Genomic DNA, 57,671 nt, shown 5'->3' with positions numbered 1-57,671 from the left:
CGTTTTGACTTTATTCCTTGGGCTCGAATTCACCTTATTTCTGCTCTACATGGTACTGGGGTGGGTGAGTTATATCCATCAATTCACCGTGCTTATGAGTCTGCAAACTTAAAGGTATCTCCTGCGAAATTGACGCAGATTTTGAATGATGCAACTGATCAGCATCAGCCGCCGACAGTTCAAGGCCGTCGTATTAAAATGCGTTATGCGCACATGGGTGGGCAAAATCCACCAACTATTGTGATTCACGGTAACAAGGTGGATAAGACTCCTGCAGATTACCGCCGTTATTTAGAGAATGTGTTCCGTAAGGTTTATAAGCTTGAAGGTACACCAGTTAAAATTGAATTTAAGACTTCTGAAAACCCGTTTGAAGGCCGTAAGAGTCAGGTCGATGAGCGTACAGCTGCACGTCGTCGTCGTTATATTCAGAAATTCAAAAAAGCAGAAAAGAAATTTAAACGTTAATCTGTTTTTAATTGAAAAAGCCCAAAGTCTTCTTTGGGCTTTTTATTGTATTGTCTAATCAGGTATCAGTAAGGTTTTAATGCTAGCTTTGAATTATGGATGGTTCGGATTAATAAAATGAATAGTAAACATGTGGACATTTATATAGGAAAACTCAATGATTTTTTGAATCGAAAACAACACGACTTTCCCGACTTTCGTACATTTAATGAGTATAAAAAACAGCAAATACAACTTATTAAAAATAAACTGATTGCTCAAAAGCTAGAGATAGCACCAACAGATTTAGTATTTGCAAAATATGAGTATGGCAAACCTTACTTACTGGACCATGCTCTGCATTTTAATCATTCACATAGCCAACAATATTATGCTTTAGCGCTGAGTGAGCGAGTTAAAGATATTGGTATAGATGTTGAAGAGCTTGATCGTAAAGTACGTCTGGATAGTCTGGCACAACATGCTTTTCATCCTGATGAATATGCAACGTGGCAAAGTCTAGAACAAGATAGGGAATATTGGTTTAAAGTCTGGACGACTAAAGAAGCTGTTTTAAAAGCATCGGGTCTTGGTATACGTTTAGATTTAAATACCTTAAACACCCAAGCACATCCTACAAATCATGGCGGATTATGTTCGCATGAGCTTATTGGGACATTTGCCTACCAAAACTTTGTGTTCGGTAATATGATCTTAACAGTCGCATGGCGTTCAGAACAATCATGCCGTGGATTCCAGTTTCCTTCTATTCAGATTCATTCACTTGACCGTTAAATCTAAATTACTCCCATAAAAAAACCGCGAATTACGCGGTTTTTTGAGTTTAGGGTAAGCTATAAAATTAAGCTTGACCTTCAACAGCAGCAGCTTGAGCACGTTGCATGTTTGCTTCGAACTCTGCATCAAAGTTGATTGGAGTAAGAAGTAACTGTGGGAAGCTACCTTTTGTTACTAAGTCGTTTACTGCTTCACGTAAGAACGGGAACAAAATGTTCGGGCAATATGCACCTAAAATGTAAGGTAAACGGTCTTCTTCGATATTATCGATTAAGAAAATACCAGATTGAGTTACATCTACGATGAACGCTGTTTCATTGTCGTTATTGGCTTGAACCACAACTTTTAAAGATACTTCAAAGTGAGTTGGGTCAATCTTTTCAGCAGCTGAAGAAAGATTGATGTTAAGTTCAGGTTGCCATTGTTTAGTGAAAACTTGTGCCCCTGGAACCTCAAAAGAAATATCTTTTGTATAAATACGCTCTAAAGCTAATTGTGGTTGAACTTGTTGTTCTTCGCTCATTGTTTTTTCCTTAATATGGATGCGATGTTAAGCCAATAATTCGTCGAGTTTACCTTCACGCTCTAAAGCATAAAGTTGGTCAAAACCACCGATAAACTGATCATTAATAAAAATTTGTGGAACAGTACGATGATTTGTACGTTGCATTAATTCAGCACGTACTTCTGGCGCTTCAACAGAAAGATTTACTTCTTTGTAAGCAACACCTTTACGCTCAAGTAATTGTTTCGCGCGAACGCAGTACGGGCATACAGAAGTTGAGTAAACAATGACATTTGCTGCCATAACAATTCTCCTTAAGCTTTTGGTTTGCTTTTAACGAGAGGTAAGCCTTGAGCTTTCCAGTTACTGATACCACCATCAAGGCGATAGCTGTCATGGTGAGCGACTTTCTGTAAAGCGCTACCAGCAACTTGCCCTAGGTTGCAAATAAATACCAATGGACGGTCACTTGCTTTTAATTCATCAGCATGACTTGCAATTTGGCTATAAGGAATATTGCGGCTACCACTAATGTGACCTTCGCGGAAGTCTTTGCTATCGCGTAAGTCAATCAAAAGGGCATTTTTCGCTTTCACTAAAATACCAAGCGACTGTGGAGAAATTTTACGACCGTTACGTTGACCTTCAAAAATGAAGAACAATACGATCAAGACTCCGAGTGTACCAAACAAAATGGGGTGATTCCCCATAAACTCTAACCAGCGTTCCACAAGTCACCTAAAAAAATTAAAAACAAAATTGACCTAGAGTATAGCGTATATAGATGGTGATCAAAATCACCACTTCAAGGGCAAATGGGGTAGAAAATTAGTTTTTTTGCTGCGCTTCTTGAATCTCATCGATTAAACGTAAAAAGCTGTCTAGGCGGCGTGGTAAAATTTCACCTGCTTCAACAGCCTGTTTTAAGCCACAGTTCTTTTCATGAGTATGAGTGCAATTACGGAATTGACACGAACCTAAATGTGCTTCGATTTCAGGGAAGCCCATACGAATTTTATCTAAATCGAGATGCCAAAGCCCAAACTCGCGAATTCCCGGTGAATCAATCAAGGCGCCATTTTTACCAAAGTTGATTAAACGAGTAGAAGTCGTGGTGTGCTGTCCAAGTGCTGAGTTTTCAGAAATGATATTGGTTTTTTGTTCAGCATCTGGAATGAGCACATTAATAAGTGAGCTTTTCCCAACCCCTGACTGACCTACAAAAGCTACTGTCTCGCCATCAAGACGCTGGGACAATGCTGAGATGTCACCTTTAGAATGACAAATCATGACTTCATAGCCTAAATTTTCATACTCTTTGAGCATGTCGAGAATCGGATCATTTTCAGTGAGTAAATCTGATTTATTAAGCACTAAAAGAGCCGGAATATTCGCATCTGCACATGCCACTAAGTAGCGGTCAATCAAAGTAGGTGCCGGTTCTGGCAGTGGGGCAAAAACAATAACGATTAAGCTGATATTCGCAGCTACAGGTTTTACTTTGTGATAGCGATCCGGGCGTGTAAGTAAAGATGTACGTGGATGAATTGCGGTAATAATCCCTAAACCTGTATTAGGGTCAGCTTGCCACTTCACTCGGTCACCAGTGACCAGTAATTCAAGGTTTGTACGGGTGTGACAGCGCCAAACGCTATTTAATTCAATGGGTTTCCAAAACGGTTCTGGTTCGCCTTCGGCGACTTGCGGTTTTTCTGGGTGATGATCGGGTACAGAAAGTGCCTGTACTTCAAGTTGACGTCCATAGTGCTGTACAACCAGCCCATCTAGATCTTGTGAAGTATCGACTTCTTCTTGGCGAGTTTTATGCTGTTTTTCAATACGACGTTGCTGTTGCTCAGTTAAACGACGCTTACGAATTAGAGCCATTCATATCCCAAAAAAACCATTGTTTGAAGACCGCAAAAATAGCACGAAGCTGGTATGGAATTACAGCGCAGAAGCAAGAAATTTGCTACTATTGATGTTTTTACGGCACTTTAGAACGTACATTCATGAGCAGTACTTTAAATACACGATTAATTTGGATTGATCTGGAAATGACAGGTTTAGATACCGACAACGACCAGATTATTGAAATTGCAACAATTATTACAGATGATCATTTAAATGTACTTGCCGAAGGTCCGGTTTTGGCTATTCATCAACCTGATCGTATTTTAAATGCAATGGATGAGTGGAATACGCGTCAGCACGGCCAGTCAGGTTTAATTGAACGAGTTCGTCGTAGTAAATTGACCGCTCGTGATGCTGAGTTACAGACTTTAGAATTCCTAAAAAAATGGGTAAATCCAAAAGTTTCACCAATGTGTGGTAACTCGATTTGTCAGGATCGCCGTTTCTTACATCGTCTTATGCCTGAACTAGAGCAGTATTTCCACTATCGTAATCTTGACGTATCAACAGTAAAAGAACTCTCAAAACGCTGGCGTCCTGAAATTATGAGTGGACTGAAAAAAAATGCATCACATTTAGCTATGGATGACATTCGTGATTCCATTTCTGAGCTTAAGTATTACCGCGAATACTTCTTTATTATGAATACTGACGGTAAAGATTGATTAAGTTATTCAAGTAAGAAAAAGGGGGCGAAAGCTCCCTTTTTTATTGTTTAAAGGACATTGTTACAATAATGCCAAGCGGGAATTTGGCTTTCATATTCATTTTGCTTAAAATGATGTTTTAAGTTTACTTATTATAAAAAGAGAGCATTTATGCAAAGTAATAACCCGATACTGACACGCGTTGAAACGGTCAGTGACTATAGTCAACCGATGACCGTGCAAGGTGCGATTCAAAAATCTGTTATGTTGACCATCATTGCTGCTGCAGTGGGTGTCGCTTTATTTTTCTATGCAGCCTTTACTGCAAATGTTGGTATTGCTTATGCGGCTTCAATTGTGGGTGCAATTGGCGGCTTGGTTTTAGCTTTAATTACGACTTTTAAACCAACAACTGCTCCAACTTTGGCAATTCCTTATGCTTTATTTGAAGGGGCTTTCTTAGGTGGTATTTCTTTTACTTTCCAGTTGAAATATCCGGGCGTTCCTCTTCAAGCTTTATTGGCAACTTTCGTCACGACTTTGGTGATGTTTGGTCTATATAAGTTTCAAATCATACGCGCAACTGAAAAGTTCAAATCAGTTGTGATCTCTGCATCTTTGGCGATCTTTATTGTATTTATCGTGCAGATGGTGATGCGTTTAGCGTTTGGCTCAAGCATTCCTTATATTTTTGAAAGCAACTGGTTAGGTATTGGTTTTGCTGCTTTTGTTGCAGTGATTGCTTCACTGAACCTAATTTTAGATTTTGATTTGATCGAAACCAATGCAGCATATCGTGCACCAAAATTCATGGAATGGTTGTGTGGTATTGCCTTACTTGCAACTTTAGTATGGATGTATATCTCGTTCTTACGTTTGCTTGGCTTATTGTCTGACGACTAAAAATGAGTTGGTAAAAAGTCGCTCCTAAATGGGAGCGATTTTTTTTTCGTGCGATTTTTGAAAAAAGATGCATTATGCAATTTCGAAAAACGTTGAATATTGGCATTATGCTGAAAATTGTTTTGAGTGAGATCGGCATGACACAAGGACTTTTAGCAGGTAAACGCTTTTTGATTGCAGGCGTTGCTAGTAAATTATCAATTGCTTATGGTATTGCACAAGCATTACACCGTGAAGGTGCTGAGCTTGCATTTACTTATCCAAACGAAAAATTAAAAAAACGTGTAGATGAGTTTGCTGAGCAATTCGGTTCTAAGCTTGTGTTTCCATGTGATGTTGCCGTTGATGCTGAAATTGATAATGCATTTGCGGAACTTGCAAAACATTGGGACGGCGTAGATGGTGTTGTGCACTCAATCGGCTTTGCACCTGCACACACGCTTGACGGTGACTTCACTGACGTGACTGACCGTGACGGTTTTAAAATTGCTCATGACATTAGCGCATACAGCTTTGTTGCAATGGCACGTGCTGCAAAACCTTTATTACAAGCTCGCCAAGGTTGTTTATTAACTTTGACTTACCAAGGTTCTGAGCGCGTTATGCCTAACTACAACGTAATGGGTATGGCGAAAGCTTCTTTAGAAGCTGGTGTTCGTTACTTGGCATCAAGCTTAGGTGTTGATGGTATCCGTGTAAATGCAATTTCTGCGGGCCCAATCCGTACTTTAGCTGCTTCTGGTATTAAATCTTTCCGTAAAATGCTAGATGCTAACGAAAAAGTTGCACCGTTAAAGCGTAACGTAACCATTGAAGAAGTGGGTAATGCAGCGTTATTCCTTTGCTCACCTTGGGCTTCAGGTATTACTGGTGAAATTCTATATGTAGATGCTGGTTTCAATACTGTAGGTATGAGCCAATCTATGATGGATGATGAATAAGTCTTAAGATTTATTCAGACATAAAAAAAGCCGTAGTTGAAGGACTACGGCTTTTTTACTGGGCGCAAGTTATTGCGGCAGTTCTTTTACAGGTGAACCGCCTAATGCCTGCATAAGGGTGACATAAGCGTTGTATTGGCTTTGTTTGGTTTCAACAAGACTCAAGCGCGCAGTACGTGTAGTTTGCTGTGCATCAAGAAGTGTTTTTAACGCAACAGCGCCATAACGGTAGCGGACTTCAGTTAAACGTTCAGTTTTTTCTGCAAGTTCGACATTACGCTCTTGTAACGCTACTTGTTTGTCGAGTTCTGTGCGGCTTGATAACGCGTTTTCTACATCAGCAAAAGCCTGATAAAGCGTTTGGCGATATTGAATAATCGCTTTTTCATAATCTAGGTTGCTAATCGCGATATCTTTTTTCATATCGTTATATTGCAAAAACGGTAAGCTTAAACTCGCTCCAAGCGTAAGGGCAGGGTTACGTAATAACTCCGTTAACGATGTGCTGCTTGAACCTAAACTACTGGTTAAGCTAATTGACGGATAGTAGCTTGCTTTAGTCGCATCTTTAGTTGCCAATGCCTTTCTTAAACGAAGCTCAGCTGCTTGCAAGTCTGGGCGACGTGACAAAATATCCGCTGGTAAACCCGCACCAATAGCAGGTAGCGCTGTACGTGGTAAACGCTGTGGCTCTTGAATATTGAGTTGCTGTACTGGCTGATGCAATAACACAGCAATGGCTGTACGCGTTTCAACAAGCTGTTGCTCAATCTGGCTTAAACTTGCTTTTTGGCTTTGAACAGACTGCTCGGCTTGCGTAAGGTCTAATCCTGAAACCGCACCTGCTTTATACTGAGTTTGAACCAATTGATAAAGCTTTTGTGAAGTGGCTAAGCTTTGCTGCGCAGTTGCATAACGTTCATTTAAATAGCCGAGTTGCCAGTAGAGTTTCGCAGTAGTGGCAATCAAACTTTGACCAGTAGCTTGAAGATCTTGTTCGGTTGCTAAGGCTTCCCATTTACTTGCTTCAGTTTGACGAGCAAGCTTGCCAAACAAATCAAGTTCATAGCTCACCCCAGCACTCATTGATAAACCTTTCGCACTGTCATCTCCCGAATTTAAGTCGAAAGAATGCCCTGTAGAAACACTAGAGCTGGTCCGTAAGCCTTGTTTATTCGCGGTTAAATCAGCTTGCAAGCGTGCTTGCTGGAGTGTGATTCCCGCAACAGCCAAATCACTATTGCGCTCTAAAACATTAGTTACGAGTTGGTTGAGCTGTGTATCTCCAAACAATGTCCACCAACGGTCAGAATATTGCTCAACCGATGCTGTTTTAGCTTTAGCCTTATCGTACTGAAAACTGCCCGGAACTTGTACAGCTGGTGCTTGGTAAGGTGTTTTTACTACAGCGGCACATCCCACAAGAGAACTAGTGAGGAGAAGTGCTGCGCTAAGTTTAGTCATAGAAAAAGACATGCAATTTTCCTTATTCTCGTGATAGTGCTGCAACAGGGTCAAGTTTTGCTGCATTCTTGGCAGGTAAGAAGCCGAATACGACACCAATCAATGTTGAACACACAAACGCAGCAACAATTGATGTGGTTGAATAGGCGACAGCAAAGTTGCCACCGGCAAACTTATTAATCAGTTGTCCTAAGCCAAGTGATAGCAGTACGCCAAGTACACCACCAATCAAACATACTAAAATTGCTTCAATCAGGAACTGCTGCAAAATATCACTTTGTCGAGCACCCACAGCCATACGTACACCAATTTCTTGCGTACGTTCAGTCACCGAAACCAGCATAATATTCATTACCCCGATACCACCAACTACCAGAGAAATTACAGCAATTGCTGATACTAAGAGGGTCATAGTACTTGTGGTTTTCTCAATGGTTTGTCGGATACTGTCACTGTTCATGGTGAAAATATCTTGGGCACCGTGGCGTTGGGTTAATAAGTTAACGATGGCGTTTTCAGCAGCACTGGTCGAGTATTTATCATTAATACGTACGACAATATTACGGACATGGGCTTGCCCTAACATACGGCTCATGACCGTGGTATAAGGCATATATACATTCAGCGTGTCATCCGAACCCATTCCGCTGGTCTGAGGTTCTACAATGCCGATAATACGAGCTGGTACGCTACCCAGTAACACGACTTGCCCGATTGGGTTAGTACCATCGCTAAAGAATTGTTTTTGCGTATTGGTATCAATCACCACATCTTGTGAGCGGTCGCGGACACTTCGTTGATCAAAGGTTTGGCCGTCTTTAAAAACTAGACCTTTTACATCAAAATAATCGTTACTTACGCCGTTAATAGTCGCATTTGCTTCATTTTGTTGATAACGCATGGTCTTGGATGTACTGACCATCGGGCTGACTGCACTGACATAAGGCTGTGTCATTAATGCATCGGCATCGGCAGGAACTAGCGTTTTAAAATTGGCTGTCTTGGAGTTATCACCAAAACCACGACCTTGGAATACCGTAATTGTGTTGGTGCCTAAACTGCTAATGTTGCTCAAAATCTGTTGTTGAGAACCATTACCTAGCGCAACTACCGTTACGACAGAGGCAATACCAATAATGATCCCCAGCATGGTTAAGAAAGTACGCATGCGGTGGGCATTCATAGACAGTAAAGCCATTTGAAAGGCTTCGGATAAGCGATCTAGAGTTGAACGCCAAGCCGAAATACTTTTGCCTTTTTTCTGCTTATTTTGTAAAGCAGGTGCTGCATCTGGATCAGATTTAACTTCTTCTAAAGACTGGTCTGGAACATTAGGACGGTCACTAATAATTTCCCCATCACTAATTTCGATAATGCGCGTTGCATTCTTTGCAACTTGCATATCGTGCGTTACCAAAATAATCGTATGGCCAGCCGCGTTGAGTTCACGCAAAATTCGCATCACTTCAACGCCGCTATGTGAATCGAGTGCCCCTGTTGGTTCGTCGGCCAAGATCACATCGCCGCCATTCATTAAGGCACGTGCAATCGACACACGTTGCTGTTGACCACCTGAAAGCTGACTTGGTCGGTTTTGCGTTTTAGTACCTAAACCTAACTCCGTGAGCAGGGCAGTAGCTCGCTGTTTACGGTCTGCTGGAGTAACACCAGCATAAACAGCTGGAACCTCAACGTTACCTTCAGCTGATAAGTCACCCAGTAAATGATAGCGCTGGAAAATAAAACCAAAATATTCACGGCGTAACTGCGCTAACTGGTCTGGCTCAAGTTTACCGGTTTCTTGACCATTAACCTTATAACTACCACTTGTTGGACGGTCCAGACAGCCCAAAATATTCATGAGTGTAGATTTACCAGAGCCGGACTGGCCGACAATAGCAACCAGCTCACCCTCATAAATGGTCAGGTCAATGCCTTTTAAAATTTGAATCGTGCTTTCGCCAGCAGGGAATTCCCGGACCAGATTGCTGACTTCAAGCAAAGCTTGTTTTGTCATGCTTACATTCCCATTGGACCGCTACGGCGACGGTTATTACCACTGTTTGCAGAAGCTGCAGAGTTTTCTGAACTATCGGCAATTACAACTTGGTCACCTTGTTTTAATCCAGCAAGTACTTGCGCATTTACACGGTTATTAATACCTACCAAAATTTGTGTTGGTTTAGTCGTACCATCTGCTTGTAAAACGCGAACTACACTCAGAGTTGCTTTGCCTTGTTCAATAAGCTGTTTTTGTTCAGGAGTTAAATTTAAGCGTTCTAAACGGGCGCCGTTACCTTGATACTTGCGTTCTGCACTTGGAGTAGAACTTGCTTTATCTGCCGATTGCCCCTGTTTTCTTTGGCCAGAAAGTTGTTTGCTACTTAACGCAGAAGATGGAACCAATAAGGCATTTTTTGCTGAATTTAATACGATATAAACTTGTGCAGTCATATCAATACGCAATTTGCCGTCCGTATTTGGAACATCAAATAAAGCGTTGTAGTAAACAGCTGAGCTGGTTGTTGAACTTGTGGTGCTGTTTGATTCACTAGAGATCGAATCTGGAGCAGGTTCGATTTGACGTAAGGTTGCATAGCGCTTGGTTTCATCACCTAAGGTCGTGAAATAGACCTGCTGACCTTTTTCCACTTTCATAATATCGGCTTCACTCACCTGTGCTTTAATCGTCATATTTTGAAGTTTTGCAATTTTGACGATAGTTGGAGCGCTTTGGTTTGCGTTTACCGTTTGACCTTCTTCAGTCACAATCGCAACAACCGTACCATCAGTTGGCGCAACAATACGTGTATAGCCAATATTGGTTTGTGCTGTTGAACGCGTTATTTTTGCAGACTCAATTTGTGCATCTAATGCTTTAACTTGTGCCTGAGCTGTTTTATAAGCAGCTTCAGCCGACTCTAAATCTGCACGAGGTGTTGCATCTTGAGCATACATTTGTTGTTGACGACGATATTCGAGTTGTTTCTCGTTTAAAGAAGCGATTTGCTGAAGACGCTGTGCCTCTAAATTTTTAATATTGGCATCAGATGTTTTTAAACTGTTTTCTTGGGTGGTCGAGTCAATTTGTGCAATAAGTTGACCTTGTTTTACTTGATCACCAAGCTGCACATACATCTTTTTAACCTGACCAGATACCTGAGCACCCACACTAATGAGCTTGGTTGCATCAAGTGTACCGGTTGCAAGTACATTATTCTCAATATCCCCGCGAGTTACCTCTGCTGTAATATATTGAGGCTGCTGTTGTTTAGGCTTTAAGAATTTCCAAGCTAAGACAGCAATAATGGCGATACAGACGACAATAATTACGAGTTTAATTGGCTTTATTTTTGGCATGGCGAGAGGTCGAAAAGTCTAAAATTTAACTTAGTATAAGAGTCAAATGAGGATAAAACGTGAATTTTTATGATATTTCAATAAAGCAGGCAAATGATTTGGCTGCGCTAATGTATAAATAATGTTTTTCCACACAGCTCGGCAATGGCTTGTTGCATTAAATGTTGGGCATTCTCATTTGACATGCCTTTGATTGCGGCATCAATTTGTAAAAGTAGAGCAGACCATCCCAAAAATTGCTGTGGATTGAGTCTTCTTAATGCTTGTTGATATAAGCTAACTTTTGTTTTCCATATACCCAGTTGTAATGCATTATGTGGTTGTTCAAACAACTGCATTAATAAACGCATTTCTTTACTTAATGTCCATAAGATCAAGCTTTCCGGTTCACCGGAACCGATTAAATATTGAAAGATCTTAATGGACTGAGCAAGATTACCTTCTAATAACGCATCGCTTAAATCGTAAGTGGTGTAACGAGACTGATCTTGTAGACACGCATATAACTGTTCAATTTGAATTAGTTTCTGGTCTGGAAAAGTATCTCTTACCCGCATCAAGCTATTTTTAGCAGCGAGCAGATTATGCTCATGATGCTGCATGAGCCACTGCCAAGCATCATTGTCGAGTTGAATTTCTAACTTCTCAGCCTCAGCGGCTAATATTCGTTGACGATCTTGCGGATAGTTAGCAGTAAGAGCAACCACCACACCGTTCGCTTCAACAACTTGGAAAAAAGCAGATTTTAAGCTGCTACTGTCTTGTTTGGGTAAAACAATTAACAGCAGGTTAGTTTCATTATGCTGGATATAACTTTTTAGCTGTTTTAAACCATTGGCATCGGGCTTGATATTGCCGTGAACTTCAATAGCAAGTTGCTGAGAAAATAAAGATAGGCTGTTCAGTGCATTAAAGACATTTTTCCAGTCACTTACACTACTAATATCGTAGCGCTGTCTTTCAATGTCTTGTTGCTGCCAGCTTTTGCGAAAAGTGTCGAGTAAATTTTGTTCTAATAAAGGTTCCTGTCCATGCAGGATCCACGCACCCCGAGCTTCCGGAATGCGTTTGAGGGCTTGTAAATAGTCAAGTTTCATTACTTAAGAAAAGATATGTCTATGGTTGAGCTTTTGGTAAGCGATTGGCTGAAATTTGACGAGTAATTTGCTGTGCAAGGTCATCAATTACAATACGTTGCAAGTAACTCTCTTGCTGGTTCTCAGTGTTGACCGTTGCCAAGTCATATTGATAACTACGAGCTGCGGTTAGAGTACGCGGCTCTGTAATTTTATTACCTTGACGGTCTTCAATTTGGAAAGTTACAGTCAAGCGTAATAACACTTCTGTAAGTTTACCATTTAGAAGCTGACGACGAGGCGTGTATTCTAAAACACGAAGAACATAGGCGTCGTTGTCATTGCTGAGCTGAACACCATTTGCCGTTAAATACACTTTTAGTTGTGTTTCAAGGTCATCGGTTTTTGCCGGTAACTCAAGGCTTAATTTTTTATAAACAAGTGGAGTCGCAGTCGGGTTGGTTCCTTTTAAATGGAAACCACACCCGACTAAGCCTGCACTAAGGCCTAAGGTTAAAACAACAGCGGCTAAACGTTGGGCTAAGTGCATGCTTGATCCTCTCATTAATACCTGTAATTAAACCACGAGGTTAACCAATTTGTTTGGAACCACAATCTCTTTTTTGGTTGGTCCTGTTAAGAACTGCTGAACTTCTGGTAATGCTTTCGCTTGAGCTAATAACTCATCTTTAGAAATATCAACAGAAACTTCAAGTTTACCGCGAAGTTTACCATTTACTTGTACAACAATCGTTTGAGTATTGCGGGTTAATGCAGAAGCATCAACTTCAGGGAAAGTTGCTTCTGTTAAGTCCGTACCAAACTGAGCCAATAAAGTCTGGCTTAAATGCGGAGCAAATGGAGCAAGTAACGTTAACAATGTGGTGATTGCTTCACGTTCTACAGCAACGTCATTGTCATCTTTTGCTTCAAACTTATTGCTTGCGTTTAACAATTCCATCAATGCAGCAATTGCAGTATTGAACGCATGACGACGCTCAATATCATCACTTACTTTTTGAATGGTTTCGTGTGTCTTACGACGTAAATCTTGAGCATCTTTAGACAAGTTTGCTTTATCGATTGCTGTTGCAGAGTTTCCTTTTTCAAGGAAGCTTGCTACCAGACGCCATACACGTTTCAAGAAACGGTTTGCACCTTCAACACCTGCATCAGACCATTCTAAAGATTGATCTGGTGGTGCAGCAAACATCATAAATACACGAGCTGTATCTGCGCCGTATTGATCAATAATGGCTTGTGGGTCAATACCGTTATTTTTCGACTTGGACATTTTTTCTTGTCCGCCGATAATCACTTCTTGACCATCACCTGAATATTTTGCAGAAATGATGCGACCTTTCTCATCACGTTCTAATTCGATGTCAGCAGGGTTAAACCAAGTTTTCTTACCATTTTCTGCTTCACGGTAGAAAGTATCTGCAAGCACCATGCCTTGAGTTAACAAGTTGGTAAATGGCTCATTACCTTGTACGACACCTTCATCACGCATTAATTTGTGGAAGAAACGTGCATAAAGTAAGTGAAGAATCGCGTGTTCAACACCACCAATATACTGGTTTACAGGAAGCCAGTTTTTAGCTGCTTCAGGTTTTACCATACCACCAGTAAAGTCTGGAGATGCATAGCGTGCGTAGTACCAAGATGATTCTACGAATGTGTCCAATGTATCTGTTTCACGGCGTGCATCGCCACCACAGCAAGGACATTTCGTTTCATAGAATTCAGGCATTTTATTTAGTGGATTACCTGAACCATCTGGAACAACGTCAGTTGGTAATACAACCGGAAGTTGATCTTCAGGAACTGTGACTTGACCACAAGTATCACAGTTAATCATTGGAATTGGACAACCCCAGTAACGTTGACGAGAAACACCCCAGTCACGTAAACGGAATTGAACTTTAGAATTTGCTAAACCTTGTGGTTCTAATTTCGCAAGGAATGCATCAAATGCAGCTTGGAATTCTAGACCGTCAAACTCGCCAGAGTTAACCAGTTTACCTTCTTTAGAGCCGTACCATTCTTGCCACTCGGTAGCAGAGTAGTCTGCATCGTCAGCACCTTTGGCATCAATGACTTGCTTAATTGGCAAGTTGAACTTGTTAGCAAATTCAAAGTCACGTTCATCATGTGCTGGTACAGCCATTACTGCGCCAGAACCGTAAGACATTAATACGTAGTTCGCAATCCAGACAGGAAGCTCTTCGCCAGTTACAGGGTGTTTTACAAACAAACCTGTTGCCATACCTTTCTTCTCGGCTGTAGCCAAGTCAGCTTCTGCAACTGAACCCATGCGGCATTCTTCAATAAATGCAGCCAATTCAGGGTTATTTTCAGCAGCTTTAAGCGCAAGAGGGTGTTCTGCTGCAACGGCAACGTACGTCACACCCATAAGTGTGTCGGCACGTGTTGTATAAACAGTTAAGCCGTCAGCATAAATTTCAGTATTGGCAGATGGGAAGGTAATTTCCATACCAGTAGATCGACCAATCCAGTTACGCTGCATGGTCAACACTTGTTGAGGCCAGCCGTCTTGTAGAGTGTCTAGGTCGTCTAATAATTCTTGTGCATAGTCTGTAATACGGAAGTAGTACATTGGAATATCGCGTTTTTCAACCAATGCACCTGAACGCCAGCCACGACCATTTTCAACTTGTTCGTTTGCCAAAACTGTTTGGTCAACCGGGTCCCAGTTTACTGTTGAAAGTTTACGGTAGATTAAACCTTTTTTATAAAGCTGAACGAACAACCATTGTTCCCAGTGATAGTACTCTGGTGTACACGTTGCAAATTCACGGTCCCAATCTACAGATAAACCTAATTTTTTTAATTGGTCACGCATGTAAGCGATGTTTTCAAATGTCCATTTTGCCGGAGCAACTTTATGGGCAATTGCAGCGTTTTCTGCTGGTAAACCAAATGCATCCCAACCCATAGGTTGTAATACGGTTTCGCCTTTTAAACGGTAAAAACGGCTAATTACATCGCCAATGGTATAGTTACGCACATGACCCATGTGCAGTTTGCCACTTGGGTAAGGGAACATTGACAGGATGTAGCGATGTTTACCTTCGACAGTGTCGGCAACTTTAAAGACTTTACGATTTTCCCAATCTTGTTGGACTGATGGTTCAATCGTGTTTGCTTGATATTCTGGGTCAATGTGAGAAATAGTCATAGACGTAAGCTATACAACGAAAATTGAAATGAAAGATTGCTGCACAGCATAGCGCAAAATAGAGGAAAATGTCAGTTTTTAGAGCAGGATTTTATCTTTTAATCTGCGCTATAAAATTTCCCAATCTATTCTTGTTTATTTTAAATAATCAAAGAGTGGTAAAAATATTCACCACTCTCATTTTAATTATCTTGGTGCCGATACAGACGGGGCAGGTGGGACCGAGACAGCAGGTGCACCTTTTTCCACTGCTACGTTAGTTACTTCTTGCACGACTTTATCTTTATCCTGAGATGGTTGTTCTGAGTTTGATGTTGGATTTTTCAACAATGGTTGACTGCCGTAAGTCGAAACTTTGTTCAAATGTTTCGCTCCTTTAGGTGGTGGCGTCGTGGTGTAATGTGTCGAGCCACTTTGATCCATCCATTTATAATATTGCTGTGCCTGACTTTGACTTGAGCAAAGTAAAATCGCTGTTGTAGCGGCTGTATACAGGCTTGTTTTTAAATAAGATAAATTCATATCAGTTCTTCCCCAATGTAAACTGATTATATTTAAATAAACTTTATAAATAAGCAATTTACAATGGATCGTTTTATATAAAAATAATGAATTTTTAATAAATAATGAGCTAAGAAGAGTAAATTCACGATTTAATATTAGATTAAAAAAGCAGCAGCTAAATTTTTTTATGGAAAAACCTTTTCTTTATTCTTGACTTTGTATATAGAAACAACAAAAATGCTTTCTCTAGTTTTATATGCATTTACTCGATCACCCTTCGAATAACTGTCATGTTTTGTAATAGACATTCTCTCTAGCCGAGAGATTGATTTTACTAAAGTATGTATATCCAGACATGCTTTATTAATGTTAAAACAGCTTATACAGCTGAAAAACAGAAATTTTTCTATTGCAACGAAAACTAGACAATATGTGTGCTATAACAGTGCAGACAATTCAATGAATGAAACACTATTTATGCCTTCCATAAAATAGTGATATAAGATTTTAGGGTGAATCACGTTGGAACTTTTATCTGGTGGTGAAATGCTCGTTCGCGCTCTTGCGGACGAAGGCGTTGAACATGTTTTTGGTTATCCAGGCGGCGCAGTATTACATATTTATGATGCGCTATTTCAACAAGACAAAATCAATCATTACCTCGTGCGCCATGAGCAAGCTGCTGGTCATATGGCAGATGCCTACTCGCGTGCTACAGGTAAGACTGGCGTAGTACTGGTCACTTCTGGTCCAGGCGCAACCAATACAGTAACTCCAATTGCAACAGCTTATATGGACTCAATCCCAATGGTGGTTTTGTCTGGCCAGGTTGCATCACATCTGATTGGTGAAGACGCTTTCCAGGAAACTGACATGGTTGGTATTTCACGTCCTATCGTGAAACACAGCTTTCAGGTCCGCCACGCAAGTGAAATCCCTGCAATTATTAAAAAAGCATTCTATATCGCATCAAGTGGGCGCCCTGGTCCAGTTGTAGTCGATATTCCTAAAGATGCGACTAACCCTGCAGAAAAGTTTGCATACGAATATCCTGAAAAAGTGAAGATGCGTTCATATCAACCACCTTCACGCGGCCACTCTGGTCAAATTCGTAAAGCAATTGATGAATTACTAACTGCAAAACGTCCTGTTATTTATACAGGCGGTGGTGTCGTACAAGGGAATGCTTCTGCGTTATTAACCGAACTTGCGCATTTACTTGGTTATCCGGTAACTAACACACTTATGGGGTTAGGCGGATTCCCGGGCGATGACCCACAGTTTATTGGCATGTTGGGTATGCACGGTACATATGAAGCCAATATGGCAATGCACCATGCAGACGTAATTTTGGCGATTGGTGCGCGTTTTGATGACCGCGTAACAAATAACCCAGCCAAGTTCTGCCCGAACTCAAAAGTGATTCATGTCGATATCGACCCTGCAACCATTTCAAAAACGATTATGGCGCATATTCCGATCGTTGGTGCAGTAGAGCCAGTTCTTCAAGAAATGTTGGCACAGTTAAAACAATTAAATGTGTCTAAACCAAATCCTGAAGCAATTGCGGCTTGGTGGTCTCAAATCAATGAATGGCGCAAAGTTCATGGTTTGAAATATGAAAATCCATCTGATGGCACTATGAAGCCACAGCAGGTTGTTGAAACTTTATATAAAGTGACCAATGGCGATGCCATTATTACTTCTGACGTAGGTCAACATCAGATGTTTGGTGCACTTTATTATAAGTACAAACGTCCTCGCCAATGGATCAACTCAGGTGGTCTTGGCACCATGGGTGTTGGTTTACCTTATGCAATGGCTGCGAAGCTTGCTTTCCCAGACCAGCAAGTTGTTTGTATTACGGGTGAAGCTTCAATTCAGATGTGTATTCAGGAACTTTCAACCTGTAAACAATATGGCTTGAACGTAAAAATCTTGTGCTTGAACAACCGTGCATTAGGTATGGTGAAACAATGGCAAGATATGAACTATGAAGGTCGTCATTCAAGTTCTTATGTTGAGTCATTACCTGACTTTGCCAAGTTAATGGAAGCTTATGGTCATGTAGGCATTCAAATTAATCATGCCGATGAACTTGAATCGAAGCTTGCAGAAGCAATGGCAATCAATGATAAATGCGTATTTATCAACGTTATGGTTGACCGTAGCGAACACGTTTATCCAATGCAGGTTGCAGGTCAATCTATGCGTGATATGTGGATTTCTAAAGGGGAGCGCATTTAATGAGACACATTATTTCTGTACTCGTTGAAAACGAAGCTGGTGCGCTTTCTCGTTTGGTGGGCTTATTCAGTCAACGTAACTACAACATTGAAACACTTAATGTTGCACCAACCGAAGATCCGACATTATCGCGTTTGACGTTAACGACTTATGGCGATGACCATAAGATCGAACAAATTACGAAACAGCTCAACAAGCTTGTTGAGGTGGTAAAAGTAGTTGATTTATCAGAAGGTTCACACATTGAGCGTGAACTCATGCTAATCAAAGTAAAAGCATTGGGTGCTTCACGTGCTGAAATTAAACGCACTGCGGATATTTTCCGTGCGCAAATTGTAGACGTGACACCAACGACCTATACCATTCAAATAGCAGGGACAACTGAAAAATTAGATGGTTTTATCGATGCGCTTGCAGAAAACACCATTCTTGAAGTCGTTCGTTCAGGTGTATCAGGTATCGCCCGTGGCGAAAAAGTTTTAGCCATTTAATTTTTTAAAAAGTATTTTAGCGGAGAACACAAATGCAAATTTTTTACGATAAAGACTGTGACTTATCAATCATCCAAAGCAAGAAAGTTGCGATTATTGGTTACGGTTCTCAAGGTCATGCCCATGCACTTAACCTTAAAGACTCAGGTGTAGACGTAACTGTAGGTTTACGTGCTGGTTCAGCTTCTTGGAAGAAAGCTGAAAACGCTGGTCTTAAAGTTGCTGAAGTCCCAGCAGCAGTTAAGCAAGCTGACCTCGTAATGATTTTGACTCCAGATGAATTCCAATCACAACTTTACCGTGACGTGATTGAGCCAAACATCAAAGAAGGCGCGACTTTAGCATTTGCTCATGGTTTCTCTGTTCTATATAACCAAGTTGTTCCACGTAAAGACTTAGACGTAATCATGGTTGCGCCTAAAGCTCCTGGTCACACTGTACGTTCAGAATTCCAACGTGGTTCAGGTGTTCCTGACCTAATCGCAATTCACCAAGACGCTTCTGGTAATGCACGTAATGTTGCGCTTTCTTACGCTTCTGGCGTAGGTGGTGGCCGTACAGGTATTATCGAAACTTCATTCCGTGAAGAAACTGAAACTGACTTATTCGGTGAGCAAGCAGTTCTTTGTGGTGGTGCAGTTGAACTTGTGAAAATGGGCTTCGAAACTTTGGTTGAAGCTGGTTATGCACCAGAAATGGCTTACTTCGAATGCTTACACGAACTTAAGTTAATCGTTGACTTGATGTTCGAAGGCGGTATCGCTGACATGAACTACTCAGTTTCTAACAATGCTGAGTACGGTGAATATGTAACTGGTCCTGAAGTAATCAATGAACAGTCTCGTGAAGCAATGCGTAATGCATTAAAACGTATTCAATCTGGTGAATACGCGAAGATGTTCATTCAAGAAGGTGCGTTGAACTACCCATCTATGACAGCTCGTCGTCGTCAAAATGCTGCACATGGTATTGAACAAACTGGTGCTAAATTACGTGCGATGATGCCTTGGATTCAAGCGAATAAGATCGTAGACAAAGAGAAAAACTAATTCTCTTTTCTATTGTTTTTAAAAGAACCCTGCTAAATGCAGGGTTTTTTATTTTATTAGCCCCTAAAACAAGTTTAAAAAAACATCATTAAGGTCAATTGACCTAGACTTAAGAAATCCTATATTTTTCATATAATTGGATGCTTAATTTTTGTTTACTTTATTGATTTCTAAAGTAAAAAATACTTGACCAAATGTTAGATAATGTTATTGTTTATAACTGACTAAAAAAGTCGAATTTACTAATTTTTCTTTAACGTGTTTAATTGTATTTTGTGCAATGAGTTGAACAAAATAAAAAAAAGTATTGAATAATCATGGAAGTCCAATATGGGTCATGTTGATTACGATAGCACATTGATCGTCGGCTCTTTTATTGCGGCTGGCGCTATTTGCTATATTGTGATTTCCATGGAGCAGTTAATATTTAAGCAAACTTATAAAAAGATTGAGCCGTTTATTTTATTACTCAATGGATTATTACTCGCAGCAGCGATTAGTATTGTCCATATTGTCGGCATGCATGCTTACCATTTATTTGAAGCAGCTTCCTCGAACGTTCCTTTAATTACACTGGCTTTTGGCATTAGTGCTGTACTTTCAAGTGTCGCAATTTGGCTGACTTCTCGTTTTACACTTCCTATATTTAGACTCATTTTAAGCTCAGTCATTATGGGAATTGGAATTTCTGCTTCTTATTATGTGAGTATGTTAGGCTGGAATATTGATATTTATAAGAAAGACTACACTTCCTTTCTTATTTTATTTTCTGTCTTAATTGCCATGAGCGGGTCGGGGCTAGCTTTCTTGCTGGCCTATAAATTAAAAGAAAGTGAACGTCACCGTATAAGTTTAAAATTAGCCTTTGCAGTGATGATGACCCTAAGTATTACGGGGATGCACTATACAGCACTTATTTCGACAAATATTACCGATAAGTTTGTAAGCCAATATCAGGCTGAACATGACTTGCTGCTATTTACAATTATTTTGGTTACCTGTCTGGTGCTGGTCGCGAGTTTTATTGTTGCCGTGCTGGAACAACGACTGAACCAGCGAAATCTAGAACTGCGCAAAGCCAATAAAGAATTAGCTAACCTCTCTATTCAAGATAACTTAACTAAATTACCAAACCGACTTTATTTAGTGGATTACGCCGAAGTTCTCCTTTCAGATCACCGTTATAAAGACCAAAAAATTGCTTTTCTCTATATTGATTTAGACCGTTTTAAATCGGTAAATGACGCGTTTGGACACCACATTGGTGATCAACTGCTTATACAAATGGCCAATCGTTTACATTGGCAACTCAATGAAAAATGTAAATTGCTTAGAATTGGTGGGGATGAGTTTTTACTCATTGCTGAAAACACTGATACTGAAGAGGCAATGCAACTTGCTGAAAAAGTATTACATCTTATTCAAGACAGTTACCAAATTTCCGGTAAAGAAATTAATATTTCAGCAAGTCTAGGTATCGCACTGTTCCCTGAACATGGGCAAAATGTTCAAGACCTGCTAATGAATGCCGATGCTGCCATGCTGATGTCTAAAGAGCAGGGCCGCAATACTTATACCGTCTTTAGTTATTCTACCCATCAACAAGAAACAAGAAGTCAGTCAAAACTGATCAATGATTTATACAAAGCAGTCGAAGAAAAACAATTTGTTCTCTACTATCAGCCAAAATTTAATACCAATCTTGAGATTTGTGGGGTAGAAGCACTCATTCGCTGGAACCATCCGTCTTTAGGTATGCTGACACCGCATATGTTTATTGGTGGCGCGGAAAAGACAGGTTTAATTATTCCAATGGGATATTGGGCGCTTGAGCAAGCTTGCCAACAAATTCAGGAATGGGAACGTAGCAATACGCAGTTTTATCCTATTGCAGTCAATTTATCGGCCTTGCAGTTCGAAAATAAAAAGCTCTTTAGTACTCTCGAAGGCTTGCTAAAAAAATATCAAATTCAGCCTCATCACCTCATTATTGAAATTACCGAATCAACCGCAATGCGGCATATCGACTTAAGCATTCGTGCTTGTGAACGACTGCGCGATATGGGTATTCGGGTGGCAATTGATGACTTTGGGACAGGGCACTCAAGCTTCTTATATTTAAAAGATTTACCAGTCGATGAACTTAAAATTGACCGTGGATTTATTGTCGATTTAAAGCCAGGCTCAAAAGAAGAAGTTATTTTAGAAAGTATTATTCATTTGGCGAAAAAGTTAGGTTTAACCGTAACAGCCGAAGGGGTGGAAACACAGCAACAAGTTGAGATTTTAACGCGCTTGGGCTGTCAGCAGTTCCAAGGTTATTTGTTGGGTATGCCTGTAAATGTAGGGCAACTGATTCAGTCGCAAGGCGCTCATTTTGTTTAACCTAGATATTAGGTTAAATTTAAAAGTACTGCTTAATATAATATATAAAATAATAATTTAGTTAATCTAATGAAAAATAATAAGAATTTTTAAAACTTGTCATAAATTCTACATTGACACTTCTAAACTCTCAGATTATCCTTTGCCTGCTGGCCTACATTGCCAGCCGGTTGTCGCAGACCGATTAGTAAAGGCATCAGATTATTCCCTCTGAGGAGTAGTCTTGTGTGTACAATCGTCCCTCGCTCGTTGCGGTAGGACGAGTGAGGGACACCTTTGGGTGTGCTGATTCTTTACTATCAGTCTGCGAACCCTTGCTCGTTCTGCCACCATAATCTTTTATTAATGCTTTGGCAGAACTCCCCAAATAAGGAGTTGGCTATGCATACTATTTTTACACCTCCCAGTTAGTCTTTATGCAGTTTGATCACCTTTAGGTTTTCAGGCGTCAGTTCTTCACGACTAAAAAATCATATCAACAATAAAACTTGAGATGCGTTAGGGCAGTCTTTGGGGCCTTTGCATGCTTTTTTTGCTTAGAGCAAAAGTTGCAGCCGTTTTATCTCTTTTAAACACAACAAGAAATTATTTTATAACGGTAACTATATGCCATATTCAGATCTCTCATTTCGCGCGTTAAGCGTCCTCCATAAGTCTCGATATCTTTTTAATAAACATGGTTTTCATAACGTAGGAGTAGACCGCATTGTGCGAGAAGCAGAGGTGCCAAAAGCTTCGTTTTATAACTATTTCCACTCTAAAGAACGGCTTATTGAAATGTGCCTAAACTTTCAAAAAGACGTCTTAAAAGAACAAGTGCGCTCAATCATTTACATACAAAAAGATTTAATCTTGCGTGAAAAACTCAAAAAGATTTTCTTTTTACATACTAGTCTGGATGGTTATTACCACTTGCTATTTAGGGCTATTTTTGAAATTGAGAAACTCTATCCCGCAGCCTATCAAGTGGTTGTACAATATCGGCATTGGTTAACTACTGAAGTTTATAAATTGCTTTTAACTGTGAAGAAAGACACTACGAAAAGCGATAGCGATATGTTTTTATTTACATTAGATGGTGCCATTATTCAGCTGCTAGATGAAACTAGGGGTGATACGAGAGAACTGTTATTCGCTTATATTTTAAAGGGTATTTTTCTTAAAGATTAACTTATTAAAATCTATATGTTTATTAATTGATATATTTAGAATAACTAAATTTATATAGAGTTCAGGCGGTTGTGCTTTTAAAACATATCGGCCTGAACTTTATATTGAACCAGATAAAAAACAGATCTGATCACCTGATAGATCATGTATTACAGATCCTCTCATCTTCAAAAATAAAACTTATAATATGGTAAAGGGCCGTAATAATTAAATTTTTTTAAGCGGCTTCATATTTTTGTTTTGTTTCAAGTTCAATGAGTTTATTTATATAAGACCATGTTTCTTCAGAGTTAATTTCTGGTTTGTTAATAGTCCCGTCAATAATAAGCCCATCTATAATGTTAAGAAAAAGACTGCTTAATACTTTTGGATCTTCAATTTCTAACTCTAAAAATATAGATAAAACTAAACTGTAAATCCATTCACGGTATTTATTTACTTGTTTTTTAATAGAAGGATAGAGCTGCAGGACTTCTATCGTTGCTTTTTTAAATAAACAACCACTAAAATCTTCAGTGTTAATCCAGTCGATATACCAATTAAAAATACTTTTCAGTTTATTTAATGGGTCATCTACACTATTAACTTTATCTAATAAAGAAGTTTGGACTTCTAAAATTCTTCGGCGAAGACACTCTTCAATTAAAACTTCTTTAGAAGAGAAGTACTTATAAAAAGTCATTTTTGCAACTTTAGATTCAGCAATAATTTTGTCTACCCCAATAGAGGTATAACTTTTCTGATTAAAAAGGGTCATTGCTGTTGTTATAATCGTTTCTCTTTTTGACATTGGTTGCCCCGTCATAGATATTTTTTGATTAACTTTGCTATTGTAAAGTATGAAAGCTTAAATAAAACTTATTTAATGATATTTAAAAAATTATATTTATTCAATAGCTTGGTTTGCCTTGATAAATAAAGAAATAAATATTTTATTGGCAATAGTTTACTTTTTTAAATAATATTAATTAATCCATTGATTTGTTGAGATAATAAACATAATATCAATTCGTTAAGTATGGGTATACGGAATTTATCCTTTTTACGTTCGAATACGTAATGGAAATAGAGGGATAGCCTTTAGCTTAACTATAAGAAAAACTTTTTATTGAGAATGATTATGTCAAAAAAATTTGAAGACTTTAATAATCCAAGAGAAAAAGCATTGCAGGGGATGAAAGATAGTATTCCCGCTTCACAATGGGAAGAAAACTTACAGTTTCTCAAACAATTAAGGAATAAAATTGCGCAATTGCCAGTAAGTAAACACCCTGCAATTGAAATATTAAATAACGGTTATCTTGATAAACAAACCCTGACTCGTATTCATTTAGAATATCGTCATGCCATTGTTCAGATTTTTACCGATGCTTTATTAAAGGCGCAGTTTCTGACAAAACAATTGGAGCCAAAGCTTCACTCGGGCGCTAAAATGTTTCCACGGGTGTTGTTGAGCTTAAATATATTAGATGAATTTGGTTTTCGACCGGGTTTAGATAAAGATAATTATTATTTAGGCAATCCTGAATATGCACATTATCCATTATATGAAGATTTGCTAAATGACTATGGTTTGACTGAGGCTGACCGCCGTAATTATAAACCTTCAAAAATTGCAGATCAGGTGAGAACATTTTTAGAAGCTTCTTACGATAGTTATATTAATGTGGTGGCATTATTGGCGGTGGCAGAAGAAGAAGTTATTCTTTTTAGCCCACCATTGCGACAAGCAACCAAGTTTGTAAATATCGATGTTGAGGGTGGTGGTTATTACCATGTACATGGCGTTTCAACAGATGAAACAGCTGAAGCTGCTGATGATGACCATCAAGATGACCTTTGGTTTGCGTTGGCTCAAGCCATTACCAAAGATGACTATGAAAGCTTGACTCAACTATGTCTTGATTATTGTGCACTGTGGACTGAGTTTTGGGATGCACAAATTGCCGATGTCCAATTTATTGAAGAAAAGAAATTGGCATAAGCTGTTCAGTTCATACGTAAAAGCCTGTTGATATTGAACAGGCTTTTTTAATGGCTCAATTAAAAATATTCCAAATATGAAAACACGGATAGACAACTCAACAATCTCTAAACAGGACCTATAAATCTGCTACAATTACGCCAATTTTTATTTTGATCGACTTTAGATCTTTGGCACTGCAATCTCCGCAGTAGGTGTATTTCATGAGTTTTAAAGATGAGTTAGCGGCACAGGTCGCTCAACGACGCACATTTGCTATTATTTCCCACCCCGATGCCGGTAAAACCACCATGACAGAAAAACTGTTGTTATGGGGTAAAGCGATTCAAGTTGCAGGGATGGTAAAAAGCCGTAAATCTGATCGTGCAGCTACATCTGACTGGATGGAAATGGAAAAAGAACGTGGTATTTCGATCACCACGTCTGTTATGCAGTTCCCATATAAAGGTCACACGATTAACTTACTCGATACACCGGGGCACGAAGACTTCTCGGAAGATACTTATCGTACCCTTACTGCTGTTGACTCTGCACTAATGGTGATTGATGGTGCAAAAGGTGTCGAAGAACGTACCATCAAATTGATGGAAGTGTGTCGTATGCGTGACACACCAATTATTTCATTCGTCAACAAAATGGACCGTGAAATTCGTGAGCCACTTGAGTTGTTAGATGAAATTGAAAATGTCTTAAACATTCGCTGTGTACCAATTACATGGCCACTTGGTATGGGTCGTGACTTTGCTGGTGTATACAATATTCTTGAAGATAAATTGTATGTCTACAAAGCAGGTTTTGGTTCAACCATTACCGATATTGAAGTACGTGATGGCTATAATCACGCTGATATTCGTGAAAAAGTTGGTGAGTTAGCGTGGGCTTCTTTTGAAGAGTCACTTGAGCTTGTACAAATGGCAAATGAGCCATTAGATCGTGAACTTTTCTTACAAGGTAAACAAACGCCTGTTTTATTTGGTACAGCATTAGGTAACTTTGGTGTTGACCACGTTCTCGATGCATTTATGAACTGGGCACCTGAACCTAAAGCACATCCAACGCAAGAGCGTATGGTTGAAGCAAAAGAAGAAGGTTTCTCTGGCTTTGTATTTAAAATTCAAGCCAACATGGACCCTAAACACCGTGACCGTATTGCCTTCATGCGTATTTGTTCAGGTAAATACGAGAAAGGCCTGAAAATGAATCACGTACGTATTGGTAAAGAAGTTCGTATTAGTGATGCGTTGACTTTCCTTGCAGGCGAGCGTGAGCACTTAGAAGAAGCATGGCCGGGCGATATTATTGGTTTACACAACCACGGTACAATCCAGATTGGTGATACTTTCACTAGCGGTGAAAACTTGCACTTCACAGGTATTCCTCACTTCGCGCCGGAAATGTTCCGCCGTGTACGTTTGAAAGACCCATTAAAGTCAAAACAGTTGCAAAAAGGTTTGAAAGAGTTGTCTGAAGAAGGTGCAACTCAGGTATTTATGCCACAAATTAGCAATGATTTGATCGTGGGTGCTGTGGGTGTACTTCAGTTCGACGTTGTTGCTTACCGCTTGAAAGAAGAATATAAAGTTGACTGTGTTTATGAGCCAGTAAGTGTAAATACAGTGCGCTGGATTCATTGTGATGATGAAAAGATTCTTAACGAGTTTAAGAAAAAGGCACATGACCAACTTTCTATTGATGGTGGCGGACACTTAACGTATCTTGCGCCAAGCCGAGTGAACTTGCAGATTATGCAAGAGCGTTGGCCTGATATTGAGTTCCGTAGCACACGTGAACACTAATCATGTAAATGTGACAAACAGCTTCGAATAGAAGCTGTTTTGTTTTGAAAAATAAGAAAGGATGATGAAATGAACTTGAGTAAAAAGACAATTATTGCGCTTGTGGTTGCAGCCATAGCTCTAATTTTGGCTATTTGTGTATTTGTCTGGAAAAAGCCTCAGTCTTCATCATCTTCTCAAGAAAATTCAGCTTCTACTCAAGACCATCCGGTTGAGAAAGCAGAGGTTTTACCTTATTTAAATTTGACCGAAACCAAAGCAAGTTATGCATTGCCGTTTTGTGAAAAGAAAAATTGTATTGATGTCGATATTCAAACCATAAAAACCCAAGATGCGTGGTTAAATAGCTGGATTGAAAAAAATCAGGCGAAAGTTATTCAAGCTCAAATTAATTTGAAAAAAGATTTAAGCCTTCAACAAGCGATTAATGCTTACGTGAAAAAGTCGGATGAATGGCAAGATAAATATTCTAAAAATCGTGCTTATGAGTTACACATTCGTACACGCATTGCCTCGCAGCGTAATCAGTATGTGTTATTGCAATTGGCTTTAGACAGTAAACAAGAAGAGATCACCATAAAAGACCGTTATTATTTTTTCGTGGCTGATCGTAAACTGCATAAAAACTTAACGTTGCTTGATGTGCTTAAAAAAGACCAGCAACCGACAGTACATCAAATTGTTCAAACCGCGTATCAGGACTGGTTGAAAAAGCAAACTGCCGATGTCAAAAAACAAGCCCCAAAAACTTTATATTGGGGACAAGCTGACTGGTTCTTTGATGGTGAAGGGGTAGGTTTGCACTATCAGGCAAATCAGATTACGAAAGATGCGCCTCAACTTGATATTTATTTAACAACAGAACAAACGAAAAAAATATTGCAACCTCAGGTTTATGAACAAATGTTTTAAGTTGGTAGCAGAATTTGCAACCTACTTGTAGATGCGCTAACTTCATATGAGTTATGCATAATCTTCTCAGAATAAAGGCAAAATATGATGTTAACTTCTAAGGCTTCGCTACGTTTAACGCTACTTGCTTCTGCGATATTTTTGGTGGCATGTCAGCCTAAAAGTGATCCTAAAGAGTCGGAAGATCAGCAAAAACCGGCTGTGGTTGAACAAAAGCCTGTAGAACTGACTTTGAAAGGGGAAACAGTTCCAAGTAAAGTGACTTTACCGGATTGTGATGGTAAAACTTGTCCTGAATTTACGGTAGAACGCCTACAAAGTAATTTCCCTTTTATTGATAAGATTATTGATCAACAAGTTTTAAAAGCACTCGGTCAGATTCTTGAAATTGCAGAACCTGATGCAAAAGCAGCACAAGCTGATAAGAAGACAGAAGCTTCAGCAGCTGCCACTACAGAGCAACAAGATAGTTTCGATGCTCAGGTTCAGCGCTATGCAAATTCATTTATTGATTTGGACAATGAGTTAAAGGCTCTAAGTAGTAATCACCAAATTAATCTGTTGGTGAAACCTAAAATCATACAGTCTCAAGGTAAAGTCGTAACCGTTGTTGTAAATAGTAGTAGCTATTTAGGCGGGGCACATGGCTCGGCAGCGCAGCAATATTATAATTTTGACTTAAAGAAAGAAAAGCAGGTCAAACTTGAAGACTTGTTACGTCCAGAGAAAAAAGCGGCTTTAGAAAAATTAGCACATGAAGCGTTTAAAGCTTGGGTGACAGACTCAAAACTTGCAAATAGTGTGAGTGAATATGAGCAAGCTTGGCCGTTTAAACTCACAGAAAATTTTCTGTTAGGTGACCAAGGCTTGATTCTTCAATATGGCGAATATGAAATTGGACCTTATGTGGTCGGGCTACCTCGTTTAGTTATTCCATATGACCAATTACAAGATGTATTGAAAGAAGAATATCTGCCGCAGCCTAAAGCTAAACCAGCTTCGACACCTGCCGTAAAAAGTACCAGCTAATGCATCTGTTTGATACTCACACCCATTTTGATGTTGCCGATTTTGATGAAGATCGGCAGCAATTAGCACTTGAAGCTAAAAAAGTGGGTGTGGATGCTTTGGTGTTAATTGGCTTTTTACAGTCACGTTTTGATGAGTTGGTACAAACCCATCATCAGCTCAAGCAGTGGGAGAATGTACCTACTTCTTATTTAGCACCGGGATTGCATCCGTTTTATATTGAGCAGCACAAACCAGAGCATCTTTCTCATCTTGAACAGATTTTGCAGCAAGAAGAGTGCGTTGCAATAGGAGAAATCGGCTTAGATACTTTCTTAAAAGAACACAAGCAGCCCGATATATATGCCAAGCAAAAACAGTATTTTGCTGATCAGTTAGATTTGGCAACTCAATACCAAAAACCGGTGTTGCTTCATATACGAAAAGCACATGGCGATGTGCTCGCACTATTAAAAGCGCATAAGTTTAAACTTGGTGGCATTGCTCATGCCTTTAGTGGCGGAGTAGAGGAGGCAAAAGGTCTGATTAAGCTTGGTTTTAAAATTGGTGTGACAGGGCAAATCACGAACCCCAATGCGAAAAAGCTTCATACGGTTGTGCAGGCTATAGGTGCCGAGTATTTAGTGATTGAAACAGACTGTCCTGATATGACGCCACTTTGCTGCCAAACTTCAACTGAGCATCGTACTCGAAATACGCCTGTGAATTTACCTTATGTACTAAAAAGTTTGGCTGAAAATTTAAATATGGCAGAGTCAGAATTAGCAGATTTGCTGTGGAAAAACTCTTTATCTGCTTTGAAATTATCGTAATAAAAATCAAAGATTAGAAATAGTAACTAAAACAAAACACAGCGATTAAAAAAGAAGCTTAAAGTAAGAAAACAACATGTAAAAACGTGAAAAATAACATTGCCAGACATGGGAGGATAACCCAATGGCTAAGTATAGCAATATCAATAGTTTTAATGCTTTACAGACGCTAACAGTAGGTTCCAGCAATTATCAGATTTTTAGCTTAACCCAAGCCGAGAAAAAGCTAGGTGACATTGCCAAACTGCCGAAATCATTAAAAGTACTGTTGGAAAACTTATTACGGTTTGAAGATCAGCTCAGTGTTAAAACAGAACACATTTATGCTTTAGCTGAGTGGCTAAAAACCCGTACCTCAGATCAAGAAATTCAATATCGACCTGCACGGGTTTTAATGCAAGATTTTACCGGCGTTCCGGCAGTCGTTGACTTAGCCGCAATGCGTGCTGCAATGGCTGAAGCGGGGGGCGACCCTGAAAAAATTAATCCGTTATCACCTGTAGATCTGGTTATTGACCACTCTGTGATGGTAGACCATTTTGCCGATGATCAGGCTTTTGAAGAAAACGTTCAAATTGAAATGCAGCGAAATGGCGAGCGATATCAATTTTTGCGTTGGGGACAATCTGCATTTAATAACTTTAGTGTCGTGCCACCGGGTACCGGTATTTGCCATCAGGTCAATTTAGAGTATTTGGCTCAAGCAGTGTGGTTAGGTGAAGACGACGGACAAACCTTTGCTTTCCCTGACACCTTAGTGGGTACAGACTCACATACCACCATGATTAATGGTCTAGGGGTATTAGGTTGGGGAGTTGGGGGTATTGAAGCAGAAGCTGCCATGTTAGGCCAACCTATTTCTATGCTCATTCCTGAAGTGATCGGTTTTAAACTAACCGGCAAATTACAAGAAGGGATTACGGCAACTGACTTGGTGCTCACCATTACTCAAATGCTTCGCCAAAAAGGTGTGGTAGGTAAATTTGTAGAATTCTATGGCGATGGTCTAGCCGATTTACCACTTGCTGACCGTGCAACCATTGCCAATATGGCGCCTGAATATGGTGCAACTTGTGGTTTCTTCCCAATTGATGAAGTGACTTTGGGTTATTTGAAATTAACAGGTCGTCAAAGTGACCGTATTGCATTGGTGGAAGCATATAGCAAGGCGCAAGGTTTATGGCGTAATGCGGGTGATGAACCTGTGTTTACAGATACGTTAAGTTTAGATATGAGTACGGTTCAGGCAAGTTTGGCAGGTCCAAAACGCCCTCAAGACCGTGTGCTTTTATCGGAAGTACCTAAAACGTTTAATGCGCTCATGGAATTAACCCTTAAGCCAGCCAAAGAAGCGAAAGAACGTTTAGAAAATGAAGGCGGTGGCGGTACGGCTGTAGAAGCGACCAAAGCCAATATTCAGCATGAAAGCCCATCTTGTGTAATTGAAGGACAAGAATATCCGTTGAATCATGGTGATGTCGTCATCTCAGCAATTACTTCATGTACCAATACTTCTAACCCAAGTGTAATGTTGGCAGCCGGTTTACTTGCTAAAAAAGCAATTGAAAAGGGTTTGCAGCGTAAACCGTGGGTAAAAAGTTCACTTGCGCCTGGTTCTAAAGTCGTGACCGACTATTTATTGGCGGCTGGGCTTACGCCGTATTTAGATGAGTTGGGCTATAACTTGGTCGGATATGGTTGTACAACGTGTATTGGTAACTCAGGTCCTTTACCTGAACCAATTGAAGATGCAATTCAGTGTCATGATCTAAACGTGGCATCTGTACTTTCGGGTAACCGTAACTTTGAAGGGCGTGTGCATCCATTAGTTAAAACCAACTGGCTTGCCTCACCACCACTTGTGGTTGCCTATGGTTTAGTTGGGAATATCCGTACAGACTTAACGACTCAACCAATCGGGCAAGGTAAAGATGGGCAACCTGTTTACTTAAAAGATATCTGGCCAAGTCAGGCAGAAATTGATGCCGTCTTACAAAAAGTAAATACCGATATGTTCCACAAAGAATATGCTGCGGTGTTTGATGGTGATGAAAGCTGGCAAGCGATTCAGATTCCTAAAAGTAAAACTTACGAATGGGCTGATGACTCGACTTATATTCGTCATCCACCGTTCTTTGAGGGTATTGGTGAGCCACCAAAACCAATCAAGAATATTGAACAGGCACGTATTTTGGCAGTGCTTGGTGACTCGGTAACAACCGACCATATTTCACCAGCGGGTAATATCAAAAAAGACAGTCCAGCTGGCCGCTATTTACAAGAGCAAGGTGTTGAGCCAAAAGACTTCAACTCTTATGGTTCACGACGTGGTAACCATGAAGTCATGATGCGAGGCACCTTTGCTAACATTCGTATTAAGAACGAAATGCTCGGCGGCGTAGAAGGCGGTAATACCATACATGTGCCAAGTGGTGAGAAGCTTGCTATTTATGATGCGGCAATGCGTTACCAACAAGAACATACACCGCTTGTGATTATTGCTGGTAAAGAATACGGAACAGGTTCTTCACGTGACTGGGCTGCCAAAGGAACGAACTTATTAGGTGTAAAAGCTGTCATTGCTGAAAGTTTTGAACGTATTCACCGTTCAAACTTGGTGGGTATGGGCGTGTTGCCACTCCAGTTTGTTGATGGACAAACCAGACAGTCCCTCAACTTAACGGGTCATGAAGTCATTTCGATTCGTGGTTTATCGGATGGTATTCAGCCTCATGAAATTCTTGAGGTTGATGTGAAAGGGCCAAATGGGGTAGCCAGTCATTTTAATGTGTTATGTCGAATTGATACGTTAAATGAGGTTGAGTACTTTAAGGCAGGTGGTATTTTGCATTATGTACTTCGGAATTTGATTGCTTCATAAATCGATAAACTTAGCACAGCCTTATAATGAATGTGTATGAGCTAATGTTGACTATATAGGCGTATCCTTACTTTTTAAGGATAAAAAGTAACAAAAATCCTTTGTCGGGCTGACGGTATATCCTTATACCGCAGCCCAACTGGGCGGCATCCATGCCGCCTGTCACGTTAGTAAATAATGACTTAAATCTTAAATAATATAATTTGATTTATAATGATAAGACTTGTCGTGAGTTTAAATATTGCTATCTCAAGTTTTCTTTGATCTGAAATACACTTTCTTCTGAAAAGCAGTAAAATACTCCCCGTGTTTTATATCCCTTCAAAGAGTAGCAATGACCGATCTTCAACAAGATGAATATGACCGCCGTTTTGCAGGTGTAGCCAAAATTTATGGTGATTCATCGTTCCAGCACTATGAACAAAGTCATGTGATGGTGATTGGTATTGGTGGGGTCGGCAGTTGGGCAGTAGAAGCTTTAGCGCGTACAGGTATTGGTGAGATTACATTAGTCGATATGGATGTAGTTGCAGCATCAAATGTGAATCGTCAGCTACCTGCAATGACCTCAACTCTGGGCTGTGAAAAAGTTGAAATTATGGCGGAGCGTTGTCGCCAAATTAACCCACGCATTAAAGTCAATATTATTGATGACTTCTTAACACCTGAAAATGTTGCAGAGCTTTTAAACCCTGTACCAGACATTGTTTTGGACTGCATCGATGACGTTAAGGCAAAACTGGCTTTAATGCTCCATTGTCGTTTTAACAAAATTCCTTTGATTGTGTCGGGTGGGGCAGGTGGTAAGCTCGATCCACTTAAAATTCGCGTGGCGGATCTATCAAAAACAGAACAAGACCCAATGTTAGCAAAGCTACGTAGTCAGCTTCGCGCTCGCGGCATCTGTAAAAAGCCAAAAGAGAAATTTGGCATTACCTGTATTTACTCAATCGACAATCCATTTTCAAGCGCAGATGTCTGCCCATCGGCGGGGTTGCGCTGTGGTGGCTATGGTTCAGCGGTGGTGGTGACTTCAAGCTTTGCTATGATTGCTGTGGCTGAAGTTTTGAAAAAGCTCGATTTAAAGAAAGCCTAATTTAAATATGGAAAAGGCATGCGCTTGGGTGGGGGCATGCTTTTTTTTGGGAAAAACTATTTAATCATATAGCTCTATATTGTCTTGTTTGGGCTGTGTGGGTAATTGCTGATCATAAAATTTAAAACACCATAAAATTAAAATAACGATGGTGCATATTGCGAAACCTTTTAAGTACTTCATGAAGAATTCAATTAAGTGAATGGTCTTGATTAAAATTCTAGCGAAGGAGATCTATCTAATCTAATATGGAAAATAGACCAAATGATCTAATTTTGAGATGGTAATGCTCACATTAAAACAATTCCAATATTTCATAAAAATTGTTGAAGAGGGGAGCTTTACCGCTGCTTCCGAAAAGCTATTTATTGCCCAGTCTGCTTTAAGTCGACAAATGAAACTATTAGAAGAAGAAATTGATTTTCAGTTGTTTGATCGTACGGACAAAAGAGTAAAACTTACGGTAGCGGGAGAGGTCTTCTATAAGAAAATAAAAGATAACTTGCTTTATTTAAATGAAATTATTGATCTATCTAAAAGTGTGTCGGAAGGGAAAAATCGACAGATTAAACTTGCTCATTCCAGCAGTATTGTCGTGGATAATACAAAGGTGCAGATATTAAAAGAAGTTAGCTTAACGCAGCAGTTGAGCTTTGAGATTAATACCTTATCATCCGAGCAGCAAATCTTAGCGTTATTAAATGGTGAAATTGATATCGGTTTGATCCGTCCACCAGTTCGGCATACTTTAGATGGTATAAATACTTTTAAGTTATATGAAGAGCCTTTAATGGTGGCTGTGCATATTGATCATGCCAAGTTTGCTAAATCAGAAAAGGTTTATTTAAAAGACTTAAAAGATGAGTGTTTTGTATCAACGCCTCATGCCGAAAGAGGAGGCTTAAGTTATTTGGTCGCAAATCTGTGTTTAGCCGCAGGATTTACCCCACAAAAAGCCTCCATTCAGTCGCGTAAGATTTCACAGTTACAGCTCGTGGCGGCAAATTTAGGGGTAGGTATTGTTCCTGCGGAGTTTCAACAAATCTTACCTGCCAATGTAAAACTAATACCTTTGGCAGATTCTCTATCTCTTTCGGAAGTTTTACTGGTCTATAGAAAAGGCCATGATGAAATCATTCAGCACTGCGCCGAGCAAATTCATCAAATGTTTCTATCTTAGAAGTGAATTAGCCTAATCTATAGTAAGTATAGGTGACGTTATCATCTTTATAGACGTCATAACTACTTTGTTTAAAGTCTGACACCCATTCGCTTCCTGTATAACCAGCGATATGACCGTAAATATGGTTGCGGGTTCTGTGAATGATATAAATGTCGCCTTCTTGTGGCTCATCAAAGGCTGGATTTATTTCTTTATAGCCAATTTTCTTGAGGGTATCGCCCCAATCTGATGCTGCAATCGGATGGTTTTCAACATCGGCACCAGCAGACTCAAGCGCAATACGGATGCTACGTGCACAACGCGCTTTACTGCGTCTAGAGGTAATACTTTCTAATTTAGCTACGAATTTTTCTACATCAATGGCTGGAGGAGTGTTGGTTTCAGTGGAGTGATTATTGGGTTTTATGGTGAATGGATAAGGGAGGCTTGGTGTGCTGTGGGATACAACAATGGCTGCCTGATTTGAATCCTGATACATATAGTTATCAGCTACTTGTCCGTCATAAATAATCATCGTGAAATCTCTACCCGTACTACCTATATCCGTATTTAGAAAATCACCACCTACCTGTGGCGTTCAGAGATACTAATGGCCCAAACTTAAAAGTTTTGTTTATGTTATGTAATAACGTATCTTTTTACCAGTTTTTATTTCTGGCTATGGAAAAAAGGGCTAATTAAAAGAGCTTTTGAAATCATACAAATTAAGTTTTTGATATTATTGAATATAAATAATTAATCAGAGCTTAATTTTGAATATTTCGAGCCAACATTTGCGAATATACTCAAAATCTAAGTCTCTGATTTAAAATGCCACATTTTCTTACAATTTTAGAAACATGGGCTGGCTTAAAATTGGTGTTCCTTTAAATACTCTTCAGTACGGATAATGGCAGCTTGCATATTATGGATTGCATTCTCGACATCAGTTAAAGTTTTTGCATTTCCACCACTTAGCGCCTGACGCCATTTGCGAGCGCCCGGTAAATTTTGGAATAAACCTAAAATATGACGCGTAATGATAGAGAGTGGCGCACCCTCAGCTAGACGTTGTTCAATATACGGTAGCATTTGTTCCATAATATCGAAGCGATCCGGTGCTTCTAGGTTCCAAAGTTGGCCGAGCTCAGCAAGTAAGTAAGGGTTGTGATAGGCTTCACGGCCAATCATGACGCCGTCAACGTGCTGTAAATGAGCTTGAGTTTCGGTAAAAGTTTTAATACCGCCATTAATTTCAATAGTCAGATGCGGGCGTTCTTGCTTTAAACGGTAAACATCTTCATAGCGTAGCGGTGGTACTTCTCGGTTTTCTTTCGGAGACAAACCTTTCAATATCGCAATACGGGCATGTACAACAAAGTGGGTACAACCTGTTGCTGCTACCGTATCTACAAAATGCAGCATTTCTTCGTAAGACTGCATGTCATCAATACCGATACGGTGCTTAACCGTTACCGGAATGTTGACGGCTTTTTGCATGCTGTGAATACATTCAGCGACCAAGTCTGGTTCTGCCATTAAACATGCACCGATTTTATTGTTCTGTACACGGTCACTTGGGCAGCCTACATTCAAGTTGACTTCGTCATAACCCCAGTCTTCAGCCATTTTTGTGCAAGTGGCAAGCTCTTGTGGGTTTGAGCCGCCAAGCTGCAATACGATTGGGTGTTCTTGAGTGTTATAGTCCAAATGGCGTTTCGCATCACCAAATAGAATCGCGCCCGTAGTCACCATTTCTGTATAAAGTACAACGTTTGGGTTAAACAACCGTGCAAAGAATCGGTAGTCCTTTGTAGTCCAGTCCATCATTGGGGCTACACTGATTCTTGGAGATTTAATAGTTTCAATGGTTTTGTTAATAGTCATTAAAAATCATACCTTTAATCAGTGTTTTGCAACCTGTTTGAATCTGTGGGAACTCATGTTTAGCTGCGTTAATCGGTTTGCATTTACACCAGAATTTACACCATAATGAAAAAAATGGTTCATGGTGTAAAATTATGGGGTCAATTACTGCCAGAAAAAGTGCAGATGGAAGTGTTAGTTACCGAGCTGCTATCCGGATCAACAAAAAAGGTTATCCTGCTTATTCTGAAAGCAAAACATTTTATTCAAAAAAAGTGGCAGAAAACTGGCTTAAAAAAAGAGAAGTTGAGATTCAAGAAAATCCAGACATTTTACTTGGCAAAGAACAACTGATTGATCTAACTTTGTCAGATGCCATAGATAAATATTTGGATGAAGTTGGGAGCGAGTACGGCAGGACGAAACGCTATTCTCTACTCTTAATTAAGAAGTTGCCAATTGCGCGCAATATTATCACAAAAATACATTCGATACATTTGGCTGAGCATGTGGCTCTAAGACGAAGAGGCGTGCCTAATCTTGGTTTAGAACCTATTGCAACAAGTACACAGCAGCATGAGCTTTTACATATTAGAGGTGTTCTATCTCATGCATCTGTTATGTGGGGTATGGAAGTTGATTTAAGTAACTTCGATAAAGCTACAGCACAGCTTAGAAAAACTCGTCAAATCTCGTCTAGTAAAGTGAGAGATAGGCTTCCTACAAAGGAAGAGTTAATTGCTTTAACAAAACTTTTTGCTGAGCGTTGGAAGTTAAATAAATACGGTACTAAGTATCCAATGCATTTAATTATTTGGTTCGCAATTTTTTCATGTAGACGTGAAGCAGAGTTAACACGCTTATGGCTGCAAGATTATGATTCTTACAACTCTTCATGGAAAGTTCATGATTTGAAAAATCCGAACGGTTCTAAAGGTAATCACAAGTCTTTTGATGTGTTGGAACCTTGTAAAACAATAATTGAACTTTTATTAGATAATGAAGTGCGGAGTCGTATGCTTCGATTAGGATATGATGAACAACTCTTATTACCTTTGAATCCCAAAAGCATAGGAAAAGAGTTTCGCGAAGCATGTAAAATATTGGGAATAGAGGATTTACATTTTCATGATTTGAGACATGAAGGTTGTACGAGACTTGCAGAACAAAGTTTTACTATTCCTGAAATTCAGAAAGTAAGTTTGCATGATTCTTGGGGGAGCTTACAGCGGTATGTTTCTGTGAAGTCAAGGCGAAATGTAATTCAATTGGAAGAGGTGCTACGCCTCATTGATGAAACGTAGCAAAGTCTTTAGCAGCTTCAGAATACTTCTTATCTAAGATATCAGCCAAGTCTTTAACGTGCACCAGAAATGGTGCGCGTTTGCTTGAATCTATTTTAAAGACAGAGAAAGGAAACTCTTGATTATTTGCCTTTCTCAGCGCCTCTGCCTTGCTTAAGTGAGGATAGTAGTCTTGTACTATGCTCATTAATTCGACAGTCATAGAGCGATATTTCATAAATAGGTAATCAGCGGTGTTTAACTGGAATGCACCCATTGTGAAATAGCCTCTTAACTAGTTAGTTTTAAACTTTGAATACAACACATCAAAATTGGACTGTGTATCCCAAATTCGAAGGACTGCATCACTGCCTATCAGGTACGTTTTGAGCAGCTTAATAAGATCTTTGCACCTTGGATCACTTTTAAAAAAATGATTAGTTTGCATAAACCCGTTTAATGGCATAGATACAGGATATGCTTTGCAATTAAATAGGCCTTCCAGATTACCTCGTAAGGCAATGAAAGCATTTTCATCAGAAGAACCAACAGGATCATCTATGAACTGGCGTTCCAGTAAAAACACCAGCCTAAGTGCTAATTGTCCTTGGGGTGTAAGTTCCCATTTCGAAAATACGGCAATAATTTCATTATTTCCACCTTCATTAAGGAAAATGGCGATCATCTCTTTTTTCTGCTGATCTAAATATTGTTGTTTCGAATACATTGGAGTATTCGCTGAAAGCGTAAATAGCATTGGCAAATATAGCTCATGTGTTTCGAAGCCTGCGTAGTCTCTGAATAGAACCTTCATTGTCGAATCAAATAACTCTTCAGCACGACTTTGTTCTGTATTCCAAGCTGTTAAATCCTCACTAAACTGCCTAGTGTTGAGCATATATTGGTAGCCCGTAATTTGATTAGAAAAATACTGATCGTGGCAGTAAATCCCCCCATTAAGCATAGGCCCCATATGTTTAATAAACTGAATAAACAATTCGTTCTCTGGCTTTAGTCGAACAGATAACATCCCATTAGTGACAGGGGAGCCTGTCACTAATGGATATGCTGATCTAATCAACTCAACAGGTTTACTGAGAGATAATGCCTGATTACTATTTTGAGAATTTTGTTTTGCAAACATGCTCGTAGTTTTTGATCTCCCAAGAGCTTTTGCTGACTTCTCAGAACCAATCAGATCGTAAGCCCAAATAGGTTGAATGCTGCATGACGAATGTGTAGCTGCAAGTAAAGCATCTGATGCGTACTTAGTCATGTTACTGTCCTCCTACTTGAGCATCATCTGATTGATCAGAGTCTAGAAGGTTAAGTTGTTCGAACTTACGTGGGCGTCCAAGTTTAGTATCAGGTACTTTGGGTATTTGGCTTGTTCGGAAGCTCCGAATTTGTTCTCCATTAGTAAAGGCGAAGTACTGATCATTTTTGCATATGTAGTCAAACGTAGCCTTGAGATTTTTAAGCATTTCATGATCGGTATACTCCAAAATGCCTAAGGCACGATAGCGGTACTCATCTTTCTTCATATTGCAGATAAAAGCAGTCCCAAGATTGTTTGTAGCAACCTTCCATTTCTCAGCAATATATTGTCCCCACGTGATGTCCTCACGATGGTCATTGGCATTGAAGAAGTAATAAAGATGTCCATGAAATCCCTTAGTCGGGGTGTGTTCAATACGCAGGATATACCCGAGCGCATGCTTAAGCTGATTATGCTTAGATGCATCATAGAACCGAATAAAAGACTCTTGTATAAACCCACTATCATGTTCAACCTGAGCAAAATTAGGTGAGATAGCAAGCTGTTGAAGCTTAGCTGGATCGCGTATTAATCCTAGGTCTACTCGAACAACAAGGATTCGAGAATGGATCTTGAGTAGCGTATCAACAAGCTGAACACAACGTTCTTTAGAACGGCGTCGATTACTAGCACGATTTGAAAGCTGTTTACGAATTGAGGTACTCTGTATTCTTACTGCAAACAACTTCTGAAATTTAATCAAAGCCCTAACATAAGCCTGAGCTTGTTCAGATGTGTAACACTGATTGATTAGAGCAAACTCATAAAGGGCATATTGTTCTTCCTTTGTTAGTTCTGAGAATGTGTCCTCAAAAGCTTGTAACTCAATGCCCATTTTATAATTGCCAGAGCGAGCAGACACAAAGATTGTTGTAAGCTGGCACTTAAGCGAAAGAGGAACATCCTTCGCATATTCAACACATAGTTGCTCTTTACCCTTAAAACTCTTAATAGGTGTAAGTATAGCGATAGGGCGCTGCTTCTGAAAAAACTTGATCAACTCAATACGACTGATCATTTTCTCAACTTCGTGGTTTATACTCGTCTTGAAAGTTTTAGTATTACCATTCTCTGTTGTCCACTCAAAAGTTGAAAAATCTTCTTTGAGCTGTTCTAGGAATGCATCTCTATCTGCACCTGAGAACTGTGCGATAGGTGGAAGAGAAGGTTTAGCTGTAGCGTTAAAAGATTTCATAATATACCTCAATACAAATAATTAATTACGTATCAGGCGTCATGAGGTAAAAGCTCTCCCTATGGACATCGTTTAGACATGTCCATTAGAGGTAGGCGTAGAGTGGGTATTGGCTAATCTATCTGGAGTGTATTCAAATCAATCTAATCCATAAGCAGTATTTGCTAAGGCATACTGCTTATGGCAATAAGTATCTATCAGAATAATTACATATATCTAATATTACTTATTAATTGTATTTAAGCCGAAAAGCCGATTGCCCTTTACTTCGAGAATGCTCTACCAAAAAATGACGGTAATACGAGAACTTTTTAAAGGTTGCGATGTCCCGCGTTACGCAGCATTTAAATGGCTTTGTGGAGTTATTTTTGGGTTGACCCACACCTGTAAATTGCTAAGCTTCCAATTGAATGTACTTATTAATTTGATGTGTTGCTGGCTTAGGTTTGAGTTGGTCATATTGGTTCCTTATGTAGCAAGTTTTGTATGCTTGATTGCATAAGGGGAATTCTAGAAAAAATTGACCACCCCAAAAAAAACTGCGAAGAATTTCTTTAAGCTACTGATATTTATATTTTTAAAAGCTTTAAAATATAGAAATTTCATTGTAATTATTACTCTTTTAAAAATTTATTAATTTTTTTTAAGAGCATGTCAGTGTAGAACTAACAGGCTCTAAATAAACTATGTGAGTGATCGGATTTTTATTGGGGTGAGAGGGGAATTCTAAAGTTTTCTACCTTTCTTTTCTATAAAAATGTTCAGCGCATTATATAGGCTTGGTTCGCTTTCCTTTAACCAAGATTTAGCTCCATTCAGTAATTTTAATCTTTGGTCGAAGTCTCTAATTTTACTTTTTTGAGTTTCTAAGTCAGAAATCTTTTTCTGATAAAATACTCTTATTTCCTTATAGCGTTCGATAGGGCGACCTGCAAAAGAAGTTAGGGGTTGATCACGGTTCTGAGCTTGTATGATTACAGTTTTTTTACCATATTCTTCAATTTCTTTGACTTCAGCTGTAGATAGATCATTTCGAGCTGCAAAAAGAAAATATTCAGCTTCTTCTTTTTTTCGTAAACAATGTTCTATTTCAGCATTGTATTCTTGAGTGAGGTATTCTGGAATTTTTGAGATAGCTTGCTGCTCAATGGCTCCTAGAACCGTATCCATACTTGAGTAAGTTTTTTGATTACTGGTAATAAAACGTTGAACAAGTGAGAGGTAAGTTTTTTTTACCCTCTGGGATTTTTTATGGCTGTTTCGGGCTAATTGAGATTGTCTAATCTGTTTATAGATATCTTCTGGTAGCGTGTAGATATAGAAAGAACAATCATAATGTTTGGAGTAGAGACGAAATGCTTCTTCAAAATGTTTCTCAGCTTGTTGTGCTGTTTTTTTGAATATTCTGGTTTTAGTTGATACCAAGTTTTTGAATTTACGAATTTCAGTCGCGATTTCGCCATAGTGTCGGGCAAGTCGGTCCTCTTCGGGAATGTAGATGTAAATTTCCGATTTACCTCGAAGTAATGGTGGGGGTAATCTCCATGCCTGTTGACGGAGAGCATTTTGTTCTGGCGATTCTTTTAATAAGCCTTGATCAAGCTGTTCATAAAACCACTTTCGGTCATTATCCGTCATTTCTTCACTGATAGGTTCCATTTGTTCGGGTAAATAAGCTTTGTAGTGTTCGGCATAGGCTGATGGCAAACCATAGGGAAATTTATGTCTTTTAATAATATGTTCTTCAAGTTGGTCAATTAAGCCAATAAGTTTTTTGATGTTACTCGTAGATGTGGTTTCTTGTTTAGCCTTAGCATTTTTTTTAGCTGAAGTTGCCATGTAATCAAGTTCACTTATTCATTTTAAAAGAAGTGCATATATTATAAGTCGTAACTACTTATAATTTAAAAATGATTTAGCTTAACTTGAGAGTGAATTATGAGCATTTGTAGAGGGGTGTTAGGTGTTAAACTGCACTCCATTTATGTACCGACTTATGATGATTCTGTACCGACTTGCGATGTTTTGGGTGAAAAGTAGTCAAAATCAAAATGTAGCTTAGAGTTATAATTGTTGGACTAAACTTGTAGTACTGTGAAGCATTCTACTGGATTATAAATTTATTATGGACTGAATCAAGTGCTAGAAAATCACTCATTATTGGTTAGTTAATAGTATGTCTTTGTATTACTAAAAGGTCTCAATAGCGTTTCATTAATTGCAATGCAAGATTGTAGGCTACGGTTGTAGAAATTGACTCTGCTATAAAGAACTCTTGGGGTGGGGTGAAGTTTAAAGCCTGCTTTCGATAACGCGTCTGCTTTCCTGTCTGTTTGTCTTTGAAAATAAACTCATCCTGAGCATGAGAATATTCTTGTCCATACAGTGGACCACCAAGACACTTTAACCGAAACACTGAATCATCCTTAAATTTACCTAATGGTTAGTTTAAAGAATTAATCTAATGAAAAACAATAACAATCACTTTACAACTTAGTCGATAGATCATTGACACCTTAAATTTTGCACATTATCCTTTGCGTGCTGGCCTACATTGCCAGTTGGTTTTGACAGACCATTTCTCAGAGATATTAAAAGATCTTCTTTTAATGTCTAGCTTCTCGTTCCCTTCCGTAGCGGTAGGACGGAAGTGGGACACTTTCGAGTGTGCTGGCCTCTGAGACCAGTCTGTCAACCCACTTTCGTTCTGCCACCATAAATCTAAATTAATGCTTTGGCAGAACTCCCAATATAAGGAGTTGGCTATGCATATTCTTTTTACACCTTCCGACTAATTTTAATCGAGTTTGATGAACTTACTGTTTCTCAAGCTTTAGTTTTTTTCGTCTAAAAATTTAACTTTAAAAAATGTCATGTGAGCTACACCGTGGCAGGGCTTTGTATTGCCTAAAAAAGCCTGACCTCCATGACCATGTCACTGGATATAACGATGAAAAATAAAATTTTGATGGGTGTGGTGGGTATCAGTTTTCTGATCTTGAATGGCTGTTCTTCCGATTTTGAAAAGGGCGTCAAACATGGCTGTTACAACATGGGTGGCAGTCGCAGCTATTGCTCTTGTGTCTATGACAAGGTCGAAGAACACTATGGACGTAAAGTCATGCGGCAAGTTGAGCGTATGAGCTACCTTCCTGCCGATCTGGACCGTGTGATGTACCAGTCTGGTGAGCAATGCGTAGACAAGTTTTAGTACCAGATATTTAAAGCCTTAAGCAAATCATTAAAGCACTCATTTCCTGTTGCCTGTTCGGGCAACGGGAAGGGCTTATGCAACTCAATTTAGGAGTTTTGATTATGAAACATCCATTTTTTACCTTCTATTTCACGATTGTCATTGGTTACTGGCTGTATTGCATTTGGGAATATCCGGGACATTACTCTGGCGCTTATTTACTAGGACGTGCTCTGGTCTGGCCGGTTATCTTTATACGTTGGTTCTTTTAGGGGGATTAAGAGTGATGAGCATATCGGATCGAATCCAGAAGAGTCAGTGGGTGCCCTTATTGCGATGTAGCGATAATATTTATTTTTCACCAGTCATTCCCAATAAAAAGTTGCAAGGTGCCATGACCTATCTCCCACATGGTGTAAGTCCCAATGATGTCTTGATGCTGATTGATGACACTGTATTTGGTAGTGCCAAGGCTGGAATGTGTCTCACGGCAAAGGGGCTTTTCTATAAAGAAAGCTTTGAAGATGAACAAGCTTATCCGTTTGAACACATCCAGCGAATAGAGGCTGATATTGGAATACTTACCAGTTCTATTTTGATCAATGGTCATGATGAACTGAACTTTAGTCAACTCGATAAAGGTGTGGTAAAAACTTTGGTGGCATTCCTAAATGAATGTTGTCAGGGCAAGCAAGCAACCAAGCAAACGAATGTAAATATTGATGCCGAGATGCAGATCATGATTGATCTGTTTGCTTACTTTATTACCTTTAGTGCGGGTCAGTGGAATAGCCGATCAAAAGCAGCGGTATCCGATCATTTTACTAAATTGAATGATAAGGGTGTGCATCAGTATGTTGAAAAACTACTGAATGAACAGACGCACTTCGATTATGACGACCTGTTGCATCGTCTGGCAGACCTGAAAGATAAGCTGGCCTATAACTTCCGTAGAGAGATGATTGAGCAACTGGTCTATGCAATGGCACTGGGACAAGTTGAGCAGAATCAGGCGGATCTCTTCATGACCCATTTATGTCGTGTATCCAATGTTTCTAAAGCCGTATTTCCGGATCTGGTCAAAATTATTTATCAATGTCTGGCTGATGAAGTGAATCAGTCTACTACTTCTACTTTCAACGGTGAACAACTTCAAGCGTGCAAACTTCTTGATATTCAGCCTAATTCACTGACTGAACAAACCTTGCAAATTGCTTACCGAAAAAAGATGGCTGAGTTCCATCCCGATAAATACCAGAACTTACCTGAATCTGTTCGTCAGTTGATTGAAAGTCAGGCACAGCAACTGAATGAAGCAAGAGCAGTATTAAAAAGCTATTTGGACAATAACTGAAAATAAAGAATTTTTACTTACATATTACCCCAGTGAAGGCAGCACTAAAGCGCCGTATATCCTCTATTTCAAGGTAATGATATGAATATGATAAAGAACAGCACTAACTCAACTAAAAAGATACCACCGTTATATTGGTTGTTAACTGTAGTCATGATGGCGGTGTTAATTGCAGGCGGTATTTTATTTAATCAACATCAAAAACGACAAACTGAACTTCAGTTAGCACAACTCGCTTTAGAACAATCTAAGGTACAAAATCAATCTGCCACAACACAAGCAGCATCGGAACCCGTTGAATCAGGTTTCACTGGAATTGAAAGTATGGTGGAAAACCCGGAATCAGAATCTGCTCATTCACAAGCTGAAGATGAGGTGGTTGCGGGGGCAATAGCCGCGGTTGATCAGGCAAAAGCACAAGATACAAGTCTAGGTAATCTCAGTTCAGAAGTTGATGGTGAGTACCATGAAGGGAAAACCTTAAGTTCCAATGCTTCTCGCTATGGATTAAAGCCAATCAAATCTGCTCCTAGTGATTTAAAGTCAGCCATCCCGAATATTGATCAAATGTTAGCTTCACACCTCATGAATGTATGGGGCCGCTCAAGTCCAGATCAGGTGAGTAAACGAGTTGAAGGATGGAGCCAGCAAGGTAATACCATGACCTATCGTACTGCATGGGACTCTGACCGTTACCAATGTACTTGGTATGTGGTGAGTTGGGATAAGAACAGCAATCAAGTCCTGAATGAAGGATACCAGCCATGTTTTGGTCACTAACTTAAATAGCCTTTTAGCATTTATTGAATGATTACTTTTATTTACATCAGAGAAAAGATTATGAACTTTATCAAACTTATCACTTGTGGCGTTTTAAGCCTTTCAATCAGTTCTATTGCCTTGGCTAAAACTGAGCAGGTTACACTTAAAGCCAATGTCTATTACGGCGAAGAATCAGTGGTATTTCCAACCACTAAAGGCGAAGTCATTTTAAATAGCTACGCCATACCAGCCAAAGTTGTTCCTCAAGTTAAACCTTTTAAGAAGGGGCAGTGTTTAGAAATTAAATCAAAACATGGTTTCTTTAAAGACACTGGAGATGGTCAATATATTGAAAGTATCCAACCATGTAGCAAGAAAGGTTTAGCGACTCCAAAAGTAACTCGTTAATCTGACATTCATCAAAACGACATAAATCTCAATCAAACCACAAGCATTTGCTTGTGGTTTTTTTTATGCCTTTTATTTAGAGGAAACGACTATGCATCAATGTCCTTACTGCCATTCGAGGCATCTGAAATTACTACGGCAGTCGGAGCAAACTCACCAAAGTGTATTTGCAAAGCTCTCATCATTCTCACCCATGTCTCTAGCAGCGGCCTGTATGCAATTGTCAAAGCGCAGTCCTATTCACCCACTAGTCGGTGGCTTTGTTGGGTTAGTTGTAGGGGGCATGTTTCTGCTCTACGTCCAGCATCAAGACAACACGGTGACCTTGCATTACCAGTGTGAGCAATGTCTGGAGCACTTTGAAATCAAGCAGTCGGGTTTTTAGTAACTCTCAATTTTACAGAATTCAAATTATTTAAATCATTTAAAGGAAATCAATCATGGCACATCAAGTGGAAAAAATGGCATTTGTAGGTCAAACCCCTTGGCATGGTTTAGGGAATCAATTGACCCGAAACCAACCTATAGAAGTATGGGCGGAACAAGCAGGTCTGGACTGGCGAATTGAATCATCCAATGTCAGCTATATGGCAAAAAATGAACGTGGACAAAGCATCATCATGCCGTATGAAGATCAGAGAGTCCTTTATCGTTCAGATACTCATGCGCCGTTATCGGTAGTGAGTCAGCGTTATCAGGAAGTCCAGCCCAAAGAGATTTTAGAATTTTACCGAGACCTAACAGAGCAATCAGGCTTTGAACTGGAAACAGCGGGGGTACTTAAAGGTGGGCGTAAGTTCTGGGCATTGGCAAGAACAGGGCAATCGGCAGCGTTGAAAAGTAAGGATGTCAGTAATGGCTACATTTTGTTGGCAACTGCATGTGATGGCACATTGGCAACCACGGCGCAATTTACCTCGATTCGTGTGGTATGTAATAACACTTTAGCTATTGCCTTACGTGGGCAGAATAGTAGTGCTGGTGTAGTTAAAGTTCCACACAGTACCAAGTTTGATGCTGAGAAGATCAAACAGCAATTGGGTATTTCAGTTCGTGCATGGGATGAACACATGTATGAAATGAAGCAACTCAGCCAACGCAAAGTCACTCAGCAGGAAGCAGCAGCTTACTTTGATGCTGTGTTCAATAACACGAATCTGAGTATTGCCGAACAGGATGATAGTATCATTCAGTTCTACCGTAATGTAGCTACGCCTAAACAGATCAACTCATCCAGAGCCGATAATAAAACTGAACCCAATGGGCGCGCCATGTCAAAAGTCATGACCATGTTTAACGGACATGGACGTGGGGCAGAGTTAGCCTCAGCCAAAGATACGGCTTATGGCTTGTTGTGCAGTATTACAGAATTTGCAGATCACGAGCGACGGGCGATTTCAACGGATCATCGGATGGATTCGGCATGGTTTGGAGCTGGGGCCAACCTTAAACAACGTGGATTGGAACAGGCATTAAGAATGGTTGTATAAGGTATGATTATTTATTTAAGTTCATTTATACATTAATTACAGAAAATCATGTAATTAATGTATAAAAACATAGGCAGATTATGGGGTAAGTAATTTTACCCCTATATTTTAAAAGATTTGAGACTCTATAGCCGTACACTACACTCTACTTACAATAGTAAAGCTTATGGAGTTAGAAAAAATATCAAGAATTGAACCAATAATGAAATCAAACAGAATCAGATAATTTTTTCATTTTACTTTTTAAATTTCTATATACCTATTTAATCAATTCCCACTACAGTTGTAATATATCCAGTCGTTAAAAGGATCATTAAGCCTAATGATATTTCAAATAAAATGGCATAACCCAACTGTCCGGCAAATTTCGGGTCTTGTAAGCGAGGGGTAAAATACCATTTGTTAGAGGCAGCTAATAATAAAATGCTTAGAACAAATGCGATTTTAATAATAAAACCATGTCCATAAGGAGTATTTAGTAGAGTATTAAAATCTTTAATGAGTAACAGCGCAATACTGGCACCACAAGCGAGTAGTATTCCTACAACAAATGCTGCGATTCTTCCAAATAAATGCATGCGATCTTTTAATGGAAGACCAGTAATTTTTTTAGTTGTTCTCCATAAAGGGAAAAGTGATCCCATCCATAAGGACATTACAAGTACATGTATTGATAATAAGAATTGAGCTAATAAAGGTAAATTCGTAACATGGCCTAGTTGTGAAAAACTAAAAACTATGGGGATGAGCAGGATGGTAAAAATTGTCCCTTCTACTTTGGAAATCTGGATAGTCCCTTTACTAAGCTTTACGAGCATAAATAACAGTAAAAATGCGAAGCTGACTGAACGGATGATATGGATATGCCCAGTAGGTGTATTTACTAAGATATTAATGTAGTTACTGTCCCACATCCCAGAAAGACCTGTATTGGCAAAACTTCCTATAAGAACGAAGAAACCTAAAGTACTTGAAATAAAGCCTAATCCGGCACCAATAGTAATGTACTTTAGGAGAATTTCCTTGATTTCTACATAGCGTCCCAGTAGAAAATAGCTAAAGGCGCCCCCAACGACAAAGGCTATTCCTAAATATAAAATGACTTTAATCAGCCACGTTGCATATATCCAAGTTTCAGGATTCATATTTATCCCCCGCGATAGCAATATGCCAGCAAGCTGCTGGCATATAGACTACTGGTGTTTTATGGTTATTTCGCTGATTTAATGGTGAAGCTATATTCACCATTCATGTTATGACCATCAGCACCCATTGTGGTCCAAACCACTGTGTACTTGCCTTTCTTAAGTTTAGGTACTGCGACTTCAAATGATTTTTTTAAATCATGAGTTACCTGGTAATTTAAAGGGATGTCTTTACGTTGAGCGTCAAGTAATTTGACATTCATTAACATGACTTCATCACCAAAATTCAAAGTTATATTTTTGGGCTGGCTTGCTACAGATGCATTAATAGCCGGAGTAGCACTTTCAAGTTTGACATGAGCAAATGCGCTTGAAGCAGCTACAACCATAGTCGCACCTACTAGTACATTACGTAGAGCAGACACTTTATTTTGGAAAATTTTCATTTCATCACCTTTTTAAAATTAGTACTTGCTAAGTAATGACCCAGTGAAATTCCTAAATTGATAGAGTTGGTCATCACTCTTTGTATGCCTATTATTCAAGAAAGAGAGAAACGTCTTGATGACTCCAAAATTACATTTTTGTCATTTTTAGAATTGAAAACTCACAAGTGCTAAACTGACTTTATCAAGAAAAATGTTCATTAAATATCCAAATAACCGGAAATTTATTTCTGTCCGAAGCTAATTGTTTTTTTTTAAATTAAATATGAAGGAGGTTTATATATGAACCATCATCATGAAAAGAAAAGTATAAATGAAGCACTTAAGGATCCTGTCTGTGGCATGGCTGTAACAGAAGAATCTAAATTTCATGAACAAGTTGGTATTAAGACTTTTTACTTTTGTAGTGAAAAATGTCAGATAAAATTTAAGCATGATCCTGCTTTGTATATTGCTAAAGAAAATGAATCTGCTTCCGCAAATGCCTCTCTAAATAAGATGGATACACACTCAGATAGTGTAAATACCTTATCAATTTATACTTGCCCAATGCATCCAGAGATCCGGCAAAATCATCCCGGTAACTGCCCCATATGCGGTATGTCACTAGAACCATTACTACCCAATCTAGATGAAGCTGATGATAATCCTGAACTTAAAGATTTTAAAAGAAGATTTTGGTACACCTTACCGTTGACCCTAATTGTAGTATTTTTGGCGATGTTTGGTCATCAACTGAATTGGTTTGAAATGAAGGTGCAAAGCTGGATTGAACTTGTCCTTACTTTACCAATCGTTTTTTGGGCAGGTTGGCCATTTTTTGTAAGATGTTGGCAATCAATTTTAAATCGTAGTCCGAATATGTGGACTTTAATCGGAATTGGGACTGGGGCTGCATTTATATATAGTCTCGTTGGGACTTTGGCCCCACAAGTATTTCCAGATTCTTTTGTTTCTATGGGGCGTGTCGCTGTGTATTTTGAAGCTACAGCCGCCATTATTTCATTGACCTTATTAGGTCAAGTACTTGAATTAAAAGCTCGGTCACAGACTTCGGAAGCAATTAAGTCTTTACTTGGGCTGGCTCCAAAGACTGCAAGAAAAATTAACGAAGATGGCCGAGAGGAAGATATCCCACTTTCCCATGTACATGTTGGAGATTTACTGAGAGTGCGGCCAGGTGAAAAAGTACCTGTTGATGGAGTAATTACAGAAGGTTCAAGTTCTATTGATGAGTCGATGTTAACGGGGGAGCCAGTTCCGGTAACAAAACGTATAGGTGACCAAGTCATTGGTGCGACAATGAATATGAACGGTTCATTAGTGATGCGCTCGGAAAAGGTCGGCTCTTCAACAGTACTTTCACAGATAGTTCAAATGGTGGCACAGGCTCAGCGTTCTAAAGCCCCTATGCAAAGAATGGCAGATCAGGTAGCCGGTTGGTTTGTGCTGGTGGTGATCGGTATATCTATCCTTACTTTTTTTGGTTGGGGAATATTTGGACCAGAACCAAGTTGGGTATATGGACTAATCAATGCTGTCGCAGTTTTAATTATTGCTTGCCCGTGTGCTTTAGGATTGGCTACACCCATGTCAATCATGGTCGCAACAGGTTGTGGTGCATCCAATGGCGTACTCTTCCGTGATGCCGCAGCAATAGAAAATTTACGTAAGATAGATACATTAATTATTGATAAAACAGGCACCTTAACAGAAGGTCACCCCTCGTTTGATAAGGTCATTGCTTTATCCGGATATGAAGGGAATGAAGTTCTCAGACTAGCTGCGAGCTTGGATCAAGGTAGTGAACATCCCTTGGCGGATGCAATTGTACGGGCTGCCCGTGAAAGAAACCTTGTACTAACCACACCAACATCTTTCGAGTCAGGTTCCGGAATTGGTGTGAAGGGCGAGTTAGAGGGGCAACAATTAGCATTAGGCAATACCGCTCTAATGGAACAACTCGGCATATCAGTTGATACATATATCCCTCAAGCTGAGCAATTAAGAGCAGAAGGTGCGAGTGTTATGCATTTGGCTGTTGATGGGAAGCTCGTAGGATTATTGGCTGTTTCTGATCCAATCAAAGCCAGTACACCTGAGGCTGTGCATGCTCTGAAGAATTCTGGTTTAAGAATTATAATGGCCACAGGAGATGGTTTAACTACTGCAAAATCAGTTGGAGCTAGATTAGGCATTGATGAAGTTTATGGAGAAGTTAAACCGGCAGATAAACTGGAACTGGTTAATAAATTACAAAAAGAAGGAAGAATGGTTGCAATGGCAGGTGATGGCATCAATGATGCCCCAGCTTTAGCTCAAGCGGATATTGGTATTGCAATGGGAACAGGAACAGATGTGGCCATGAATAGTGCTCAAGTCACTTTAGTCAAAGGTGATTTACGGGGTATAGAGATCGCTCGTTCCCTGTCAGAGGCCACTATTAAAAATATGAGGCAAAACCTGATGTTTGCATTTCTTTATAATGCTTTAGGCATCCCTTTAGCTGCGGGTATTTTATATCCATTTACCGGTTGGCTACTTTCTCCTATGATCGCAGCTTTAGCAATGAGCCTAAGTTCAGCATCGGTTATTGGTAATGCTTTAAGGTTACGTAGTTAAGAAAGAATCATTGTCTGACTACTCATAACTTTTTAGATATAGAAATGAGTAGTCAGTTATTTTTTATTCACAAATATTTATCTTTTAAAAATTATTTGAAAAGCTATCCGACCGTTGTTATAGTCCGCTTGAATCGTTGCACCATGTACATCAAGAATTGACTTGGTAATTGCTAGACCTAAACCTGTGCCTTCCTCAACTCTTTGTCTGGACGCATCCGTACGGTAAAAACGGTCAAATAACCGATTCAGCTGCTCAGATGTTATTGGTGAGCTTTCATTTTCGATTGTAAATATAGTGGTATCAATATTTTGTCGGCAGTTAATCTTAATTACTGTATCAGGTTTGCCATATTTGATCGCATTTGATAGTAAATTACTCAGTGCACGACGTAACATTGAAGGATCGCCTTTTACATATCCTTGTCCACTTTGTTCTAGGGACATTCCCTTTTCAGCAGCGATAGCATCATAGAAGTCAAATAAAGCAGAAATTTCTTGTACCAGGTTGATCTGCTGCAGGTTTGGTAAGTGTAGGCCATGCTCTGCCTTTGCAAGAAATAACATATCTGAAACCATTCGAGCCAAACGTTCAAACTCTTCCAGATTAGAAAAGAGGACTTCCTGATAAGTATTAATATCCCGACTACGAGATAAACATACTTGAGTTTGAGTCATTAAATTATTAATTGGCGTTCTAATTTCATGGGCAAGATCAGATGAAAAATCTGAGAGTTTTTCTACAGCAGTTTCTAATCGATCTAGCATATCGTTAAAGGCTATGGCTAATGATTTTAGTTCAGTAGGAGTGTTATCGACTGCTAAACGTTCAGATAGATGCTGAGCTGAAATACCTTCTGCAACTTTTGCCATTTTCTGAACTGGACGTAAGCCCCTCCATGCGGCAAACCAACCTAAAAACATTAAACAAATTGTGCCCACCACTCCGATATATAACAATTGTCGTCTAAAGTCGTTTAAAAAATGTTGATGTTCGGAGGTATCGATTCCAACAATAATTTGAGCAGTTGGAACACTCATATTTTTATCAAACGACTTCTTATAAACTAAACCGCGGTATGTTTTATTTTGAATTTCCCACTCTATCCAAGGGATATGTTTGGACTTTACTAATGTTTTAGCCTTTATAACGGCAGGTGCTGAACTAAAAATGATTTGGCCAGTTGGGCGTTCAATCTGGACAATTAGGTCATGATGGCCAACTAAAGCATCTTTTAAATATATCTTTAGTTCATCGGTATTTTTCGGATTCTGTTCCAGTAAATTTTCTAAAAGCTGAATTTTCCCTTCTAGCTGAGTGCGGTCCTGAGTTTCAAAATGATGCATAACAAGCTGATGAATGACCAGCCCCATAATCATTAAGATAATAATGGTAGATAATGAGAAGATGAGAGCAATACGGAAACTGATCGCATTAAACAGTTTATGAGTCATCTTCTACCTCTAAGACATACCCCATTCCGCGGATGTTTTGAATCAACTTAGGACTAAAATTACTATCTATTTTATTTCTTAGACGTTTAATAGCGACTTCTACAACGTTTGTATCACTATCAAAATTCATATCCCATATTTGAGAAGCAATGAGAGCACGAGGCAGAATCTCTCCACGTCTACGCATGAATAATTCCATCAATGCGAACTCTTTAGCTGTAAGGTCAATTCTTTGTCCAGCACGTGTGACACGGCGTTTACGAAGATCAAGTTCAAGATCAGCAATAGTAATAATATTGCTATCTTCCTTTTGTTGACCGCGACGAAGTAAAGTTTTAATTCGGGCAAGAAGTTCTGCAAAAGCAAAAGGCTTAACGAGATAATCATCAGCTCCTAGTTCCAGGCCTTTAACTCTATCTTCAATTTGATCACGTGCTGAGAGAAAAAGGATAGGCATAGTTTTGCCACTTTTGCGAATATCATTAATGATATTCCAACCATCTAACTTCGGTAACATTACATCTAGTATAATTAGATCATATTCTTCAGAAAGAGCTTGATGTTTACCTGATAAGCCATCTGTAACCCAGTCTGTAATATATCCTGCCTCAGAAAGACCTTGCTTTAGATAATCACCAGTTTTTTGTTCATCTTCAACTAGTAAGATTCTCATTTATTAAGCCCCGTATCGCATATTAAGACCATAATAACGTTATAAATACAGGATGCGATGTAGATTACAAAAATGTCATTTTCAAGTCACATAGATGTCCGGTTCCAACCTATAAGTTAGTTATATAAAATTTATTTTTGGAGCAATCAATGAAAACTCTATTCCGTCGTAGCTTTACTGCTTTTATGTGTGTTGGGACTTTAATTGCTGGAAGCCAATCTTGGGCTGCGGATGCTCAACAGAAAAATATTGTAAGTACAGAAGTTAAAGTAAATTCAAAAGCACAAGAGAAATGCAAAAAGCCTTGTGATATGAAAGATGGCAAGGAAAATCAACAAAACCATAGTCAGCATGATCACAGCCAAATGTCTGATATGTCCCAAATGGATCATTCTAAAATGATGAACATGGATCATTCTCAAATGGGTGAGATGGACCATTCTAAAATGAATATGCCAAATAAATAATTAATACGCGAAATAAGATATTGAGGGAAAGTATTTTATCCACCTGCTTAGCCCTCAATTAACTATAGATAGGTGAAAATAAATGTCTAGAAAATTAAGTCATGTCCTTTTAATAGGAGTCGGATTGTTTTCGTCGACTTGGGTTATGGCAGCGGTTAAAGAATATGATTTAACAATTGCTGAACAGACGGTGAATATTACAGGAAAGCCTCTAAAACGAATTACTGTAAATGGTAAGTTTGTTGCACCTCTTCTTGAGTTTGAGGAAGGTGATGATGCCGTTATTCGCGTACACAACAAGTTGAAAAACCAAGATTCATCTATTCATTGGCATGGTTTAATTTTACCTGGCATTATGGATGGAGTACCTGGGTTCAACAAGTTTGATGGTATTGCACCAAATAAAACCTATGAATATAAATTCAAGGTTCGTCAGAATGGAACCTATTGGTATCACTCGCATAGTAAAGGCCAAGAGCAAGATGGCTTGTATGGTCCTCTAGTTATTTATCCCAAAAATAAAGTTCCTTTAACGGCTGGAGAAAAAGCTGATAGAGATTACGTAGTCTTACTCTCTGATTTTCACAATTCTACTAGTGGTCAGATTATGAGTAATCTCAAGAAAGAAGCTGATTATTACCAGAATCGAAGAGAAACGGTTTTTGATGTTTTCAGGCAGATTAAAAGAGATGGTTTAAAAGCAACATGGAAAGATCGTTCCATGTGGAATCAGATGCGAATGCTTAAGACAGATATGTCTGATGTAACAAACTATACGTTTTTAATGAATGGTAAGACTCCAGAACAAAATTGGACTGGAAATTTTAAAGCTGGAGAAAAAGTACGTCTTCGTTTTATCAATGCTTCTGCAATGTCTTTGTTCGATGTAAGAATTCCTAATCTGAAAATGACAGTAGTCAGCGCGGATGGACAACCAGTAAAACCCGTGCCAGTGGATGAGTTCCGGATAGGAACCGCTGAGACTTATGATGTTATTGTAGAACCGAAACAAGCAAGTTATCAGATTGAAGCTGAATCTATTGATCGAAGTGGTTTTTCTATCGGTACATTACATGATGAAAATACTTCACCTGTAAAAAATATAATGATGCCGACACCTCGTCCCCGTGCTTTACTGACGATGGAAGATATGGGAATGAACCATGACATGTCTTCGATGGAAGGTATGGGTCATGACATGTCTTCAATGAAAGGTATGGGTCACGACATGTCTTCAATGAAAGGTATGGATCATGACATGTCTTCAATGAAAGGTATGGATCATGACATGTCTTCGATGGAAGGTATGGGTCATGACATGTCTTCAATGAAAGGTATGGGTCACGACATGTCTTCAATGAAAGGTATGGGTCACGACATGTCTTCAAAAACAATGGGCTCTTCTGGATCAGATGAGGTGGTTTACGGATGGGCGAATGCCTCAACCCCAGCTGGACTAAAAGCACTTCAATATAGTGATCTACAATCTTTAACCCCTCAAAAAGATACTCGTGCTCCAGAACGTGAAATTGAAATCCGCTTAGGGGGAAATATGGAGCGCTATATTTGGACAATTAATGGTAAGAAGTTTAATGAAACTGAACCATTTAAAGTGAAATATGGTGAGCGTATACGCTTGAAATTTGTTAACGACAGTATGATGGCTCATCCAATGCATTTACACGGCATGTTTATGCAACTGGAAAATGGCCAAGATCCAAGTAATATGCCGAATAAACATACAGTAATTGTTCCACCAGGTAAAACAGTTACAACTTTATTAACTGCTGATGAGTTAGGTGAATGGGCCATCCATTGTCATTTGCTCTATCACATGTCTGCTGGAATGATGAATAAACTTATTGTGGCAAATGTCGATAGTAATAGTACATCTTCGAAAGATGTTGTTACTCAACCTAATACTAATGATAAGGGGGTAAATCAACATGCGCACCACTAAAAAAATATATTCTAAGACACTTTTATCTATAGCTTTAATTGGATTATCAGGTCTAGCTTTTGCAAATAATACTGATGTTCAACGCACGGATAATAGTACTAAATTCTGTCAGTCCGAGAGTATGAAAATGCTGTTAAAAGAGCCTGGTGGGCTAGGTTATGTTGACCGTAATACTTATCAAAATTCAACTTCTGGTAATGATGGAGATAACAATGCAGGTCTTGAAGTTGAAACATCTAATAGCCGAAATCATGATAAGCATCTGAAAGAACATGGTGGACAAGTTTTTCAAACGACTAAATTTGAGAATGAGTGGACTGTGGATGAAGATGGCAAAGGTACTTTAGGATCGAAAATTGAAACATTGATAGGCACAGATGAAAATCGCCTATTTATTGAAGCAAATTTGGATAAAGTAGAAAGTCATGATCCAAAATATGATGTGTCTGCACTTTATAGCCGTAATGTAGCACCCTTCTGGGATGTGCAGGCGGGGGTGAGATATAGTGAAGATAAAAATAACAGCAATAGTGATCGGGTTGATGGTGTTATTGGCGTATTGGGATTAGCTCCCTATTTCTTTGAAACCCAAGCTTATTTGTACGGTGGTGAGAATAATTTCTGGGGGGCAAGCTTAGAAGTCGAGCGTGATTTCTTGTTAACCCAGAAATTGATCACACAACCTTATCTCGAAGTAGATGCTGTGTTTAGCGATAATTCTAACTATGCTGCAAAATCAGGTTTATCTGAATTAAAGACAGGTATTAAAACCAGATATGAAGTTACTAAGAGAATCCGACCTTTTGTAGATATTGCTTATCAATATGAAAAAGGAAAAAAAGCGACTAATATGCAAGAAGCAACTGAGTCCGAAAAAGGATGGAGATATGGTGCAGGCATCGAATTGGGCTTTTAATGTACTATAACTTGGAATCATGAATGGTAGTTTTAGCTACTATTCATGAAATTGTTGCTATTGCCTTTCAATTCTGTAAAACTAAAAAAGCTTAAATTTTGGTCTTATCATTATGCAGTGGTTAAAGACATGCCTATCGCTGTTTTTATCGTTTGCTATCCTGTTAGTAGGATCGGCTGCTGCTGCTTCATCTGTACATAAGCGTTGTTTAATGCCATCTGAACAGATACAAACCATGCAAATGGAGCTGTCCGAAGTTCGGGGTATGATGCATACTGACTGTATGAAAACCGAGGTGAAGGTAAAAAAAGATGTACATGATCTGTATTAGTTCAGACTTGATC

The 57,671-nt window shown here is 39.2% G+C and carries 54 protein-coding genes and 1 pseudogene (1 of these 55 running past the window's edge); 31 read left to right on the top strand and 24 right to left on the bottom strand.

The genetic code is table 11. The features are described 5' to 3' along the window. Both der and RFX69_RS04260 read left to right on the top strand, forming a co-directional pair. Positions 1-468, top strand: the final stretch of a protein-coding gene (gene der / locus RFX69_RS04265; protein WP_000805592.1) for a ribosome biogenesis GTPase Der. The gene continues 942 nt to the left of window position 1, outside the view; 468 of the gene's 1,410 nt are visible here — the last part of the coding sequence; its start codon lies off the left edge, out of view; it ends in the stop codon at positions 466-468. 117 nt (positions 469-585) lie between these two features. Continuing rightward, a complete protein-coding gene (locus tag RFX69_RS04260) occupies positions 586-1,242 on the top strand; it encodes a 4'-phosphopantetheinyl transferase superfamily protein (protein WP_289332608.1) in 657 nt (218 codons plus the stop codon). A gap of 67 nt (positions 1,243-1,309) precedes the next feature. On the opposite strand, the gene secB is transcribed toward RFX69_RS04260, so the two are convergent. From secB to rsgA, 4 genes are all read right to left on the bottom strand, one after another. Beyond that, positions 1,310-1,768 (bottom strand): protein-export chaperone SecB, encoded by a 459-nt coding sequence (gene secB / locus RFX69_RS04255; RefSeq protein ID WP_001288260.1) that lies wholly within the window; start codon positions 1,766-1,768, stop codon positions 1,310-1,312. Positions 1,769-1,795: 27 nt separating this feature from the next. Continuing rightward, positions 1,796-2,053, bottom strand: a complete 258-nt coding sequence (grxC, locus tag RFX69_RS04250) for a glutaredoxin 3 (RefSeq protein WP_000729828.1) — start codon at positions 2,051-2,053, stop codon at positions 1,796-1,798. An 11-nt stretch (positions 2,054-2,064) separates the two neighbouring features. Next, complete coding sequence (locus tag RFX69_RS04245; RefSeq protein WP_000443006.1) at positions 2,065-2,481, bottom strand: rhodanese-like domain-containing protein; 417 nt, start codon at positions 2,479-2,481, stop codon at positions 2,065-2,067. A 97-nt stretch (positions 2,482-2,578) separates the two neighbouring features. Next, positions 2,579-3,637: a ribosome small subunit-dependent GTPase A gene (gene rsgA / locus RFX69_RS04240; RefSeq protein WP_001173998.1), complete on the bottom strand. Its 1,059-nt coding sequence runs from the start codon at positions 3,635-3,637 to the stop codon at positions 2,579-2,581. Between the two features lie 125 nt (positions 3,638-3,762). On the opposite strand from rsgA, the gene orn reads away from it, so the two are divergent. The 3 genes from orn to RFX69_RS04225 all read left to right on the top strand — a co-directional run bounded on the left by orn (position 3,763) and on the right by RFX69_RS04225 (position 6,155). Beyond that, on the top strand, positions 3,763-4,329 hold the full coding sequence (gene orn, locus RFX69_RS04235; RefSeq protein WP_000099436.1) for an oligoribonuclease: 567 nt from the start codon (positions 3,763-3,765) through the stop codon (positions 4,327-4,329). A 153-nt stretch (positions 4,330-4,482) separates the two neighbouring features. Beyond that, positions 4,483-5,214, top strand: coding sequence for a Bax inhibitor-1/YccA family protein (locus RFX69_RS04230; RefSeq protein ID WP_001191562.1), 732 nt, complete (start codon positions 4,483-4,485; stop codon positions 5,212-5,214). Between the two features lie 137 nt (positions 5,215-5,351). Beyond that, positions 5,352-6,155, top strand: coding sequence for an enoyl-ACP reductase (locus RFX69_RS04225; protein ID WP_002027450.1), 804 nt, complete (start codon positions 5,352-5,354; stop codon positions 6,153-6,155). A gap of 69 nt (positions 6,156-6,224) precedes the next feature. Here RFX69_RS04225 and RFX69_RS04220 read toward each other — a convergent pair whose 3' ends face one another. The 7 genes from RFX69_RS04220 to RFX69_RS04190 all read right to left on the bottom strand — a co-directional run bounded on the left by RFX69_RS04220 (position 6,225) and on the right by RFX69_RS04190 (position 15,779). After that, on the bottom strand, positions 6,225-7,619 hold the full coding sequence (locus RFX69_RS04220) for an efflux transporter outer membrane subunit (protein WP_171058547.1): 1,395 nt from the start codon (positions 7,617-7,619) through the stop codon (positions 6,225-6,227). A 22-nt stretch (positions 7,620-7,641) separates the two neighbouring features. After that, positions 7,642-9,636 carry a MacB family efflux pump subunit gene (locus RFX69_RS04215; RefSeq protein ID WP_000165905.1) on the bottom strand — a complete coding sequence of 665 codons (1,995 nt, stop codon included), beginning with the start codon at positions 9,634-9,636 and terminating at the stop codon, positions 7,642-7,644. Between the two features lie 2 nt (positions 9,637-9,638). Beyond that, positions 9,639-10,979: a MacA family efflux pump subunit gene (locus RFX69_RS04210; RefSeq protein WP_289332607.1), complete on the bottom strand. Its 1,341-nt coding sequence runs from the start codon at positions 10,977-10,979 to the stop codon at positions 9,639-9,641. Between the two features lie 107 nt (positions 10,980-11,086). Beyond that, a complete protein-coding gene (gene holA / locus RFX69_RS04205; protein ID WP_000762831.1) occupies positions 11,087-12,076 on the bottom strand; it encodes a DNA polymerase III subunit delta in 990 nt (329 codons plus the stop codon). 19 nt (positions 12,077-12,095) lie between these two features. Beyond that, complete coding sequence (lptE, locus tag RFX69_RS04200) at positions 12,096-12,605, bottom strand: LPS assembly lipoprotein LptE (protein ID WP_000549819.1); 510 nt, start codon at positions 12,603-12,605, stop codon at positions 12,096-12,098. 27 nt (positions 12,606-12,632) lie between these two features. Then, positions 12,633-15,257, bottom strand: coding sequence for a leucine--tRNA ligase (gene leuS, locus RFX69_RS04195; protein WP_000155773.1), 2,625 nt, complete (start codon positions 15,255-15,257; stop codon positions 12,633-12,635). Positions 15,258-15,443: 186 nt separating this feature from the next. Beyond that, a complete protein-coding gene (locus RFX69_RS04190) occupies positions 15,444-15,779 on the bottom strand; it encodes a DUF4124 domain-containing protein (protein ID WP_272322413.1) in 336 nt (111 codons plus the stop codon). A gap of 504 nt (positions 15,780-16,283) precedes the next feature. Here RFX69_RS04190 and RFX69_RS04185 point away from each other — a divergent pair. The 5 genes from RFX69_RS04185 (at position 16,284) to RFX69_RS04165 (ending at position 23,103) form a co-directional block, all read left to right on the top strand. Continuing rightward, positions 16,284-18,008, top strand: coding sequence for an acetolactate synthase 3 large subunit (locus tag RFX69_RS04185; RefSeq protein ID WP_000422094.1), 1,725 nt, complete (start codon positions 16,284-16,286; stop codon positions 18,006-18,008). Continuing rightward, complete coding sequence (ilvN, locus tag RFX69_RS04180; protein ID WP_001215920.1) at positions 18,008-18,499, top strand: acetolactate synthase small subunit; 492 nt, start codon at positions 18,008-18,010, stop codon at positions 18,497-18,499. Before RFX69_RS04185 ends, ilvN begins: the two co-directional genes overlap by 1 nt. Before the next feature lie 32 nt (positions 18,500-18,531). Continuing rightward, the gene (gene ilvC / locus RFX69_RS04175; protein WP_001165443.1) at positions 18,532-19,548 is read left to right on the top strand and encodes a ketol-acid reductoisomerase; all 1,017 of its coding nucleotides are present in this window, start codon (positions 18,532-18,534) and stop codon (positions 19,546-19,548) included. Between the two features lie 330 nt (positions 19,549-19,878). Beyond that, positions 19,879-21,933 (top strand): GGDEF domain-containing phosphodiesterase, encoded by a 2,055-nt coding sequence (locus RFX69_RS04170; protein ID WP_289332606.1) that lies wholly within the window; start codon positions 19,879-19,881, stop codon positions 21,931-21,933. A gap of 606 nt (positions 21,934-22,539) precedes the next feature. After that, a complete protein-coding gene (locus RFX69_RS04165; protein ID WP_001146946.1) occupies positions 22,540-23,103 on the top strand; it encodes a TetR/AcrR family transcriptional regulator in 564 nt (187 codons plus the stop codon). Between the two features lie 217 nt (positions 23,104-23,320). Here RFX69_RS04165 and RFX69_RS04160 read toward each other — a convergent pair whose 3' ends face one another. After that, positions 23,321-23,893: a TetR/AcrR family transcriptional regulator gene (locus RFX69_RS04160; protein ID WP_000043988.1), complete on the bottom strand. Its 573-nt coding sequence runs from the start codon at positions 23,891-23,893 to the stop codon at positions 23,321-23,323. Positions 23,894-24,223: 330 nt separating this feature from the next. On the opposite strand from RFX69_RS04160, the gene RFX69_RS04155 reads away from it, so the two are divergent. The 7 genes from RFX69_RS04155 to RFX69_RS04125 all read left to right on the top strand — a co-directional run bounded on the left by RFX69_RS04155 (position 24,224) and on the right by RFX69_RS04125 (position 33,613). Then, on the top strand, positions 24,224-25,087 hold the full coding sequence (locus tag RFX69_RS04155; RefSeq protein ID WP_000037376.1) for a hypothetical protein: 864 nt from the start codon (positions 24,224-24,226) through the stop codon (positions 25,085-25,087). A 203-nt stretch (positions 25,088-25,290) separates the two neighbouring features. After that, entirely contained in the window at positions 25,291-26,883 is a 1,593-nt protein-coding gene (locus RFX69_RS04150; RefSeq protein ID WP_000008538.1) for a peptide chain release factor 3, read from the top strand. A gap of 69 nt (positions 26,884-26,952) precedes the next feature. Then, a complete protein-coding gene (locus tag RFX69_RS04145; RefSeq protein WP_289332605.1) occupies positions 26,953-27,795 on the top strand; it encodes a hypothetical protein in 843 nt (280 codons plus the stop codon). An 87-nt stretch (positions 27,796-27,882) separates the two neighbouring features. Then, on the top strand, positions 27,883-28,824 hold the full coding sequence (locus tag RFX69_RS04140) for an RsiV family protein (RefSeq protein ID WP_025470116.1): 942 nt from the start codon (positions 27,883-27,885) through the stop codon (positions 28,822-28,824). Further along, positions 28,824-29,636 carry a TatD family hydrolase gene (locus tag RFX69_RS04135; protein ID WP_031962711.1) on the top strand — a complete coding sequence of 271 codons (813 nt, stop codon included), beginning with the start codon at positions 28,824-28,826 and terminating at the stop codon, positions 29,634-29,636. Before RFX69_RS04140 ends, RFX69_RS04135 begins: the two co-directional genes overlap by 1 nt. Positions 29,637-29,760: 124 nt before the next feature. Continuing rightward, positions 29,761-32,517, top strand: coding sequence for an aconitate hydratase AcnA (gene acnA / locus RFX69_RS04130; RefSeq protein ID WP_289332604.1), 2,757 nt, complete (start codon positions 29,761-29,763; stop codon positions 32,515-32,517). 334 nt (positions 32,518-32,851) lie between these two features. Further along, positions 32,852-33,613 (top strand): ThiF family adenylyltransferase, encoded by a 762-nt coding sequence (locus RFX69_RS04125; RefSeq protein WP_000130927.1) that lies wholly within the window; start codon positions 32,852-32,854, stop codon positions 33,611-33,613. 60 nt (positions 33,614-33,673) lie between these two features. Here RFX69_RS04125 and RFX69_RS04120 read toward each other — a convergent pair whose 3' ends face one another. Further along, positions 33,674-33,796 (bottom strand): hypothetical protein, encoded by a 123-nt coding sequence (locus tag RFX69_RS04120; protein WP_001984446.1) that lies wholly within the window; start codon positions 33,794-33,796, stop codon positions 33,674-33,676. A 103-nt stretch (positions 33,797-33,899) separates the two neighbouring features. Here RFX69_RS04120 and RFX69_RS04115 point away from each other — a divergent pair, with 103 nt between their 5' ends. After that, positions 33,900-34,793 carry a LysR family transcriptional regulator gene (locus RFX69_RS04115; RefSeq protein ID WP_005129672.1) on the top strand — a complete coding sequence of 298 codons (894 nt, stop codon included), beginning with the start codon at positions 33,900-33,902 and terminating at the stop codon, positions 34,791-34,793. Positions 34,794-34,800: 7 nt separating this feature from the next. Here the strand turns inward: RFX69_RS04115 and RFX69_RS04110 are convergent, their stop codons facing one another. Further along, positions 34,801-35,310 (bottom strand): hypothetical protein, encoded by a 510-nt coding sequence (locus RFX69_RS04110; RefSeq protein ID WP_065708531.1) that lies wholly within the window; start codon positions 35,308-35,310, stop codon positions 34,801-34,803. Between the two features lie 335 nt (positions 35,311-35,645). Further along, complete coding sequence (gene dusA, locus RFX69_RS04105; protein WP_030423654.1) at positions 35,646-36,662, bottom strand: tRNA dihydrouridine(20/20a) synthase DusA; 1,017 nt, start codon at positions 36,660-36,662, stop codon at positions 35,646-35,648. A 134-nt stretch (positions 36,663-36,796) separates the two neighbouring features. On the opposite strand from dusA, the gene RFX69_RS04100 reads away from it, so the two are divergent. Then, positions 36,797-37,945 carry a tyrosine-type recombinase/integrase gene (locus RFX69_RS04100; RefSeq protein WP_000534873.1) on the top strand — a complete coding sequence of 383 codons (1,149 nt, stop codon included), beginning with the start codon at positions 36,797-36,799 and terminating at the stop codon, positions 37,943-37,945. Here the strand turns inward: RFX69_RS04100 and RFX69_RS04095 are convergent. From RFX69_RS04095 to RFX69_RS04075, 5 genes are all read right to left on the bottom strand, one after another. Next, a complete protein-coding gene (locus RFX69_RS04095; RefSeq protein WP_000500676.1) occupies positions 37,929-38,201 on the bottom strand; it encodes a pyocin activator PrtN family protein in 273 nt (90 codons plus the stop codon). The genes RFX69_RS04100 and RFX69_RS04095 overlap by 17 nt on opposite strands. 18 nt (positions 38,202-38,219) lie before the next feature. Next, on the bottom strand, positions 38,220-39,200 hold the full coding sequence (locus tag RFX69_RS04090; RefSeq protein WP_000170392.1) for a hypothetical protein: 981 nt from the start codon (positions 39,198-39,200) through the stop codon (positions 38,220-38,222). A 1-nt stretch (position 39,201) separates the two neighbouring features. Next, on the bottom strand, positions 39,202-40,437 hold the full coding sequence (locus RFX69_RS04085; RefSeq protein ID WP_000834699.1) for an inovirus-type Gp2 protein: 1,236 nt from the start codon (positions 40,435-40,437) through the stop codon (positions 39,202-39,204). A gap of 726 nt (positions 40,438-41,163) precedes the next feature. Continuing rightward, positions 41,164-42,276, bottom strand: a complete 1,113-nt coding sequence (locus tag RFX69_RS04080) for a hypothetical protein (RefSeq protein WP_000235771.1) — start codon at positions 42,274-42,276, stop codon at positions 41,164-41,166. A 361-nt stretch (positions 42,277-42,637) separates the two neighbouring features. Then, a complete protein-coding gene (locus tag RFX69_RS04075; protein WP_000489165.1) occupies positions 42,638-42,853 on the bottom strand; it encodes a hypothetical protein in 216 nt (71 codons plus the stop codon). Between the two features lie 534 nt (positions 42,854-43,387). Here RFX69_RS04075 and RFX69_RS04070 point away from each other — a divergent pair. The 7 genes from RFX69_RS04070 to RFX69_RS04040 all read left to right on the top strand — a co-directional run bounded on the left by RFX69_RS04070 (position 43,388) and on the right by RFX69_RS04040 (position 47,644). Beyond that, positions 43,388-43,648, top strand: a complete 261-nt coding sequence (locus RFX69_RS04070) for a hypothetical protein (protein ID WP_000790978.1) — start codon at positions 43,388-43,390, stop codon at positions 43,646-43,648. A gap of 104 nt (positions 43,649-43,752) precedes the next feature. Next, positions 43,753-43,902 carry a hypothetical protein gene (locus RFX69_RS04065; protein WP_002056795.1) on the top strand — a complete coding sequence of 50 codons (150 nt, stop codon included), beginning with the start codon at positions 43,753-43,755 and terminating at the stop codon, positions 43,900-43,902. Between the two features lie 14 nt (positions 43,903-43,916). Further along, a complete protein-coding gene (locus RFX69_RS04060) occupies positions 43,917-44,984 on the top strand; it encodes a DnaJ family molecular chaperone (RefSeq protein ID WP_019767983.1) in 1,068 nt (355 codons plus the stop codon). An 81-nt stretch (positions 44,985-45,065) separates the two neighbouring features. Further along, a complete protein-coding gene (locus RFX69_RS04055) occupies positions 45,066-45,764 on the top strand; it encodes a hypothetical protein (RefSeq protein WP_031945661.1) in 699 nt (232 codons plus the stop codon). Between the two features lie 60 nt (positions 45,765-45,824). Further along, positions 45,825-46,154, top strand: coding sequence for a hypothetical protein (locus tag RFX69_RS04050; protein ID WP_001009292.1), 330 nt, complete (start codon positions 45,825-45,827; stop codon positions 46,152-46,154). Between the two features lie 91 nt (positions 46,155-46,245). Further along, positions 46,246-46,539, top strand: a complete 294-nt coding sequence (locus RFX69_RS04045; protein ID WP_075400723.1) for a hypothetical protein — start codon at positions 46,246-46,248, stop codon at positions 46,537-46,539. A 55-nt stretch (positions 46,540-46,594) separates the two neighbouring features. Beyond that, positions 46,595-47,644 carry a DUF932 domain-containing protein gene (locus RFX69_RS04040; RefSeq protein WP_000951141.1) on the top strand — a complete coding sequence of 350 codons (1,050 nt, stop codon included), beginning with the start codon at positions 46,595-46,597 and terminating at the stop codon, positions 47,642-47,644. Between the two features lie 263 nt (positions 47,645-47,907). Here RFX69_RS04040 and RFX69_RS04035 read toward each other — a convergent pair whose 3' ends face one another. Next, positions 47,908-48,789, bottom strand: coding sequence for a copper resistance D family protein (locus RFX69_RS04035; protein ID WP_001067741.1), 882 nt, complete (start codon positions 48,787-48,789; stop codon positions 47,908-47,910). Positions 48,790-48,854: 65 nt separating this feature from the next. Then, positions 48,855-49,235: a copper resistance protein CopC gene (locus tag RFX69_RS04030; protein WP_000689220.1), complete on the bottom strand. Its 381-nt coding sequence runs from the start codon at positions 49,233-49,235 to the stop codon at positions 48,855-48,857. Positions 49,236-49,517: 282 nt separating this feature from the next. On the opposite strand from RFX69_RS04030, the gene RFX69_RS04025 reads away from it, so the two are divergent. Then, the gene (locus RFX69_RS04025) at positions 49,518-51,857 is read left to right on the top strand and encodes a heavy metal translocating P-type ATPase (RefSeq protein ID WP_002055133.1); all 2,340 of its coding nucleotides are present in this window, start codon (positions 49,518-49,520) and stop codon (positions 51,855-51,857) included. Between the two features lie 77 nt (positions 51,858-51,934). Here RFX69_RS04025 and RFX69_RS04020 read toward each other — a convergent pair whose 3' ends face one another. Both RFX69_RS04020 and RFX69_RS04015 read right to left on the bottom strand, forming a co-directional pair. Next, positions 51,935-53,311 (bottom strand): heavy metal sensor histidine kinase, encoded by a 1,377-nt coding sequence (locus RFX69_RS04020; protein WP_000149045.1) that lies wholly within the window; start codon positions 53,309-53,311, stop codon positions 51,935-51,937. Further along, a complete protein-coding gene (locus RFX69_RS04015; protein WP_001221580.1) occupies positions 53,301-53,984 on the bottom strand; it encodes a heavy metal response regulator transcription factor in 684 nt (227 codons plus the stop codon). Before RFX69_RS04015 ends, RFX69_RS04020 begins: the two co-directional genes overlap by 11 nt. Before the next feature lie 149 nt (positions 53,985-54,133). Here RFX69_RS04015 and RFX69_RS04010 point away from each other — a divergent pair, with 149 nt between their 5' ends. The 4 genes and pseudogenes from RFX69_RS04010 to RFX69_RS03995 form a co-directional block, all read left to right on the top strand. Beyond that, a complete protein-coding gene (locus RFX69_RS04010) occupies positions 54,134-54,451 on the top strand; it encodes a hypothetical protein (RefSeq protein ID WP_000853609.1) in 318 nt (105 codons plus the stop codon). An 82-nt stretch (positions 54,452-54,533) separates the two neighbouring features. After that, entirely contained in the window at positions 54,534-56,411 is a 1,878-nt protein-coding gene (locus tag RFX69_RS04005) for a copper resistance system multicopper oxidase (RefSeq protein WP_050560511.1), read from the top strand. Then, entirely contained in the window at positions 56,398-57,327 is a 930-nt protein-coding gene (locus RFX69_RS04000; protein WP_001260879.1) for a copper resistance protein B, read from the top strand. Before RFX69_RS04005 ends, RFX69_RS04000 begins: the two co-directional genes overlap by 14 nt. Before the next feature lie 112 nt (positions 57,328-57,439). Further along, positions 57,440-57,649 (top strand): annotated as a pseudogene (locus tag RFX69_RS03995) (hypothetical protein); the annotation flags it as partial. Positions 57,650-57,671: the final 22 nt, after the last annotated feature.

It is taken from the genome of Acinetobacter sp. 148 (assembly GCF_031196675.1).
Taxonomy (GTDB): domain Bacteria; phylum Pseudomonadota; class Gammaproteobacteria; order Pseudomonadales; family Moraxellaceae; genus Acinetobacter; species Acinetobacter baumannii.
Note: the sequence above shows the minus strand (reverse complement) of the source record. Positions and strands in the feature narration are given on the sequence as shown.

Bases quoted from the DNA above. Each gene is read 5' to 3' on its own strand.
- RFX69_RS04260 (WP_289332608.1), top strand. From the start codon at position 586: ATGAATAGTAAACATGTGGACATTTATATAGGAAAACTCAATGATTTT.
- secB (WP_001288260.1), bottom strand. From the start codon at position 1,768: ATGAGCGAAGAACAACAAGTTCAACCACAATTAGCTTTAGAGCGTATT.
- grxC (WP_000729828.1), bottom strand. From the start codon at position 2,053: ATGGCAGCAAATGTCATTGTTTACTCAACTTCTGTATGCCCGTACTGC.
- rsgA (WP_001173998.1), bottom strand. From the start codon at position 3,637: ATGGCTCTAATTCGTAAGCGTCGTTTAACTGAGCAACAGCAACGTCGT.
- orn (WP_000099436.1), top strand. From the start codon at position 3,763: ATGAGCAGTACTTTAAATACACGATTAATTTGGATTGATCTGGAAATG.
- RFX69_RS04230 (WP_001191562.1), top strand. From the start codon at position 4,483: ATGCAAAGTAATAACCCGATACTGACACGCGTTGAAACGGTCAGTGAC.
- RFX69_RS04225 (WP_002027450.1), top strand. From the start codon at position 5,352: ATGACACAAGGACTTTTAGCAGGTAAACGCTTTTTGATTGCAGGCGTT.
- RFX69_RS04220 (WP_171058547.1), bottom strand. From the start codon at position 7,619: ATGACTAAACTTAGCGCAGCACTTCTCCTCACTAGTTCTCTTGTGGGA.
- RFX69_RS04215 (WP_000165905.1), bottom strand. From the start codon at position 9,636: ATGACAAAACAAGCTTTGCTTGAAGTCAGCAATCTGGTCCGGGAATTC.
- RFX69_RS04210 (WP_289332607.1), bottom strand. From the start codon at position 10,979: ATGCCAAAAATAAAGCCAATTAAACTCGTAATTATTGTCGTCTGTATC.
- holA (WP_000762831.1), bottom strand. From the start codon at position 12,076: ATGAAACTTGACTATTTACAAGCCCTCAAACGCATTCCGGAAGCTCGG.
- lptE (WP_000549819.1), bottom strand. From the start codon at position 12,605: ATGCACTTAGCCCAACGTTTAGCCGCTGTTGTTTTAACCTTAGGCCTT.
- leuS (WP_000155773.1), bottom strand. From the start codon at position 15,257: ATGACTATTTCTCACATTGACCCAGAATATCAAGCAAACACGATTGAA.
- RFX69_RS04190 (WP_272322413.1), bottom strand. From the start codon at position 15,779: ATGAATTTATCTTATTTAAAAACAAGCCTGTATACAGCCGCTACAACA.
- ilvN (WP_001215920.1), top strand. From the start codon at position 18,008: ATGAGACACATTATTTCTGTACTCGTTGAAAACGAAGCTGGTGCGCTT.
- ilvC (WP_001165443.1), top strand. From the start codon at position 18,532: ATGCAAATTTTTTACGATAAAGACTGTGACTTATCAATCATCCAAAGC.
- RFX69_RS04170 (WP_289332606.1), top strand. From the start codon at position 19,879: ATGGGTCATGTTGATTACGATAGCACATTGATCGTCGGCTCTTTTATT.
- RFX69_RS04165 (WP_001146946.1), top strand. From the start codon at position 22,540: ATGCCATATTCAGATCTCTCATTTCGCGCGTTAAGCGTCCTCCATAAG.
- RFX69_RS04160 (WP_000043988.1), bottom strand. From the start codon at position 23,893: ATGTCAAAAAGAGAAACGATTATAACAACAGCAATGACCCTTTTTAAT.
- RFX69_RS04155 (WP_000037376.1), top strand. From the start codon at position 24,224: ATGTCAAAAAAATTTGAAGACTTTAATAATCCAAGAGAAAAAGCATTG.
- RFX69_RS04150 (WP_000008538.1), top strand. From the start codon at position 25,291: ATGAGTTTTAAAGATGAGTTAGCGGCACAGGTCGCTCAACGACGCACA.
- RFX69_RS04145 (WP_289332605.1), top strand. From the start codon at position 26,953: ATGAACTTGAGTAAAAAGACAATTATTGCGCTTGTGGTTGCAGCCATA.
- RFX69_RS04140 (WP_025470116.1), top strand. From the start codon at position 27,883: ATGTTAACTTCTAAGGCTTCGCTACGTTTAACGCTACTTGCTTCTGCG.
- RFX69_RS04135 (WP_031962711.1), top strand. From the start codon at position 28,824: ATGCATCTGTTTGATACTCACACCCATTTTGATGTTGCCGATTTTGAT.
- acnA (WP_289332604.1), top strand. From the start codon at position 29,761: ATGGCTAAGTATAGCAATATCAATAGTTTTAATGCTTTACAGACGCTA.
- RFX69_RS04125 (WP_000130927.1), top strand. From the start codon at position 32,852: ATGACCGATCTTCAACAAGATGAATATGACCGCCGTTTTGCAGGTGTA.
- RFX69_RS04120 (WP_001984446.1), bottom strand. From the start codon at position 33,796: ATGAAGTACTTAAAAGGTTTCGCAATATGCACCATCGTTATTTTAATT.
- RFX69_RS04115 (WP_005129672.1), top strand. From the start codon at position 33,900: ATGCTCACATTAAAACAATTCCAATATTTCATAAAAATTGTTGAAGAG.
- RFX69_RS04110 (WP_065708531.1), bottom strand. From the start codon at position 35,310: ATGATTATTTATGACGGACAAGTAGCTGATAACTATATGTATCAGGAT.
- dusA (WP_030423654.1), bottom strand. From the start codon at position 36,662: ATGACTATTAACAAAACCATTGAAACTATTAAATCTCCAAGAATCAGT.
- RFX69_RS04100 (WP_000534873.1), top strand. From the start codon at position 36,797: ATGGGGTCAATTACTGCCAGAAAAAGTGCAGATGGAAGTGTTAGTTAC.
- RFX69_RS04095 (WP_000500676.1), bottom strand. From the start codon at position 38,201: ATGGGTGCATTCCAGTTAAACACCGCTGATTACCTATTTATGAAATAT.
- RFX69_RS04090 (WP_000170392.1), bottom strand. From the start codon at position 39,200: ATGACTAAGTACGCATCAGATGCTTTACTTGCAGCTACACATTCGTCA.
- RFX69_RS04085 (WP_000834699.1), bottom strand. From the start codon at position 40,437: ATGAAATCTTTTAACGCTACAGCTAAACCTTCTCTTCCACCTATCGCA.
- RFX69_RS04080 (WP_000235771.1), bottom strand. From the start codon at position 42,276: ATGGCAACTTCAGCTAAAAAAAATGCTAAGGCTAAACAAGAAACCACA.
- RFX69_RS04070 (WP_000790978.1), top strand. From the start codon at position 43,388: ATGAAAAATAAAATTTTGATGGGTGTGGTGGGTATCAGTTTTCTGATC.
- RFX69_RS04065 (WP_002056795.1), top strand. From the start codon at position 43,753: ATGAAACATCCATTTTTTACCTTCTATTTCACGATTGTCATTGGTTAC.
- RFX69_RS04060 (WP_019767983.1), top strand. From the start codon at position 43,917: ATGAGCATATCGGATCGAATCCAGAAGAGTCAGTGGGTGCCCTTATTG.
- RFX69_RS04055 (WP_031945661.1), top strand. From the start codon at position 45,066: ATGAATATGATAAAGAACAGCACTAACTCAACTAAAAAGATACCACCG.
- RFX69_RS04050 (WP_001009292.1), top strand. From the start codon at position 45,825: ATGAACTTTATCAAACTTATCACTTGTGGCGTTTTAAGCCTTTCAATC.
- RFX69_RS04045 (WP_075400723.1), top strand. From the start codon at position 46,246: ATGCATCAATGTCCTTACTGCCATTCGAGGCATCTGAAATTACTACGG.
- RFX69_RS04040 (WP_000951141.1), top strand. From the start codon at position 46,595: ATGGCACATCAAGTGGAAAAAATGGCATTTGTAGGTCAAACCCCTTGG.
- RFX69_RS04035 (WP_001067741.1), bottom strand. From the start codon at position 48,789: ATGAATCCTGAAACTTGGATATATGCAACGTGGCTGATTAAAGTCATT.
- RFX69_RS04030 (WP_000689220.1), bottom strand. From the start codon at position 49,235: ATGAAAATTTTCCAAAATAAAGTGTCTGCTCTACGTAATGTACTAGTA.
- RFX69_RS04025 (WP_002055133.1), top strand. From the start codon at position 49,518: ATGAACCATCATCATGAAAAGAAAAGTATAAATGAAGCACTTAAGGAT.
- RFX69_RS04020 (WP_000149045.1), bottom strand. From the start codon at position 53,311: ATGACTCATAAACTGTTTAATGCGATCAGTTTCCGTATTGCTCTCATC.
- RFX69_RS04015 (WP_001221580.1), bottom strand. From the start codon at position 53,984: ATGAGAATCTTACTAGTTGAAGATGAACAAAAAACTGGTGATTATCTA.
- RFX69_RS04010 (WP_000853609.1), top strand. From the start codon at position 54,134: ATGAAAACTCTATTCCGTCGTAGCTTTACTGCTTTTATGTGTGTTGGG.
- RFX69_RS04005 (WP_050560511.1), top strand. From the start codon at position 54,534: ATGTCTAGAAAATTAAGTCATGTCCTTTTAATAGGAGTCGGATTGTTT.
- RFX69_RS04000 (WP_001260879.1), top strand. From the start codon at position 56,398: ATGCGCACCACTAAAAAAATATATTCTAAGACACTTTTATCTATAGCT.